This window comes from Paenarthrobacter nicotinovorans (assembly GCF_007670255.1).
GTDB lineage: Bacteria > Actinomycetota > Actinomycetes > Actinomycetales > Micrococcaceae > Arthrobacter > Arthrobacter nicotinovorans_B.
The window spans coordinates 109,930-166,760 of the sequence record NZ_SZVS01000009.1 but is presented as its reverse complement, the minus strand read 5'-3'; the positions used below and the strand labels follow the sequence as shown (position 1 = coordinate 166,760).

Below are 56,831 nucleotides of genomic sequence, written 5' to 3'. Positions count from 1 at the left end.
CGGAAGGGGTCGGCGTGCGTGCCCCCGGTCCCGGCTTCAACGACGTCGGCCGACTCTTCGGTGACCTCATCCTGGCCGGCGACCTCATCCGGGCCGGTGACCTCATCTGGGCCGGCGACGTCCTCCTCAAAGGTGACGTCCGTCGTCGTGATGTCCTCAGTCATTGGAATCCTCATTCAGCGTGACGACCGGCAGGTATGCCGTGCGGATGCTGCCGTCGATTTGTTCGAAGTCGATGTGTTCCCATGCGGCGCGGTCGAAGGCTGCGCCGCCCTGAAGCGCCAGGGACAGGAGGGTCCGGACGCTGTTGATGTGCCGCTCTTCGGCCGGCAGGTTTTCCCACGCATCACCAATGGTCGTCGAACCCGCCATGGCGGCACGCACGACGGCGGGCCTCGCCTTGCCGGTGCGGGCGGAACGAACCCGGTCCGAATCGCTGAAGGCGATGGGGTCGGCCAGCCGTGGGGGTGTTGCGAATTCGTCCGGGTCAAAGAGCTTGACCATGGCCAGCGATTCAAAACCCGCGTTGAACAGCACAGGTCCGGGAACCAGGCCGGGCCTGTCACGCTCGTAGGGCAGGGAACGGATGACTTGCTCGGCCTCGGCCAGGACCTTGCGGAGGCTGACCGACTGACGGATGTCGTCGCTCTGGATGTAGGTGTTGAGGCTCTCGGAGAGCTTGCCGTAAATCCGCTGGATCTGGCTGTGCTGGTAACGCAGTTCGGCCACGAGGTTCTTCAGCGTTTCGCGGTCCTCGTGGGAGAGGTCGTCGGCGAACTGCCGGCTGAGCACCTCGCCGATAGCCGAGCGGAAACGAAGCTGTTGCTGCGGGTCCTCCAGGAAAGCGGTAAAGGAACGGAACGTGCGCCCTTCGGGACTCTGCCGCAGCCGTTTGTCCGCTTCCAGGACCTGTGCCATGGTGGCACCCTTGCTAAGGGACTCTTCGATGATCTGGTTGCGGAGTTCACCCACCAGTTCCTCGATGCGGTCGCGCATCTTCTTGTAGTCCGCGGGAAGGCTTGCGGCCAGGTCGAGGATGTTGCCGGCGGCTTCCACGGCTTCTTCGTCATCCAGCAGGCCGTCGAATTCGCCGGAGCTGATGTCCTCCACAAGCTGCTGGCGCTCCTGGATTTCCTCTTCCAAGGCTTCCAGGCGGGCGCTCTGGTCCGGGTTGGTTTCGTTGGCGAGCTTCTCGACATCGCCCAGCAGGGTGCCCAACCGGGAGCCGTTAAGCGTGGAACGTTCGCTCGAAAGGCTGTCGAGGAACGCAAGCACGCGGGCCGCCGGCTCCGTGACTTCGTAGACGATCTGGCCTGACTGGTTGCGTCGCGTCAGGAACTGCTTGCGCGTCCATTCATCGCCGAATGCCTTGCCGTTTTGCTGCCCGCCGAGCGCGGGATCCTGGCGACGGAGCTGCTCAAGGAAAGCGTCGACGTCGGCATGGAACTCTTCGAGCGGAAGCTGCGGCCTGGTGCGGGTGAAGGAGGCCTGGAGGACGGCGATGACCCACGGCGCCGATCGCGTCAGCGCCCAGGCCGGACCCTTCGTCAGCTGTTCGAGGTCGCGGAGCCTCGCGCCTATGGCATCGGCCGAGGACATGGCTGAACGGGACAACTACTCTCCTTCAGCTGCTGCGAAACCTGGCTGGCAGCGGAAACTGCCCCGTACAAGGTTAACGCAGAGCGTCGAGGCGGCGTCGAGCGGCCCGGAAGTGCCGCCGTCGGGCGTCTTACGCAAGGGGGGCCGCAACCATTCCGTGACTTACCCTTCGGTACTGTTTCGATCGCATATCAACGCCTGAATGGCGCGCGTCAGCGCTGGTCGGAAAGCACCCCCGCCCCTAATGTCAGATCATCGACGCAACGACGCCGCGTCGAACCACGCAACGTCGCTCCGGGGGGAACCATGGATTTCGATGTCACTACGCTTGAAACAGGCACGTACGTAGTTATTGGAACGCTGTTCTTCGCTGTCATTCTGGCTGCTTTCATTGCGGCCGCGGCGATGGCAACGATTGTTCTTATCGGCGCCATGGGCCTGGTCTGGTACACCGTCAAGGGTGTCCTGGGCGGCCTTGTCCACGGCATCAACTTTGCGTGGGACCGCTTGGTTCACCACGCCGGACAAGTGGAGATTCCGGCAGAATTCCAGCCGCAGGTTTCCTCTGGCACGGGTAGCTACCCGCGGGTAGCATTGAGGGACAGCTGAAGGGTTCCCACCCACGGCGGACCCTGGCTCCATCACCGGCACAACCGGTTAAAGGAGTTGTCCCATGACGTCCGCTACTGACAACAGCCTCACCGCTGCCAGCGTCAACGCCACGGCAGAGGAAGCCCGCGCCGTCGCCGAAGCCGCGCGCGACACCGAATGGAACCGGCCCAGCTTCGCCAAAGGCTTGTATCTGGGCAGTTTCGACCTCAGCCTGATCCACCCTTGGCCGCAAGCCAAACCTGACGACGTGGAGCGCGGCGAAGAGTTCATGACCCGCTTGCTCGCGTTCGCCGAGACCCTGTCCGGCCGGGTCATTGAGCGCGACGCCCGGATTCCGGACGAGTACCTGGCAGGACTGGCCGAACTTGGAGTGTTCGGGATGAAAATCCCGCGCGAATACGGCGGCCTGGGCTTGTCCCTGGTCTATTACGGGAGGGCGCTTGCCCTTTTGGGTTCGGTCCATCCAAGCCTGGGTGCGTTGATTTCAGCCCACCAATCCATCGGCGTTCCGGAGCCGGTCAAGGAGTTCGGCACGCCGGAACAGAAGAAGGAATACCTCCCCCGCTGCGCCGCCGGCGCCATCACGGCCTTCCTGCTGACAGAGCCCGACGTCGGCAGCGACCCCGCGCGCATGGGCGCCACTGCCGTACTGTCCGACGACGGCGGTTCCTACGTTTTGGACGGCGTGAAACTCTGGACCACCAACGGCGTCATTGCCGAACTCGTGGTGGTCATGGCCCGCGTTCCCGCCCACACCGACGCCGACGGAACCGAGCACAAGGGCGGCATCTCGGCGTTCGTTGTGGAAATGGACTCGCCCGGCATCACGGTGGAGAACCGCAACGCCTTCATGGGGCTGCGCGGCATTGAGAACGGCGTGACACGTTTCCACCAGGTGCGTGTGCCTGCCGCCAACCGGTTGGGCCGCGAGGGCCAAGGGCTCAAGATCGCCCTGACCACGCTCAACACCGGGCGCCTGTCCATCCCCGGCCTGTGCGTAGCCGCGGGGAAGTGGAGCCTGAAAATCGCCCGCGAATGGTCCAACGCCCGCACGCAGTGGGGCCGGCCGGTGGGCAAGCACGAGGCCGTCGGCAAGAAGATCGCGTTCATCGCTGCCACCACTTTTGCCTTGGAAGCCGTGTTTGAACTCTCTGCCGAGATGGCCGACGCCGGACAGAAGGACGTCCGCATCGAGGCCGCCTTGGCAAAGCTGTGGTCCACCGAACTGAGCTGCCGGATTGCCGATGAGCTGGTGCAGATCCGTGGTGGCCGGGGTTTCGAAACAGCCGACTCGCTGGAGGCGCGGGGCGAGCGGGCAGTCCCGGCCGAACAGTTGCTCCGCGATCTTCGTATCAACAGGATCTTCGAAGGCTCCAGCGAGATCATGAAACTGCTGATCGCCCGCGAGGCCGTGGACGCCCACCTTGCCGCAGCCGGTGACTTGGCTTCGGTGGATGCGAGCCTGCAGGACAAGGCGAGGGCCGCCGTCGGGGCTTCAGGCTTTTACGCGAGGTGGCTGCCGAAGCTGGTGGCCGGCGCGGGCATGGACCCGCGGTCCTACGCCGAGTTTGGGCGACTGGGCAAGCAGCTGCGGTTCGTTGAGCGGTCCTCGCGGCGGTTGGCGCGGCAAACGTTCTATGGGATGGGCCGGTGGCAAGCCAAGCTCGAGTACAAGCAGGCGTTCCTGGGCAGGATCGTGGACATCGGGGCGGAGCTGTTCGCCATGGCGGCATGCTGCTCACGCGCCGAGGCACTGCTGCGGACCCATCCTGAACAAGGCGCGGCCGCTTTTGAGTTGGCCGAGGCCTTCTGTGAACAGGCCCGCGTGCGGGTTGACGAATACTTCGACCAGCTGTGGAGGAATACCGACGACGGCGACCACGACCTCTCGCGCAAGGTCCTGGCCGGCGACTACACCTGGTTGGAGGCCGGGATACTCGATCAGTCCGAAGGAACCGGTCCTTGGATCGGCGATGCCGCACCAGGGGCATCAACCAAGGAGAATCTTCACCGCAAGTATCGGTGAACTACTGCCGGACGTCCCCGTCCACGTAGTACCAACGCTTGTCTTCCCGCACAAAACGGCTAATTTCGCGCTGGACTCCGCGTTCGCCGTCGGACCTGTAGTGGGCCGCGAACTCAACGGTCCCCGCGGAGTCCAATGGTCCGCCGTCGCTCGTGCCGAGGATGTCCAACCGGCGCCATTGAAGGTCCGGGTCGAGGTCCATGGAGGCAGGTCGGGTACTCGAATGCCAGGTGCGGATCAGGTACTCGGGGTCAAGAACCACGAATGCTGAGTACCGGGAGCGCATGAGTTGCTCAGCGGTGGGTGCCTCAGCGTCACCACGATGGAAACGGCCACAGCAATCGATGTACTGCTCGCCGGAAAGGCAGGGGCATGCGCCGTTGCGGAGCCGGGTGGTATCAGGAGTCACGACGGGCCAATCCGGGTTGGAAATGAGAGCTGGGCAACATATTTTCCCATGGCAGATAACAGCTTCGAAACAACCCTGTCGGAGTGGGCCTCGACGCGTGATTCCGTCGGTGCCGGACCTTAGGCTGGATAAGCAAGTTGGTGGGCACTGCGCGCATCGCAAAACGACGGCCAGGGGAGGCTAAGTGGAGGATCCGACAACACTCGCCATCAACCTGACGTACTTGGGGACGCTGGGCCTGGCAGTGCTGATGTTCCTGGGCCTTGGGCTGATCATCATCATCACCTTGGTGGTTGCCGGAGTGGGTCGGCTGATATCCGTCATTCTCCTGGCGTTGATCGGGATCTTCCCCAAAAAGGACAACACGCCCATCGTGCACCTTCCTCCGCGGCCTGGTTACGCCCCGGGTCCTTCCTTCGACGAGGCCGGAGATTTGGAACCGGAGGCGGCGCCTGTCGCTGTACCGGTCGGCGTTGCTGCGCCTGCCGTCGCGGAGCCAGTGGCTACTGCCGCCACCGCCGCGGCTCCCGCGGCCACCGCTCCGGCCGCTCCCGCCACTCCCGCCGCTCCCGCCGCTCCCAAGCGGGACCTGCTCGGAGGGGCCCGCCGCAAGATCTCCGGTGCTTCTGCAGCCGTCAAGGACGGTGAATGGAAGAGCAAAGTGGATCCGCGAAAGCTGCCCAAACCGGCGGAGGTCAAGTCAGCGGTCGAGCACCAGACTGCGCACCACCCCATCGTCGTGGCAGCAACCAAGGAACCGCCCGTTCTCGCCAAGGATTGGGCCGACGCCGTTGCTGAAGCGGACCGCCGCGAAGCCGAGCGCGCCAAGGCCCAACAGCCGCCACCCATCAAGGTGACGGTCCGCGACCTCGACGAGCCCGCGCCGTCGTCGAACGGCCAGAATCCAGCGGCCGCAGCCGGTGGCGGGAACCCCGCAAAGCCAGCCAGCCCGGCGAACCCCGCGAAAACAGCCAGCCCGGCCAAAAAGCAGGGCCCCGGCGCTTCCGCACAAGGAAAGCCCCAGGGTCCTGCCCAAAAAAATCCCGGCCAAAAAGGTTCGCTCAGCGGCGTCGCCCGCAACTCCTAGCGGACCCGCAACTCCTAGCGGCAGCGGCTGGTTCTAGGCAGCCAACTGACGGAACGCGGCGCCGTGGTAGATCAGGGGCTTGGACTCGAGGTTGACGTTGATTGCCTTGACTTCGAGAACCACGATCGCGTGATCACCGGCAGGTGCTTCAGAGACGATTTCGCATTCGAAGCCCAGCACCGCGCCATCGATAAGCACAGCGCCTGAGTCGCTGACGCTGGTATCGAGACCGGCGAAGCGGTCCCGTGTCTTCGACGCCAGCTGGAGTGCGTGGGCCTCTTGTCCCTCTGCGAGGACAGAAACGCCAAGCCGCTGGGCCTGCCGAAGCTTGGGCCAGGTGGTGGAGGAGTTCTGTACCGCGAACATGACCAGCGGCGGCTCGAGCGAAACACCCACGGTAAAGGACGACGCCACCAGGGCTTCCGGCGTGAAGTCCACCATCGCACTGAAGGCTGCCACTCCCGACGGGAACTGCGCAAAGGCCGCCTTGATGGCCGCCGTTTCTTCCACTGTGGTCTGTGTCATCCCGCTGTCCCTTTCGTGCGTTTCGTAAGTTCCTTTCCCATAATTCACGTGCTTGGAGGAACAGCAATATTTGTTGATTCGCAAGTCATTTGTGTTGCCGTGTGTCAAGAAATGTCGCGAAGTGTGGCCCCTTCCGTTACTCCGCAAGACGAAAAACGAAGAACTTCTACCATTTGCGTTTATGCCCCACCCCGCCGTGTGTAGCCTCGATTGAACATCCCGTCCATGGCCAACGCCCCCGGCTTGGACACCAGCACTATCCTCCACAGGAAGCCGACATGAGCCTCAACGAGCTACGAACGCTTGGACGCACTGGCGCCCTGATCAGCCCGCTCACGCTGGGTACCCTGAACTTCGGCACCGGCGCCGCGCCCACGGGACCGGCAGAGAGCATCCGGATCATCAAGGCGGCCCTTGACGCAGGTATCACCAGCATCGACACTGCCGACATCTACTCCCAGGGCGAGTCCGAAACCGTCGTTGGCCAGGCCATTCACAGCCGGCGCGACGACGTCTTCCTCGCCACCAAATTCCACGGCCAAATGGGTTCCAACCCGGCGCACGCCGGCAACTCCCGGCGCTGGATCGTCCGTGCCGTGGAGGACAGTCTGCGACGACTGAACACCGACAGGATCGACCTCTACCAAGCGCACCGTCCGGACTACAACACCGACCTGCTGGAAACCATTACCGCCCTCAACGACCTCATCCGCCAGGGCAAGATCCTGTACTACGGCACTTCCGTGTTCAGCCCTGCCCAGTTGGTCGAAGCCCAGTGGATCGCCAACACCAACCACCTGACCCCGCCGGTAGTGGACCAGGTCCCCTATTCCCTCCTGGTCCGCGCCAACGAACGCGACGTCCTGCCCATCACCCAGCAGTACGGCGTCGGGGTCTTGAGCTACGGTCCGCTCGACGGCGGCTGGCTCGCCGGCGGCTACCGGGTTGGCGCCGGGCAGCCCGAGAGTTCGCGCTTCTCGGCACTTCCCGGACGCTTCGACGTGACCGCACCCTTCAACCAAGGAAAGTTGCATGCGGCCGAAGCCTTGGCCCAGCTCGCGACGCGGCACGGGTTGACCCTCATCCAGCTGGCGGTTGCTTTTGCGTTGAACCACCCTGCGGTGACCAGCGTGATCATCGGGCCACGGACCGAGGACCACCTGACGGATTACCTGAAGGCGGCCGATGTGGTGCTCAGCGAGGCAATCCTCGACGAGATCGACGACATCGTTGCCCCGGCCGTCAACTTCCTGGAACGCGACGCCGGCACGGTTGCCCCTCACCTTGAGTACCCGGAACTACGACGCCGGTAGCCATCTTCCGTTATGAGGCCGCCTTTGCGCGCTCCATTCGTGGGTTGGCGCGCAAAGCAGGCCTCACAACGAGCTATTGACGGGTCTCTGCCGTGGCGTGATCCTTGAGCTAAGTGCTGCGGCACTCCGCAGCGTTTCGCTTCCAGTAGAACGCCGCCGTCCCATGTCCAAGAATCACACGAAACAAAAGGCTGCACAGGCCGCCACGTCAGGGCAACCCACCGAAGGCCCCCTCACCCACGAGGAACTCCAACTCTCCGGGCGCAACCACTCCATGCCGTTGGAAGCCTTGCACGAGGACATCACTCCTGCGGGCCTGCATTACCTTTTGATCCACTTCGATATCCCGCTCGTGTCCGCCGAATCCTGGCAGTTGAGGTTGGGCGGGGCCGTGCACCGCAGCCTGGAGCTGAGCCTCGACGACATCAAGGCCCGGCCCGCCGTCACCATGCCCGTAACTCTTGAATGTGCGGGTAATGGCCGGTCACTCCTCCAACCTCGTCCCCTGAGTCAGCCCTGGGTACTCGGCGCAGTGGGCACGGCCGAGTGGACCGGGACGCCGTTGGCACCCCTGCTGGAGGAGGCAGGTTTGGCGCGTGACGCCGTCGAACTCGTTTTTACAGGTGCCGACAGCGGCATCCAAGGCGGGGTTGAAGAGCCGTATGCCCGGAGTCTTTCGATCGAAGAGGCCATGCATCCCGAAGTCATGTTGGTCTACGCCATGAACGGCCATCCATTGCCGCCCCAGCACGGATTCCCCCTGAGGTTGCTGGTGCCGGGTTGGTACGGCATGGCGAGTGTGAAGTGGCTGGCCTCGATTGAGGCGGTGAGGTCGCGGTTCATGGGGTGGCAGCAGGCTGTGGCGTATCACTATCTTCAAGGCCCCGACGGACCGGGCCTGCCCGTTTCCCACATCCGGGTTCGTTCACTGATGGTGCCGCCGGGAATACCCGACTTTTTCACGCGCCGCCGCGTTGTGGACGCCGGTCCGGTGATGCTGGAAGGGCGCGCATGGTCCGGTCACGGCGAAGTGGAACGGGTGGAAGTGGGAATCGACGGGGAATGGATGCCCGCGCACCTCGAACCGGCGCTGGGCGACTTCGCATGGCGGCGGTGGTCCATGGTGTGGGTGGCCAGTCCGGGCGAGCATGTGCTGCGGTGCCGGGCGATGGATACGTCGGGCGCGTTGCAGTCGACCGAGCAGGTGTGGAACTACCAAGGACTGGGGAACAACATGGCCCAGCGGGTAGAGGTGACGGTGCGGTAGCTTGCTTGCGGTGGTTTCGCGGGCCGGTTGCGCCGAGCTGGTTGCGCCGAGTTCGCTGGAACACTGCGGGTAAGCCGGGAAACTTCCAGCGAATTCGACGCTTTCCCGCGTCCTCGCAGTGCGCTTGCCGCCCCGTTAGACTCGATCCAATCATGAGTATCCCGTCATCATCCCCAGCGAACGTCCGCGTTGATGCCTGGTTGTGGGCCATCCGTGCCTACAAGACGCGCTCCGCGGCTACTGCTGCCTGCCGCGCCGGGCATATCCGGATCAATGGAAACCCCGTGAAGGCCTCCCAAAGCGTGATCATCGGCGACACCATCCGCGTCCGCGAGTCCGGCTGGGAACGTATCCTCGAAGTCCGGCGACTTATCGCAAAACGCGTTGGTGCAGAGGCCGCATCGCACTGCTTCACCGACCACACCCCCCCGCGCCCCGTGGCGCCCAAGCTCGGCCTTCCCCAGCGCGACCGCGGCGCCGGACGACCCACCAAAAAGGATCGCCGCGACATGGAGAAGCTCCGCGGCTGATCTTGCGGTGTTCAGCGTAGATTTTGCTGGATCATCAGGCTGGGCGCCCGCCGGAAACCGCGGAATCCCAAGCTTTTGCGACATCGACGTCCCGATCATCCAGCAGAAATTACCTGGCACTTATCCACAGGAGCATTTTTCTGACGTGAATCCCCTCGCGCCCGCTGCTTAGACTGGCCGCCACACCGCCGGAACAGCTTTGGGGAGCTTCATGTCACGCGTTACGTTTGCCGCTTTGTTGTCTTTACGAGGGCCGGCGGTGGTGCTCACCGTTGGGGCCGCTGTGCTTCTCAGTGGTTGCCAGGGCTCCGCAACACCCAGCGGCTCCCCTTCCGAGACAGGCTCGACGACGGCGTCACCCACCGTGAGCGTTTCGGTTCCGGCTGCTTCGGCTACTTCGTCCTCGTCCGGTGCCTACAAACCCGCTGATGCGCAGGGGAAGGCACAGAACGTTCCGGTTCCGGTGATGCCTGAGCTGGCGAAGGAGAACTCGAAGGCGGGGTTGGAGGCGTTCATTGGGTACTGGTTTCAGGAGCTGAGTTACGCCTACGAAACCGGCGATACTGCAAAGGCCGACGAGTTGTCTAACGATACGTGCCGACTGTGCAACGACCTCCTGTCGGGAGTCGCTGCGAACTACTCGAATGGCCGGTGGCTGATCGGCGGGCAGTATCAAACTCCCGTGGTCGAGGTCTTTTGGGCTCCGTCCAGCCCGTCCCAATCAGCAAAAGTTCAGGTTCTGCAGCAGCAGATCCTCTACATGAATGGAGATGGCTCGGCCGGACGGGAGCCAACCGGCGAAACTAATGACGCGGCTGCCTTCTTTGGTGTTTTTGCTGACGGATCTTGGTCCGTAACTGACCTCGGGGTCATCAGGTGATGATCGGAGAGGGAATCCGTACCGCCGTCGTGGGCGCTTTGTTTAGTTTGGCAGCAACCTATGCCCTAGCTCCCGGGATGAACACGACGCCCAGTCCAGGAACTGGCTTCACTGATCGCTCAATTGCTGTCGGCGCTGAGTTCACAGTCGAATCAGCAACCGGTGTTCCTTCGACGAAGCTCGGCAGTGATGCCACCGAAGATCCCTACCAGTACAAGCCGGACTTTCGCTGTACTCTCGGGGGCCCCGGGGCACGTGAAATGGGCTGTCTGACCCTTGAATGCCCACCTACAACACCCGGAGGGAAAGTGGGTTCACCGGTTATCTGGTTGAAAGCACCGAAAGCCGTCACTAACCCGACATTCACCGATTGGCAGCCTGTGGACGGTAAACCTGCGTGCCTCTATGACGCAGAGCCGCAGGACGTCCTGGCCGATATCGCTGCCCGGATCCTCACCGACTTCCGGCAACTCCCCGTCAACCCCGGAACACTTCAAGCCCAGCCGTTCCCCCACACCCTCAAAGGCGCACCCACCAACTTCTACACCAGCACAACCGCACAAAGCTTCGATGTCACCATCCTCGGCCAAGCAGTCCACCTGACAGCCACCCCGACCAGCTACACCTACACCTTCGGCGACGGCACCACCCTCGGCCCCACACCAGCCACCGGATACTCCATCCCCCAAACCGAATGGCTCACCACAGACACCCGCACCAGCCACACCTACACAAACACCGGCAACTACCCAGCCACCGCCACCACCACGTTCACCGGCACCTACTCGGTCAACAACGGCCCACCCCTGCCCATCAACGGAACCCTGAACCTCACCACCCCGCCCATCACCATCCAGGTCTGGAAAACAGAACGAGCCCTCGTCGCCGACACCTGCGAACAAAACCCCCAATCCTGGGGCTGCCCCGGCACCGAACCAACCCACTAAGGCCTCGACACCGCCGCTTCCTGACCCGTTTTGAACCCGAAACAGCTCGAACCCGCCGGAAAATCACGCCATCCGACCTCAAACAAGGTCCGGAAGCCACACAAAGGCCCAGCCGCGGGCCGCCACCACCCACTTTGATCACGAAACCTCCGGTGACACTCCACTCCAACGGCGCGTCCAGGCCATCACAGTTCCAAAGTCGGTGGTGGCGGCACGCGCAAAGACGGGAACCACGGGTTAAAAGAAGAAAAGCACCAGTTCCGAAGAACCGATGCTTCCCGGCCGCAAACATTAGGAGAACCAGGTCCCTGGAGGGCCCATGAAAAGCAGGAAGCTGAACACAACCCCCACGGCAACCAAAGTCACAACAACAGCGAGAACCGGGTTTCGAAGGACCCAGGCCTGGGCCCTTTCAAAGCCCCCACGCGGCGTATCACCACCGGCGGCCAAGCGCCACCCGCCGGCAAGGAGGCCTCGGCGATCCAGCGACTTTTCCAGGGGAATGGTGGCATACGGAATCACAGCGGAGCAGATGGCAACGAGGCCCGTGCGCAGGGACCACTTCTGGTTGATCCAGGTGAAGGCGGCCGTCGCCGCGTAGCAAAGGAAGACGAATCCGTGGATGCCTCCGGCGATGCTCACCCCAACATCGGTAGTCCGGGTGACGTACTTAAGGAACAACCCGATCAGCAACAACGTCCAGGTCACGGCCTCGGCAAAAGCGACGGTACGGAACAAGGCGCGGGGTTGCATGGGAGTCCTCGGGTAGGAAACGGGAGACACTTCCAAACCTACCGTGACCGGCCAGCCCCTAAGAATCAGCAGCCGGCAGCGACTCACGGTGACGGATCCGCGAATCGCCGAACTCAAGTGCCACCGGTGCAATCTCCGTGGGCGGTTCGTGCCGTGACTTCGCCTTTCCCACAGCAATGTGCGGCAACCACCGCGGCGACCGGTACCCCAATGCGGGCGAGCTCAGAATGAAGTCGTCAATGTTGTCGAGGCCCAGCTCATCGAGCAGCACATGCAAACCCTGAACCAGGAGGGCTTGATAGTCATGAACCTCCTGGGGAACATCCACCTCAAGCCCCATCAGGCGGCCGCCACCCAGGGGCACCAGCTTGTCGGACTTTCCCAGAAAGCCCTGCAGAACAGGCAGTTCGGTCAACCAACTACTGATCTCGGGCAGCACCTTCCCGGGCTCTGCCCTTCCGTTTGTCCACGCTGCGATGTCCCCGGCGAGCTCGTCCAGAATTCCCACGTGCAGCAAAGTCATATGCAGCCCTTGCGGCTTGCGCAGTGAATCAACGAATCGCTCAAGGCCCTGGTAGTCGGCGGGTCCGGCGCCGACGCGAAGAACCGGCACCTCCACGGTGACGCGCGGCTTGTCCGGGTTGCTGGCCGTCATGAACGCCATTATGCGCCGATCACGCATGCAACGGGAGGCCGACGGCGGAACCCGACTGCCGCCGTCGGGCGCCGTGACGTCACCGGGCACAAAACCTCACCACCCGCCGTCGGGCGCTTCTACCAGTCCCCAAACCGTGAAGCAAGCCTTTCAGCGTTGACAGCGTCTTGTGACCCGTGCCATATTCGAAACGTGAACCTGTCAGACAGCCGGACAGCCGGACAGCAAGAGTCCCAGAGCGGCCACTCAGCGCATATGCCTATTTCGCGGATTTCCGCGGCTGAGGCCGTCTTTGCCGCACTCCGCCGGGCCATCGAAGGCGGACAGTTCGACATCGGCACCAAGCTGAGTTCTGAAGCGACCCTGGCTGCCCAGTATGGCGTAAGCCGTTCGGTGATCCGGGAAGCGCTGAGGTCGTGCAATACCTTGGGCCTCACTGTCACCAAAACCGGCAAGGGCACTTTCATTGTGGCCAACAAGGTTGCTAATGACCTTACCTTGGGCCAGTACAGCGCACGCGATCTTAACGAAGCACGTCCTCACATCGAGATCCCGGCTGCCGGCCTGGCGGCTGAAAGAAGGACGGAAGAAGAGCTTGAGCACCTGAAGGACATCATCCAGGAAATGCTCAACGAGAACGACCCCGAAGCCTGGGTAAACCTGGATGCCAGCTTCCACTCGGCCGTTGCGCGGGCCAGTGGGAACCGGGTGTTCGCGAGCGTGGTGTCGGACATCCGCGAAGCGTTGGCCCACCAGTCCGAAACCTTGAACCTCGTCGCTGACCGGCAACACCGTTCGGACGAGGAACACGTCGCCATCCTCGACGCCATCGAGGCGGGCGACTCCCACGCCGCAAGCAAGGCGATGGCCGCCCACCTGCAGGCCGTCAGCGTGGCACTGGACACAATCCTCAGCAAATGACACACCCAAAGGACACCGACACCATGCCCGCCCCCAAAGCACCGGCACACGAAGCTCCGGCGCACAAAGCCCCGGCACCCCCCGCCCCGGCCGCCGCCCGAGAAGCGACGGCCCCCAACCACGTCCCCTTGGTCGAAGTGACCCGGGACGGGCTGGTGGAAAGCGTCCACTACGGTTCACTGATTGCGCTTGCCGCAGATGACAGCACCATCGTCGAGGCCGGCCAGCCCGACGCCCCCATGTACCCACGCTCAAGCCTGAAGCCATTGCAGGCTGTCGCGCTGCTCAAGGCCGGCCTGGACATCCCCGAAAACCTCCTGGCGCTCACGGCTGCCAGCCATTCCGGCGCGAAAATGCACCGCGACGGCGCTACCGAGATCCTGAAGCTCCACGGCCTCACCGACGCGGCCCTGGCAAACAGCACGGACCTCCCCTACGGCGTGGCCGAGCGCGAGGAGTGGCTCCGCACAGGCAACGGCCCCACCCACATCACGCAGAACTGTTCCGGCAAGCACGCCTCGATGACCGCCGTATGCGTCATCAACGGTTGGCCTGTGGAGGGATACTTGCACCCCGAACACCCGCTGCAGGTGCTGGTCCGCGACACCATCACCGAGCTGACCGGTGAGGAGGCTGCCGCCGTCAGCACCGACGGTTGCGGTACTCCGCTGTTCGCCCACTCGCTGCACGGCATGGCCCGCGCTTATGGCCGTCTGGCCGCCGCGGACGAGGACACCCTCGAAGGCAAGGTGGCCCACGCCATGCGCCGCTTCCCGGAGATGGTGGCCGGCGAAGGCCGCGACGTCACAGCCCTCATGCGAGCCGTACCGGGCCTGCTCGCGAAGGACGGCTTCGAAGGGCTGCAACTTGTCGGCCTCCCGGACGGCACCGGGCTGGCAGTCAAGATTTCCGACGGCGGCGACCGCGCCCGCATGCCCGTCACCGTTGAGGTCCTCCGCCGTCTGGGTGTCGACGGCGGCAGCCTGGACACGCTTCAAAGCCCCCCTGTGCTGGGCGGCGGCCTTCCGGTCGGCGAACTCCGCGCATCAGATTTTTCAGCAACCAACCAAGGACAGCTATGACCACCGTCGATCAGGCGATCCCCCTCCGTTCCGAACACGACCTCCTGGGCGACCGCGATGTACCCGCGGACGCCTACTGGGGCGTCCACACACTGCGTGCCATCGAGAACTTCCCCATCACCGGGCAGCCGCTCTCCACCAACAAGCACCTGGTCCGCGGGCTGGCTGCAGTGAAGCAGGCAGCCGCCCGGACCAACCACGAGCTTGGCCTCCTGGACTCAGAACGTGCCAACGCCATTGAGCAGGCCTGCCAGGACATCCTGGACGGCAAGCTGCAGGAACAGTTCATGGTGGACGTGATCCAGGGCGGAGCTGGCACCAGCTCCAACATGAACGCCAACGAGGTCATCGCCAACCGTGCGCTGGAGATCCTGGGACACCCCAAGGGCGACTACTCCAAGCTGCACCCGAACGACCACGTGAACCTGAGCCAGTCCACCAACGACGTCTACCCGACGGCGGTCAACCTCGCCACGATCTTCTCCGTGAAGGAACTCCTGGCAGCGCTGGAAGAACTCGAAGAGGCCTTCGCCGAAAAGGGCCGCGAGTTCCGCACCGTCGTGAAGATGGGCCGTACGCAGTTGCAGGACGCCGTTCCGATGACCTTGGGCCAGGAATTCGGGGGCTACGCCGTCACCATTGGCGAAGACCGCGCACGCCTGGACGAGTCCCACATGCTCATCCACGAGATCAACCTTGGCGCTACGGCGATCGGCACCGGCTTGAATGCCCCGGTAGGTTACGCCGAGGCCGCCTGCCGGCACCTGGCCGAGATCACAGGCCTGCCGCTGCTCACTGCCGCCGACCTCATCGAGGCCACCCAGGATGTGGGAGCGTTCGTCCACCTGTCCGGCGTGCTGAAGCGCGTGGCAGTGAAGCTTTCCAAGATTTGCAACGACCTCCGCCTGCTGTCCTCCGGACCGCGCGCGGGTTTGGGCGAGATCAACCTTCCGGCAGTGCAGTCCGGTTCGTCGATCATGCCCGGCAAGATCAATCCGGTGATCCCGGAAGTGGTCAGCCAAGTGGCGTACGAAGTCATCGGCAACGATGTCACCGTCACCATGGCCGCGGAGGCAGGCCAGCTTCAGCTGAATGCCTTCGAACCGATCATTGTGCACAGCCTGCACAAGAGCATCTCCCACCTGGAAGCAGCGTGCCGCACCCTTACGGCACGCTGCGTCCGGGGCATCACCGCAAACACCGAACGGCTACGGCTTACCGTGGAGCAGTCGATCGGTCTCGTCACGGCATTGAACCCCCACATCGGTTACGCCTCCGCCACCGCCATTGCCCAGGAGGCGCTGGCAACGGGCAAGGGTGTGGCAGAACTTGTTTTGGAGCACGGCCTTTTGACCGCTGCCCAGCTCGAAGAATTGCTCAGTCCAGAACGTCTGGCCAACCTGAGCAAATAGGCCCACAACGGCCAAAAGCCCAGCGGCTTAATTCAGCCGTCCCGCCCGATGAGGCATACCCCAATCGAGGCGCTGTCTTGTGTGCCCGGAACCCCGACCGGCTGCGCCCAAGACACCCCCAACAGGACACTCCTAAGGATTCCAATGACCAATCCCATCACTGACCACACGGTTCCGGCCCAAGCGCACGCCAGTGAGAAGGCCCTCCACAAAGAGGACACTGGCTACCACAAGGACCTCAAGCCCCGTCAGATCCAGATGATCGCTATCGGTGGCGCCATCGGCACCGGCCTGTTCCTTGGCGCAGGTGGCCGCCTCAACGCCGCCGGCCCTTCCCTGGTGATCGCGTACGCCGTCTGTGGCTTCTTCGCTTTCCTGATCCTCCGCGCACTGGGCGAACTGGTGCTGCACCGCCCTTCGTCGGGATCGTTCGTCTCCTACGCCCGTGAGTTCTACGGCGAGAAGGCGGCCTTCGTCTCGGGCTGGTTCTACTGGATCAACTGGGCCACCACCACCATCGTGGACATCACGGCCGCAGCCCTCTACATGAACTTCTTCGGCAAATACGTGCCGTGGATGGGCGCCGTGCCGCAATGGGCGTGGGCCCTCATCGCCCTGGTAGTGGTGCTGAGCCTGAACCTGGTCTCCGTCAAGGTCTTCGGCGAGATGGAGTTCTGGTTCGCGCTGATCAAGGTTGCTGCCCTGGTGGCCTTCCTGCTCGTGGGCACCTACTTCGTCATCTTCGGCACCCCGGTTGATGGCCAAACAGTCGGCTTCAGCCTGATCTCGGACAACGGCGGCATTTTCCCGAACGGCATCCTCCCCATGATCATCCTCATGCAGGGTGTCCTGTTCGCGTACGCTTCCATCGAACTCGTGGGTACCGCGGCTGGCGAGACCAAGGAACCAGAGAAGATCATGCCCAAGGCGATCAACTCCGTGGTCTTCCGTATCGCAGTCTTCTACGTCGGCTCGGTCATCCTGCTGGCGCTGCTGCTCCCGTACACCTCGTACCAGAAGGGCGTCAGCCCGTTCGTGACGTTCTTCGGATCCATCGGTGTCCAGGGCGTTGACGTGATCATGAACCTCGTGGTCCTGACCGCCGCACTGTCCTCCTTGAACGCCGGTCTGTACTCCACGGGCCGTATCCTTCGCTCCATGTCCGTGGCCGGTTCCGCTCCGAAGTTCGCACAGCGCATGAACAAGGCCGGTGTGCCCTACGGCGGCATCGCCATCACCGCCGGTGTTTCCCTGCTCGGTGTTCCGCTGAACTACCTCGTCCCGTCCGACGCTTTCGAGATCGTCTTGAACGTCGCGTCCGTGGGCATCATCGTCACCTGGGCCACCATTGTCCTTTGCCAGATGCAGCTCAAGCGCTGGGCGGACAAGGGTTGGGTCAAGCGCCCGTCCTTCCGCCTGTTCGGCGCCCCGTACACCGGCTGGTTGTCGCTGCTCTTCCTTGCCGGCGTCCTGGTGATGGTGTTCATCGAGTCCCCGCTCACCATGCTGGTCACGGCAGTCGCCTGCGCGCTGATGGTCTGGGGCTGGTTCATGTGCCGCAAGCAGATCCACGAACTTGCGGCCACCCGCGATGGCTACACCGGCAGCGCTCCGGTGGTCGCCAACCGTCCGCTGCCTGGTGGCGGCGACAAGTAGAGCAACGCCTGACTCACGACGGCGGCACCCGGGTTCCGTAACAGCGGAACGTGGGTGCCGCCGTCGTCCGTTAACGCCCCAACTGGGGGACAGCACATGTCGCAATGGCGCCCCAATACGACATTTGCTGTCCCCCAGATGGGTGGGGTCGCGGCGGAGACAGACATCCGATCATTCGTGGCTACTATTGGTCCATGGCTGTGACAGACGAGGCGATCAGCAAGATCAAGGACATGCTGATCCGGGGCGAGCTCAAGGCCGGCGATCGGCTTCCGCCGGAGAAGGAACTGAGCGAACGGCTCGGCCTGTCCAGAAGCTCGCTGCGCGAAGCGGTGAAGGCCCTGGAGCTGATCCGGGTGCTGGATGTGCGCCGCGGTGACGGAACCTACGTGACCAGCCTCGACGCCAAACTTCTCAACGAGGCCGTAGCGTTCGTGGTGGATCTGCACCAGGACCGCTCCATCCTGGAGCTCTTCGAGGTCCGACGAATCCTTGAACCCGCCACGGCCCACCTCGCGGCGGCGAAGATCACCCCGGAAAAACTCCTGGCCCTGCGCGCAACGATGGACGGAATCGACGAGAACACGGACGTTGAGGAACTCGTCGCCCACGACCTCGAATTCCACAGCATCATCACCGAAGCCGCCGGCAACGACTACTTGGGCAGCCTCCTGGAAGCCCTGTCCAGCAGCACTGTCCGGGCGCGGATCTGGCGTGGGCTGACCCAGGAAAAGGCTGTGTCACACACCTTGGCGGAGCATCGGGCCATCGCCGACGCGCTGGAACGCGGGGACGCGGAGCTGGTCCGCGCACTGGTCACCGTGCACATCAGCGGCGTGGAGAACTGGCTGCGCCAAGCTCTTTAGGCATCCAAGCGTTCTAGGCATCCACCATCGGGTTGGCTGCCAGCCCATAGGTACGGATCGCGGTCCCCTCCAAAACCGCGTCCTGCTCAGCCGGGCTCAGCGAGGAGACGAGTTCCAGCAGCACATCGAGCGTCCGGCCATACGGTGCCCCGAGGGTGCTCACCGGCCAGTCGCCGCCGATCATCAAACGCCCGGCCCCGAAAGCCTCCATGGCGGTTACGAAGAGCGGCCGCAACGCCTCGCTGGTGTACGGCTGCCCCGCGACGTGAAGCCCGGAGAGTTTCGCCACGGTGTTCGGCTCACGTCCCAAAGCGAGGAAATCCTTGCGCCACGAGTCCATGAGCGCCGAATCAGCCAAAGGTGGCTTGCCCAGGTGGTCAAGGACAACGATCAATTCGGGAAGCTCCCGGGCCAGCCGGACCGTCGCACCCAAATGCCGCGGGAAAGCATCGGGAACGTCGAATGTGAGGCCACGGCGCGCCACCAAAGCCAACGATTCCCGCACGGAGGGAAGGTCCAGGAAATCCGGCCGGGGATCGTTATGCACCAGATGCCGCACGCCCCGGAACACCGGGTCCGCTGCGAAGCGGTCCAGCTGGAAAGCCGCCTCGGCCGGAGCATCCAGCCGGATCCAGCCAACCACCCCCACAACCCAGGGGTTCCGGGAAGCCACGGCCAGCATGCTCTCGGTATCGGCAACGGTGTCATCAGCCTGGACCAGCACCGCTCCCCTAACACCAGCGGCATCGAGTGTCTCCCATGCTTCGTCCTCGCCAAAGCTGCGGAACAGCGCCCCATGGTGAGGGCCGAGCCAGGAGTAGGGCCGCTCACCGCCCGTGACGAAGGTGTCCAAGGTCCACAGATGCAGGTGCGAATCAATCACTGCCCAGTCCCTCCAACGCCGCCCACAGCTCCTCGGGAACCGGCTGGTCCATCCGTTCCGCGTTGGTGGCCATCTGTTCAGGGGAGGTTGCCCCAGCCGTCACGTTCACGACTGCCGGATGCCGCAGCGGGAACTGGAGTGCCGCCGTCGGGAGTTCCACGCCGAAATCGCGGCAAAGTGCCGCGAGCGCCCGGGCCCTCTCCAGCACAGCCGGCGGTGCTTGCCCGTAGTTGTAGTGCGCATCATCAGGGACTTCGGGACGGGCAAGGAGACCAGAGTTATAGGCGCCAACGCTTACGACGCCGGTGCGGCGCTGCCTGCAGCGTTCAAGCAGGGGAACGTCGGGCTGCTCCAGCAGGGTGTAGCGTCCGGCGAGCATCACGAGGTCAAGGTCGGCCGCTTCGATGCACTCCAGGGCGGCTTCGGCGGAGTTGGTGCCGACGCCGATGGCCGAGACAAGGCCCTCGGACCGGAGTTTTTCCAGCGCGGGCAGCCCCTGCGTGATTCCGGCGCGAAGGTCATGGACGTCGGGATCGTGCAGGTAAACAATGTCCACGTAGCTCAGCCCAAGCCGCTCCAACGACTCTTCGATGCTGCGCCGGATGCCTGCCTCGCTGAAGTCCCAGACGCGCCGCGTTGTAGCCGGGACGTCGAAGCCCTCGGAGTCGCGCCCGCCGGCGGGGTTGGGTTCCAGCAAACGGCCAACCTTGGTGGAGATGACGAACCCATCACGCGGCTTGTCCCGCAGGACGGCGCCGAGTCTCTGCTCCGACAGGCCAAGGCCGTAGTGCGGCGCGGTGTCGAAGTATCGGACTCCTGTGTCCCAGGCGGCCAGCACCGTGGCAAGGGCTTCACCGTCCGGGATGGCGCGGTACAGGTTTCCGATCCCGGCCCCGCCGAAGCCGAGCCTGCCCAGCCTGTGGAGGTCGAGTGAGTTCACGGCAGTTCCCATACTCTGGGGATACCCGTATCCGTCCCGGAGTAATCGTCCTGGACGTCCAAAAGTTCAGCCATCCGGGCTTGCCACGGCACATTGGCTGGATGGTCGGCGAGCGCATGCCGCATCGCCTGGTAGTCGTCCACGTCCACCACATGGAAGAGGTCGAGTCCGCTGCGCCAGATCCGCCAGTTCCGAACGCCGGCTTCCTTCAGCGCGGACACGAGTTCCGGAGGGATGTGCGCGTGGGCGTCGGCGTACTCATCTTCCGTGCCCGGTTTGAGCCTGGTGTGCAGGGCGATGCTCTCAACCATGGCTGACCGTCGGTTCCACGGAGGGCTTGAGGAAAAGCTCCAGCACCGGGACTTCCACGTCGGGCCTTTGCACCGGCAATTTGATGGTCAGTGTTCCCGGCGGTTGGCCTCCCGGGGTCATGTTCATGGCCTGCTGGTCCGGGTCCACCTCGCGAAGGAACACTTCCGACGCGTCATTGAGCAACTGGGCGTACTCCACCTTCCCGGCCAGGCCAGGCAGGTGCACGTATTCGAACGGCCAGGCGAACAAGTGCACATAGAGCCGGTCCCCGCGTTGGGTGTACCGGACGTCCGAGGGAGCGGTGAACGCGGAAACACCCGCACCGTAGATGGAGCGGGAATGCAGTTTCATCCACTCCCCTATTCCCTCCAGCGACTCCAGCGCCCGCGGATCAATGGTTCCCCTCCCCGTTGGGCCCACGTTGAGCAGCAGGTTTCCGCCCTTGGACACCCCGTCCACCAGCATCCGGATGAGCAGATCCACTGACTTGTAGTTCTGATTGTCCCGGTCGTACCCCCAGCTGCCGTTCAGCGTCTGGCAAGCCTCCCAGGTGACGGGTTCGCCGTCGAGCATCATGGGGCCGGCGGGCTGGTACTGCTCCGGCGTGACAAAGTCTCCCGGGATGTCCAGGCGGTCATTGATCACGATGCCCGGCTGAAGCTCGCGCACCATCGCCAGCAGCTCTTCCGAGTCCCAGTCCTTCCGGCCCTTGCCACCCCAGAACTGCCCGTGCCCCTCGCCGGCATAGGAGAAGTCGAAGAACAGGTAGTCGATGGTGCCGTAGTTGCTCAGGAGTTCGCGCACTTGGCCGTGGAGGTACTCACGATAGCGGGCCATGTCGCGGCCGCTGTTCAAACGTTCGACGTCGGCCGCGTTGCGTTGCGGATGTACCCCGTCGATGGTGAAGTCGGGGTGGTGCCAGTCAACGAGCGAGTGGTAAAAACCAACCTTCAGCCCCTCGGCGCGGAGTGCTTCCACATACGGCCGGATGAGGTCCCCGCCTGCGGGGGTGTTGGTTGCCTTGTAGTCGGTGAGGGCCGAATCCCACAGGCAGAATCCGTCGTGGTGCTTGGTGGTGAGGACAACGTACTTCATCCCGGCGGCGCGGGCGACCCTGGCCCATTCGCGGGGATCGTACAGGTCAGGATCGAAGCGCCGGAAGTACTTCGAGTACCCCTCCACGGTGATCTCTTCCCTGTTCATCACCCATTCGTGCCGTGCGGGCAGGGCGTAGACGCCCCAGTGCACGAACATCCCGAAGCGTGCTTCCTCGAACCAGGGGGCATGCTGGATCACTGGTCTTCCTTCCATACCGGGCCGTCAGGAAAGCTGTACGCGGCCAGTGTTTCACGGAGCATTTCGTTTCCGGCACCAGGACTCGACGGCGGCCAGTACGCGCCGCTGTGGACCTCCACCGGGCTGATGAAGTGTTCGTGGAGGTGGTCAACGAACTCGATGGTCCGTCCCTCCTTGGTCCCGGACACCGCGACGTAGTCGAACATGGACAAGTGCTGCACGGCTTCGCACAATCCCACCCCGCCGGCATGCGGGCAGACACGGACACCAAACTTGGCGGCCAAGAGCAGGATGGCAATGTTCTCGTTGACGCCGGCCACGCGGGCCGCGTCGATCTGGAGCACCTGCAGAGAACCTGCCTGCAGCATCTGCTTGAACACCACCCGGTTCTGCACGTGCTCCCCTGTTGCCACCGGAATCGGCGCAACAGCCCGGGCGATCGCGGCGTGGCCGAGGATGTCATCCGGGCTGGTGGGTTCCTCGATCCAGGCGATGTCGTAGGGGGCCAGGTGGCCCATCCAGTCGATGGCCTCCTGCACGTCCCAACGTTGGTTGGCGTCCACGGCGATCCTGATATCAGGACCAACGGCCTCCCGCGCAGCACGGACCCGCCGGATGTCGTCCTCCAGGGACGCCCCCACCTTCAACTTGATCTGCTCGAAGCCGTCAGCCACGGCTTCCTTGGCCAACCGCGTCAGTTTCGCGTCGCTGTAGCCCAGCCAGCCCGGCGTCGTGGTGTAGGCGGGGTAGCCTTCGGCGCGAAGTGCCACCTTCCGCTGTTCCCGTCCGGGTTCGGCGGCGCGAAGGATGGCCAGTGCTTCATCCGGCGTGAGGGCATCCGTGAGGTAGCGGAAGTCCACCAACGCCACGAGTTCTTCGGGCGTCATGCGTGCGAGCAGTTCCCACAGGGGCAGCCCCGCGCGCTTGGCTTTCAGGTCCCACAGGGCGTTGACGACGGCGCCGATCGCCATGTGCATGACGCCCTTTTCGGGTCCGAGCCAGCGGAGTTGGGAGTCGTGGGCCAGGAGTTTCCAGGTGGCTCCCATGTCGTCGAGGAGTTCTTCGACGCAAAGGCCAAGGATGTGCTCCTTGAGGGCGCCGATTGCCGCGGTCTCCACCTCGTTGCCGCGGCCAATGGTGAACACGAAGCCGTGGCCCTCGTGCCCGTCGCCGGCGTCCGTGCGGATGATCAGGTAGGCGGCGGAGTAGTCCGGGTCCGGATTCATGGCGTCGGAGCCGTCGAGGTCCAGGGATGTGGGGAAACGGATATCGAACGTTTCCACTGCGGTGATGAGGCTCATGGGGCTCCTGGCTGGATTAGCTGTTCTTCGTTGAAGCTAAACATCGGATGTATGCCTTGTCAATGGGTCACATTTCCGTATTATGGGAGGAAACATCACACTAGAGCTCGGATGTTAGTCCCGAACGCACGGAGGAAGCCATGACCTTGAAATTCGCCAGGCTGGGTACGGCCGGAAACGAACAACCGGCAGTCATCGCCGAGGACGCCAACGGCGACGAGAAGTACTACAGCCTTGCGCCCCTGACCAAGGACATCGACGGCGGCTTCCTCGCCTCGGATGGTATCGAACGCACCCGCGAAGCCCTGGATAAAGGGGAACTGTCGGAAATTCCGGCTGAAGGACTGCGCATCGGAGCACCTGTTGCCCGGCCTGGATCCGTCGTCGCGATCGGCCTGAACTACACTGCGCACGCCGCCGAATCCGGCGCGACACCGCCCGAAGTTCCGGTCGTATTCCTGAAACCAAGCAACACCATCGCCGGACCGTACGACGCCGCTCCCATTCCGCCGTCGTCGGAAAAGTACGACTGGGAGGTGGAACTGGCCATCATCATCGGCAAGGAAGCGTCATACCTTTCCACCCTTGAAGAGGCCGAAGACAGCATCGCCGGTTACGCGGTGGCCAACGACCTCTCCGAGCGTGAGTACCAGATCCCCGGGGCTGCCGGACAGTGGACCAAAGGCAAGTCGCTCCCGGGCTCGACTCCCCTGGGTCCCTGGCTGGTCCCCGCCTCCGAGATCGATCCGGGCAACCTTCGCCTCCGGACCCTGGTCAACGGCGAGGCCCGCCAGGATTCCAATACCTCGGACATGATCTTCGACCCCGCAACGATCGTCCACCACCTCAGCCAGTACATGGTCCTTGAACCCGGCGATGTGATCATCACAGGAACCCCCGAGGGCGTGGCGTTGTCCGGCCGCTTCCCGTTCATCCAACCCGGTGACGTGGTGGAGCTGGAAATCGACGGCCTCGGAAGCCAGCGCCAGGAGTACTTCCGCGCGCACGCCGGGTCAGCCCGCCCGGTTGCCGTCGCCGGCACCAACGCCTGAGGCCGGACCATGACCACCACGGAATTTGATGGCCTCGCGGCAATCGTCACAGGTGGGGCTTCCGGGATCGGGGCGGCCATCGCGGATCGCCTCGCTGCAGGCGGCGCCCAGGTCGCGGTCCTGGACCTCACACCGGAAGCCAGCCCGCACTTCGGCGTGCAGTGCAACGTGGCCGACGACGCCTCGGTGCGAACCGCCGTCGAGCATGTCGCCCAGCGGTTCGGCCGACTGGACATCGTCATCAACAACGCCGGAATCGGGGCGCAAGGCGACGTTGCCGCAAACGATGACGACGAGTGGCTCCGCGTCCTCAATATCAACGTCGTGGGGATCGCGCGTGTCAGCCGGGCGGCGCTGCCTTACCTTCGCGAGTCGCCTGCCGCTTCGATCGTCAACACCTGCTCCATCGCCGCAACGGCGGGCCTGCCGCAGCGTGCGCTGTACTCTGCGTCCAAGGGCGCGGTCCTGTCCCTGACTTTGGCGATGGCCGCGGACCACGTGCGCGAGGGCATCCGCGTGAACTGCGTCAATCCCGGCACTGTGGACACCCCATGGGTGGGCCGGCTGCTGGACTCCGCCGCTGATCCCGCCGGCGAGCGCGCAGCCCTCAATGCCCGCCAGCCCCACGGGCGCATGGTGGATCCCGCCGAAGTAGCCGGCGCGGTGGCTTACCTGGCGAGTCCGCTGTCAGGCTCGACGTCGGGTACGTCGCTGGCGGTCGACGGCGGCATGCAGGGTCTGCGGCTTCGCCCGGTTCAGTAGGGAGGCCGGTTCAGTAGAGCCCATTGAAGATGTTCCAGCCCCACCCAACGGTTTCCACGCCCTTCCAACCGCCGCGTCCATCGCCGTAGTACATCAGCAATTCACCGGAGCTGTTGACCCCGTGGACATCGGCAAAACCGTCACGGTTGAAGTCCCCAACGCTGCCCACCTTGCCCAGCACGTTCCAGCCTTGGCCGATCTGCTTCGGGGCCAGCCATCCTCCGTTTCCGTTGCCGCCATAGAGGAACAGTCTTCCGGCCTTGTCTTTGGCGAGGATGTCCGCCGTGCCATCGCCATTGAAATCACCGGGCGTGATGAGCAGGTCCATGACGTCCCACCCCTGGCCCACCTGGACGCGGGGTGTCCAGCCCCGGGCAGCTTTGGGATAGAGGTAGAGGTTGCCGTTGGGTTCGGAGGCCAGGAGGTCGTTGTACCCGTCGCCGTCGAAGTCCCCGGGGCCCACCACTTTGTCCATCGCGTTCCACCCCCAGCCGATCTCCGAGGGATAGGCCTCTGCGGGGAATGTTCCGTCTCCCCTGCCCCAGAACATCCAGAGCCTGCCCACCGCATCAGTGGCCAGGAGTTCGGTTTTGCCGTCGCTGGTGAGGTCGCCGGCACCGATGATCCTGGTATAGGCACCCCAGTTGGAGCCAATCAGCCGCGGTGGCTTCCAGCCTTGCGCGCTGTCCAAGCCCGGGTAGAGCATCAGTGCACCATCATGCCGGCGTCCCAACAGTTCGAATACTCCCCGACCCGTGAATCCTTCAACGCGCGTGGGCTGGCTTTTGACCACCTCGGATTCCTTCACCACCACCTGCGAAGGGTTGCAGGCCTGCGAACCCGTGACAACGGCCGAGATCCGGGTGCCTACATCTTCAGCACGCAGCTCGTAGAAAGAGGTGAACGTCGATTGCGATGTCACCGGCTCTCCATCACGAAGCCACTGGATGGAATAGCCGTGCTGCGGGTCGGGATCGCAGGCGGAGAAGTACTCGTAGGCGCCGCTGACCGACAACCCGGTTCCCACGTACGTCGGGCCGCTGATGGTGAACTCGTCCGGCGAGACGGCGTTGGCAGCGGGAACGGGCAGGACGGCCAAAAGGACAGCCGCCAGGATCGCGGCCATGACGGACCCCGGCGCTCGGCCAGACCCCGGCCGCCTTCTGTCCCTGAATGCTCCCACCGCTTCTCCCTCGAACGTGCTGGGTGTTTCCTGTGCCCATCCTAGACGCGGGCCCGGTCGCCGTAACGCAACGAAGCCGCAACGTTCCCCGGCAGTGATTCGCTTATGCTCAACTCCAACGAATCAATGGCGACTCACTGACAGCCCCAGGAGAAGAACTCATGACCAATTGGCGCATCCGGGACTTCCACTCCTCTGATCTCGACGGCATACTCCATCTGTGGGAGTCCCTCAAGGCCGACGGCGTGGAGCCCGTCTACGCCTTGTCCGAAGTCCTGGCGTCCTGCGAGAAGGACCATGCCGTGGTCGCGGTTCAGGGCGAGCAGGTGGTGGGTGCCGCCGTCGGACGTGCCGCCCATGACCAAGGCTGGATCGTCTTCCTGGCGACGCTTCCCGAGTTCCGCGGCCGGGGCATCGGCACCTCGCTGCTGGCCGCCGTCGAAAACCGGATGGCTCCGCACGGCCTCAACAAACTCTCCGCGCTGATGCCGGAGACCGAAACGCGGGTCGAAGCCTTCCTCGGCCGCGGGTTCGTGGTGAAGAAAAACCTGCGCTACTTCGAGCGGACCATTCCCGTGCAGCGCCAGGAACTCGGTGCGCTGGGACTGCTCGGCGGGCGCGTCCTGGCGCGCGATTTGTGGGAGAACGTGGCTGGCATGCGCCGGGAGAAGGAACTGCTGGAGCGCCGGCTGGTGCTCCCCTTGGCCGAAGCCGACCTCGCCGACGAATACGGCGTTGTTCCGCCGCGCGCGGTGGTGTTGTTCGGTCCTCCCGGCACAGGCAAAACCACCTTCGCCAAAGCCATCGCCTCACGCCTGGAGTGGCCGTTCGTGGAGGTGTTCCCGTCCCGATTGGCCTCAGATCCCAAGGGGCTGGCGGGCGCCTTGCGGGAGACCTTCCTGGAGATCGCCGAGCTGGAGCACGCCGTGGTGTTCATCGACGAGGTGGAGGAGATCGCTTCCCAGCGTGCCGGTGATCCGCCGTCGCCGCTTCAGGGCGTCACCAACGAGCTCCTCAAGATCATCCCGGCTTTCCGCGAACAGCCCGGCCGCTTGCTCGTGTGTGCCACCAACTTCATCCGTGCGCTGGATACCGCGTTCCTCCGCCACGGACGCTTCGATTACGTCATCCCCATCGGCCTTCCGGACGTCCATGCCCGCGAGGCCATGTGGCAACGGTTCATCCCCGCGTCCGTGGTGGACTCGGTGGATGTTGCGCAGTTGGTCGAGCGGACCGAGGGCTTCTCGCCCGCGGATATCGAGTTCGCCGCGCGCAGCGCCTCCCAGCGGGCCTTGGAAAAGGCCGTGTACGACGACGGCGCTGCCGCCGGCGCTGCCTCGGACGGCACCAACGCCCGGAAAGGCCCGGTCACCCAGGACTACCTCGACGCGATCGCGGACACCCGCACGACTGTCAGCCCCGAAGTGCACCAGGACTTCCTGGAAGACATCGACGTCCTGGGCCGCGTTTAGGGACCTGGTCAGCGAGTTCGCGGGAACCCTGCCACATCGCCGCTATTTTCCGGGCGCACTGGACGCGTTCCCGCGAACCCGGCGCGGGCTCGCCAGGCAACGGTAATCTTTGAGCCATGTCCACGAATCCCCTCCGCCATGCCCTCTCCCGGATGGGCGGGCGCGATCCCCATGAGAAGCACCGCACCGCCACCCCGCTTGAGCTGTTCTTCGACCTGACTTTCGTCATCGCCTTCGGAGTGGCCGGCAACCAATTTGCCCACGCTGTGGCCGAGGCGCACTTCTGGCCAGGTCTCCTTGCCTTCTCCTTCGCGATGTTCGCGGTGATCTGGGCCTGGATCAATTTCACCTGGTTCGCCAGCGCCTACGACACCGATGACTGGGTTTTCCGCGTAGTCACCATGGTGCAGATGGTGGGTGTCCTCATCCTGGCCATGGGCATCGAGCCGGTGTTCCACTCCATCATTGACGGCAAGCACGTGGACAACTTCACCATGGTGCTCGGCTACATCGTCATGCGCGTAGCCCTGGTCTTTCAGTGGCTGCGCGCTGCCCGCCAAGACCCCGAACGCCGGGAAACGTGTTTGCGCTACGCAAAGTACGTCTCGATTGTCCAAGTTGGCTGGGTTGCTGTCCTGTTGATCGACGCCGGCGTTCTCACCACGTTTCTCATGGCAGCGCCTTTGTTCGTCCTGGAGATGTCAGTTCCCGGACTTGCTGAACGCAAAGCCCGGACGCCGTGGCATGCCCACCATATTGCCGAGCGCTACGGACTGCTTGCCATCATTGCCCTGGGCGAGTGCCTGATCGGTGCCATTGAGACACTGCGGGCGATGGTTGCCCTGCATGGCTGGACGCTGGATACCGCGTTGGTTGGCTTCAGCGGCACAGGGTTGGCCTTCGCCATGTGGTGGATCTATTTCATCCTGCCCTCAGGTCCGGCGCTCCATCTCCAAAGGCACCGCTCATGGGTCTTCGGTTATGCGCATATGCCGGTCTTTGCAGGGATTGCTGCCACGGGTGCCGGCCTACACGTCGCTGCCTACTACATCGACCATGAGGCCAGCATCAGTGCAGCCGCGGCCGTGGCATCGATAGCCATCCCCATCATTCTTTTCAAGGTGTCGCTGACAACGCTTTACGGGTTCATGCTCAACCCGGACCGCGAATTGTTGTGGAGCACCGTCCTTGTGGTGATTGGCTTGGCGGCCAGTATCGCCATGGCTGCAGCGGGTGCATCCGTGCCCGTGTGCATGCTGGAGATGATGCTGGTCCTGGGGCTCTCCATTGCCTACGACGAACGGCGTGGACACAAGGGGCGGGCTGCCGCATTGCGTCGGCTGGAAGCTGCGGCCGGCTAGCGCCTGGGGCCGGCTGACTAATCCGGAACGATCTCGTCCAGCTCCTCGAGCAGGTGCGGGTTGATCCGATGGAGGATCAGCCGGACCTCCTCTTTGGGAACGGCCGCGTAGAGCACCGGACGCGCATCGGCGTACCGGGTCACCGGTGGTTTGTCGGGCCACTTCTCCGCCAGCGCCCGGACGCGTTCCGGCAAGGAATTGTGGGCATTGTCCGCAATTTTGACCAACGTGGCGTCGTGGTCCTCCGCGACGTACCGGATGCCGGCGTCGTAATCATCGGGGTCGTCGTGGAAGCGCCGGGTGACGCGCTCGATAATGGCGAGGGCACGCTCCGAAACGCCCATATCCAGCAGCGCTTGCCGGGTGATGGGGGTGTCTTCGGCGATGTCGTGGAGGTAGCCCGCAATCTGGATGTCCTCGTCGAAGTCGGCAAGGGCATCCCCGACAGCCAGGACGTGCTCCCGATACGGACGCTTGAGTTTGTCCTTCTGGCGGTTGTGGGCCACCTCCGCCAGGACCTGGGCTGTCTCTACGGTGAAGCGTGGTTCAGTCATTGTGGCCTCCGGATTGGCAATGGAGCTTCAGGGATGGTCCTCCCGATCAGGCTATCCGTTGCGGCGGCATGGATGTACCGCCTACCAATCCTGGACAGCACGTGCGGCGATCGCCACGGTGACTGCCCGGGGCAAACGCTGGGCGAACCCCGCGGCCACCCGGTTCATCCACCCCGAGACGACGCTGCCGGGTGTGACCTTGCGGTCGAGTGCTTTGAGGGCCGTCTCCACCACCTGGGCCGAGGTTTGCATAGGGCCAACCGCCGCCGACTGGCTCCCCAGGACGTCGAAGAACTCCGTCTTTGTGGCTCCCGGGCAGAGTGCCAGGACGTTTAGCCCGGAGTCCTTGGTTTCGTGGGCTACGGCCTCGGTGAAGCTCAGGACGAAGGCCTTGGTGGCGCCGTAGACAGCCATGCCGGGGATCGGCTGGAACGCCGCAGTACTGGCCACATTCACCAGCGCACCCTTGCCGGAGGTGAGCATCGAAGGCAGGAAGGCCCGGGTGATATCAACCAAGGCAGCAACATTGAGCGCGATCTCCGACGCTATGACCGCTGGATCTTCCTCCACCAAGGGCCCATGGGTTCCGAAGCCTGCGTTGTTGATGAGGGTGTCCACGGCGATGCCGCGTCCGGACAGTTCGTTGAAGAGCTCCGCCCCGACGCCTGGCCGGCCGAGGTCCATGGGGAGCACTGTCACCGTGGTGCCGTGCTCGTTTCGCAGCTTGCTGGCCAGCTCCTCCAGACGATCGACCCGCCTGGCGACCAAGACGAGGCTGGAGCCGCGGGCGGCGAAACGCTGCGCGAACTCGGCACCGAGCCCGGAACTGGCTCCCGTGATGAGCGCGGTGGTACCGGAGTAGGTCATGGTCATGTGGGTTCCCGTCGTTGTGTGGGGACTGATGTAGCCGCTGTCTACATGGTAGGCAGCGTCCCGGCGATCACTTCCCGCACGGCTGAGCTCAGCTGGAAGTTACGGCACCCTACTCCCCCGGGTTCGGCCTGCTGGGGTACATAGCCAAAACCGAGCTCATACACGGGATCGGCAAAACCCAAGGATGCGCTGGCGCCGTCGTGCCCGAAGGCGCGGTGGCTTCCGAAGGGCATTCGGGAGTGCGATTTCATGAAGACGGTGCCGAAGCAACCGGTCTCCCCGAAGACCCTGTCGATGCCGAAGACCTGTTCGGCGGTCATCGTTGTGATGGTGTCCTCCGTCAGAAGGGGTGCGACGCCGGCGTCCCCGGCCAAGCCGGTCAGCGCGGCTGCGTAGATCCGAGCCATGCCATCTGCGCTGGACACGCCCGCCGCGGAGCTCAACCCGGCAGCCCGGACTTCCCGGATATTCGGCAGATCGAGGATGTCACCCACGGCCGCGTTGGTTGCCAGGCCGAGGTGGCTGGCGGGGTCCACCCAAGGCCACGAAGGATCAGCTGCCCACCGGAAGGGAGCAAAACGGGATTCTTCTGACTCGGGCAGCCCAAGGTAGAACTGCGCGCCGGTTACCGCCCGGATGCGGTGCTCGAAAACCTCTTGAAGAGTCGACCCAGTGATCCGTCGGCACAGTTCCTCCATGAAGATCCCAATGCTGAGGGCGTGGTAGCCGAACGCCGCACCGGGCTTCCACAAGGGCCGGAGCTTGGCGAGCTTGGCGGCAGCGAGCCTGGAATCGTTGACCTCCTCCAGTGTCAGGCCACCCTCCGGACCCAACAAGCCCGCCTGGTGCGACAGGAGCTGGGCAACAGTGATAGAGGCCTTGCCTTCGACGCCAAATTCCGGCCAGTACTTGACCACCTCGGCGTCGAGGTCCAGTTGCCCGTCCTGCACCAGCAAGGCGATGACCAGGCCTGCCATGCCTTTGGAACAGGAGAACACGCCGGTCACCGAGTCTGGGCGGATGTACGGACCACCGCTCAGGTCCAGCACCTTCACGCCGCGATGATACGCAGCGACCTGGGCCGAGTACTCCGGATCCTGATCCAGGAAACGGCCAAAAAGTTCGGCGACGGGTTCGAAACCTGGGGCGACCATCTGTGCATGCATCCAGCCAGCCTACGTGGTGGCCCTTCAAGCACGCGGAGTTATCCACACCCAAGGCTCCCGGGGGAGTCGCTGCGGGTCGAACGCCGGAAGCGCCTCCTGCAAGGTCCCGGCGGGCAAGCCGAGGGACTCAAGGATCAGGGCCCGCACCTGTTCGGGAGGAATTCCGACGGCGGCGAGGTCGTCCAGCGTGACGGCACCGTCGCGCTTTGCCAGCCTCACGCCGTCGTGGTTTACCACCAACGGAACGTGCGCGTATTCGGGGACGGGAAGGCCCAAAAGCGTGGCGAGGTACGCCTGTCGCGGGCTGGACGGGAGGAGGTCGTCGCCGCGCACCACCTGGTCGATTCCCTGTGCGGCGTCGTCGACCACCACGGCCAGGTTGTAGGCCGTGACGCCGTCATTTCGACGCAGCACAAAGTCGTCCACCATCCCCACAAAAGTGCCGTGCAACTGGTCCTCAACAGCCCACTCGGTAACCTCGGAGCGTAAGCGGATGGATGCTGGACGCGAAGCACGCCGTATCTCCCGCTCGGCAGCTGAAAGCCGCCGGCACGTGCCCGGGTAGGCCCCTTGGGGAGCATGTGGGGCCGATGGCGCTTCCTGGATTTCCTTGCGGGTGCAAAAGCATTCGTAGGTGAGCCCCTCCGAAGCCAAACGCTGGATCGCGTCGTCGTAGAAGCCCGCGCGCTCAGTCTGGCGAACGACGTCGGCATCCCAAGTGACGCCGATGGCTTCCAAATCGCGGAGCTGCTGCGTCTCGGCACCGGATCTGGCGCGATCGAGATCTTCCACCCGGAGCAGGAAATCGCGGCCGCTGGACTTTGCAAACAGCCAGGCCAGCACGGCCGTACGGAGATTGCCAACGTGGAGTTCACCCGAAGGGCTCGGGGCAAATCGCCCGGCGGAAGTCATGGTCCAAGCCTATGCGCGCAAGCCGCTGGGTGCGGGCGGGGCCGCGGCCGCCCGGCCCCACCGGGCAACACAAGAGCCCCTCAGCTACCGCAACGATCCGGTGGCTCAGGGGCTCTTGCTGTGCTGCCCGACCAGCGGGCGAGTGCAGAATGACAATGCTGTGAACAAGAGTCAATCAGCGGCTGCTTCCTTGCGGGAAACCTGTGCAGGACTCCGGGTGGTGTTCCGGGGGCCTGGTGCCGGCGGGCTTCGGCGGTGGCCTCGGCCTGCTTCGTTGCCACTATTTCAGCAGTGGATATACAGTAGGAGCAATAGTCCCCTCGATGATTGGTCGATCTGACTACTCATCTGCGAAAACCCGGACAGGAAGTGGTCATTTTGCAGGAACTCGACGCTACGGACCGCCGGATCCTGGCCGCACTCGACGACGACCCCCGTGTTCCGATCATGGTGCTGGCGCAGAAATTGCACTTGGCACGCGGGACCGTGCAGTCGCGCCTGGAACGAATGACGGCGTCCGGTGCGTTGCGGGCCAACAGCAGCCGGGTCCTGCCATCGGCACTCGGGCGCGGAGTGGCTGCGGCTGTAAGCGCGGAGCTCGACCAAAGCCATTTGAACCAGGCCATCGCGGCCCTTCGCGAGATTCCGGAAGTCCTCGAATGCCACGCCCCCGCCGGGGATACCGACCTCATCATCCGGGTGGTGGCCAAGAGCCCTGATGATCTGTACCGGGTGTCGGAGGAAATCCGTCTGTGCCCAGGCATCGTCCGAACCTCAACCAGCATGTTCCTCCGGGAAGTCATTCCCTACCGGACCACGGGCCTGCTCAGCGAGTAGCCACTTATGCACATAGGGAAGTTGTGCCCATGTGCCCCGTTGCGGCGCCAGCCTAGGATGGGTTCAAGCAACGGCACACTACATTGGGGGCAACGTGGCGGGTAATTTCCATGGCGCGGACGTCGCACAGTTGCGGCAGTTGGCCAAGGAGCTTGCCCGTAACGCGGACAAGCTCACGAATTTGGGGCAACAGCTGTCGGGCACCATCACCAACAGTCAGTGGCGGGGGAACGACGGCGACCACTTCCGTCACGATTGGAACAGCTCGCACCTGCGCGCCCTCCAGAGCGCGGCGTCCGGCATTAAGGCAGCCTCCCGGAGTCTGTTGAAAAATGCCGATGAACAGGAAGCCGCGAGCACCCAGGGCGGAGCGGGCGGTGGCGGCGCCGGCGCTTCCGGCTCCGGCGGTAACGGCCAGGAGCTCACGGATCTGTTGAACGGGATGACTCCCGAAGAACGCGCCGAGTACCTGCGCAGCGACGAGTTCAAGAAGTGGGCGCTTGAGCACCCTCAGGAAGCCAAAGCCGCCATGGACGCGGCAGCTGACTCGGGACTCATTGAGAAGAAGTCTCCCGAGTACTCGCAGTTCCTCAGCGACTATTGGAACCAGCAGGCCATGCGGGAGATGGGCATAGACCCCTCCACCTGGGACACCAGCAAGGGCACTGAATATAACTGGGAGACCATCAAGAAGGTCTACGACTTCTACGGTCAGGCATTTCTGGCCAATCCGGACCTCCAGTGGGCCGGCATGGCCAATATGATCGGCCCTTCCTTCGCCGGCGGGTTCAAGGACATGGCCATGCTGCGCGATCTGGCCCGGCAGATCGCCGATAACCCGGCCTCCGATATCCCCATCCCGGTACTCGACCAGATCGAGCAGCTCGCGGGCATGACCGACGCCGAGATCAAGTTCTACGAGACGTCCATGCTGGACATGAACAAAGAGATCTTCCTGGACCAGGCCCGCCAGCACCAGGCCTACATGAACGGCGGCATTGACGAGATCAACCGCCTCCGGGACTCCGGCGCAATCGACCCAGCTACCGCAAAGGCGTGGGCGCAGATTGATTCCGGCGATCCGGCGCAGGTCAAGGAGGGCAACACGGCCCTGCTGTACCGGGAGCAGAACGAGATCATCGCCGACGATTACGACACCATGCGCAGCCATCCTGGAGGGGAAGCGGTGACCTACATGGTCACCTTGGCAGGTGAACCCTCCATTCCCGGAGCAAAGAGCTACCCCGAAGTGTTCCCGTACAAGTTCAGCGTGGAAAGCCCTGGGCCACAGAACCTCCCCTTCACCAACTGGGACAACCCAGCACAGTTCCGCACGGACTTCACCACCGGATTCCCGGACGGCAACATTGCCGACGCCGATCAACGCTGGGCCCTGATCAAGCAGGACACCCTCCCGGCGTACCAGGAGCTGCTGGCCAACAATCCCCAGCAGGCCCGGGACATCGTCGGTTCAGATTTCAACGACCGCGTTGAGCAGTACAGGCCAACCAACAACATTCCGGGCATCATGGACCGTTTCCTGGACGGCTTTGACGCGGAGGTCCACCAATGACCCGGATCATGAGAGTCCTGGGACTGGCAGCCGCGTGCGTGGGCATCCTCACCACCACGGCCTGCCAGGTCCCCATGCCCGTTTCACCATCAACGTCCCAAGGGAGCACAGTGATTACCTCGGAATTTTCCACGCTTGATGCCGCAGGTGTTGACCGGATCAGGACAGACAAACGGGCCAAGCTGGACATGAGCGGTGGAACCCTGCAGAAATCGGCTATGCGGGTAACGGACGACAGCTACGGCCCGGAAATCAACACCCAGGACTCGGGGAAGATCGAGCTAACCATTGTGGGACCCAGCGGAGAGATCCACGCCCAAACAGACCGCATCCGGTTCAAGACCACCGATGCCCGTCCTGATTTCACCGAAGTCACCTACTTCCTCACGGCGGATTCCGCAGAGGACTTCGCTGCGCTGATCCGTGACGGAGTGGAAAAGTACGGTATCGATGCCGACGACGCCGAGCGATGGATCTCCTCCACCAGCAAGGACTCATCCGCAAAGAGCGACTACTCCCTGACCTCGGGAACCAGTACCGGATTGGAGGTCAACTACGACCTCCGCTTCGATGGCTCCAAGGAAACCCAGGTCATCATCGTCCACGTAACTCCGGTCAGCTAAACCGGCGGCCCGATGTTGGTCTTCAGGTTCTTCATGACCAGTGTCGACGTGAGCCGCTCCACCGCGGGCAGGGCGGCAAGCTCGTCGTCGTAGAAACGCTGGTACGCAGGCAGGTCCGCGGCTATGACCTTCAACAGGTAGTCGGGTGAACCAAACAGGCGCTGTGCTTCGACGATGTTGGGGTTGGCAGTAACCCTGGCTTCAAAAGCGGCCATGGTTCCCCTATCAACCTGCCGCAAAGTAACGAACACGATCGCTTCGAACCCCAGCCCCACCGCCGCCGGGTCGATGTCCGCGCGGTATCCGCGGATCACCCCCGTCGACTCCAGATCCCGGAGCCTGCGATGGCAAGGAGCCACCGTCAAACCGACCTTGGATGCCAGGGCTGTGGCAGTCATTCGACCATCCTCTTTGAGGTGGCGCAAAATACTTCTATCGATGCCGTCAATCACGCAATAATCTTACGCAAGACCCGGCCTTCAGAGCTAAATAGGCGAACACTTACGGGCTTAATTTCCCTAGAGTTTTCCCTACCAACCAACTCTGGAGAGATCGTGAATCCGCAACTGTTCCTCGCGTTTATCCTCGTGGCAGCCACGCTGGCCTGCACACCCGGCGTCGACTGGGCGTACTCGATTTCAGCCGGTTTGCGTCAACGCAGTTTCGTGCCCGCAGTTGCCGGCTTGTGCAGCGGCTACATTATCCACACCCTCCTGATGGCGGCCGGTCTGGCCGCACTCCTTGCCGGCGTCCCCGGCCTTCTGGGTTGGCTGACGATCGCGGGTGCGGCCTACCTGCTGTGGCTCGGCATCGGCACCATCCGCTCGTGGCGAGGTGCGAGCTTCAGTGCGGAAGACGGCGTCGTGCATTCCGGAAACCAGCTCCGCACCTTCCTCCAGGGCATGGGCACCAGCGGCATCAACCCCAAAGGGCTCCTGTTCTTCGTCGCCCTGGTGCCCCAATTCGTCAGTCCCGAGGCCGCGCTGCCCGTGCCAGTCCAGTCCGGCCTGCTGGGGCTGACCTTCGTGCTACTTGCCGGCGTGGTTTACACGGCTGTTGCCCTGACGTCGAGGAAGCTGCTCGCGTCCCGGCCCGGTGCCGCGCGGGCTGTCACGCTGACCAGCGGGATCATCATGATCGGGCTGGGGACTTTCCTGTTGTCGGAGCAGATCCTGCCCCTGCTGCCGCACGTTTAAGCGGCAAGCAGTTCGTCGAGACGCTCGTATCCCTCCACTACTCCGTAGTTCATGCCGGTGGCCAGAGCCATGTCGCGTGCTTCCACGGTCGGATAGACCTCGTGGGCAACGATTCGCGTGCGGCCTCCGGTTTCCTCGAAAGTGGTGGTGCTGATGCCCACTTGGTTGGGGGCGCCGTCGAATTCGAACGTCATGATGATCAGTGCGTCGGTTTCGACCGTGTGAAAGATGCCGCGGAAACCGAACATGGCGTCTTCGTGCCCGCTCTCGTAGTGCCAGCTGCCGCCCGTGGTGGCGTCGTACTTGGTGACGTTCAGCGTGGCGTTACGCGGCCCCAGCCATTTGGCCAGGAGGTCGGGGTCAACGTGGGCTTTGAAGACCGCACTGACGGGCGCGTCGAACTCCCGGACGGTGTCGACGAACGGGACGCCGTCATCTGCGGTGATGGTGGTTGGATTGCTCATTTCAGTTCCTCTTCCTTTCCTTGTTCCTGCTGGGAGGTGGCGAGCAGTTGGTCGAGCCTTCTGTAGCGGGACTCGGCGATCAAGCGGTACTGGTCGATCCACGCCGTCATGCGTTCCAGGGCGGCGGCGTCCAGATGGACGGGCCTGCGCTGGGCATCGCGGGAGCGGGTCACCAGGCCTGCATGCTCCAGCACCTGTATGTGCTTGGACACTGCCTGCTTGGTAATGGCGAACGGTTCCGCGAGCTCGTTGACGGTTGCATCTCCCCGTGAGAGACGGGCAACAATGGCCCGCCGGACCGGATCCGCCAGTGCCATGAACGCCCTGTCCAGGGTTTCGTGACCTGGAACGTCGTGTGCCATCTACCCTCAAACCTTCCGTAATCAACCAAATCCTTTATCAATGATTTGGTTGATTACGAGCGTACGCCGCTTCCGAGGTCAGCACAATAGTCCCTATTCGCCGCCCAGCTGCCGGAAGTCGTTCTCCCAAAGCCGCCGCATTTCTGCGTCTTTGCGGATGACCTCCATGGACTCCAGCTCAGCCGGGGGAGCGTGCCGCATGGATCGCGGCGTCAACGTCCGGCGGCCCTGGTCCAGCGCCAGAAGAGCCCTGTCCGTCAGGGCGTCGTTCTTCAGCGCCAGATTGGTCTTCCTGCGGCGAAGGACCTCCTTCAAGGCAGCCTGGGCTGACTCGAAGTCGCCCCTGGCGCGCTGCGACCGCGCCCGGATCAGCAACAGCGCGGCCGAAAGGTCGTCGGTATTCAGCAGACCCTCGGTCCACACCACTACGTCACGGTGGCGCTCCAGGGAAAACGCCGCTGTGCAGCGGGCCAAGGCAGAAGGCAACGACGGCGGCAAACCCACCACAGCTTCAAGGGCGGCTTCGGTCATCCCCATTTCCCGGAGACAATGGGCCAGCGCCAGGAACACGGATTCCTCGCTGAACAGCACGGGGACCTCGATGCGTTCGGCGACCTCAACCCGGGTGACCACCTGCCCAAGGTACGTCGCCGAGAACTGGCTGGCGTCGTCGTCGATCCTGGTAGTCAACCCGCGCTGCAGCAGTTCGGACGCGCGCAAGTATCCGCCATGTTTGTAGACCAGCAACCCGGCCATGATGTGGCACAACCCGGCCCAGCCCGGGTTCGCCCGCGCGAAGGCGAGGAGGCGGTCCGGTTCTGTGGAGGAAAAGACGGCGTCATGCATGGCTTTCGCCGCCTTCGAAGACAACAGCTTCAGCCTCGGGACACTGCCCACCACGGACAAACGTGCATGGTCCCGGCCACTGAGGACTCCCGAAAGAACATCGTTCACGCCGTCAGCCAAACCGCGCACAGGCGTCCGGACGTAGCCCTCGCGGAAGGGCGTCAGATCCCGGACATCATAAAAAATGGTGTGCACGCGACCGTTCGGCACTTGGCTCATGAATCCATGCTAACCGGCTCCTGAACCGGGCCGATCCCCTGCTATCCGGAGCATTTCAGGAGTATTATGGCGGCGTCGGCAAGGTTTTGCCACACCCCTTGCCGCAGGTCGGCTCTCCAGCAGAAGAGCCGCATAACCGCGTGAAAGGGAGGACTGATGACCACCGCTTCGCACCCTGCCGAACACCACCACATGATGGGGTTGACACTTCGCAACACCGCCATGGGCGTTGGCATAGTATTTCTGCTGGTAGGCGTCCTGGGCTTTATCCCGGGAATCACCACCAATTACGGCGCCATGACCTTTGCGGGACATGAATCCGGCGCCATGCTGCTTGGAGTCTTCCAAGTGTCCATACTCCACAACATCGTTCACCTGCTGTTCGGCGCGGCCGGATTGGCCATGGCAAGGAACGACCGCATGGCACGCCTGTTCCTTCTGGGCGGCGGCGCCGTGTACATCGTCCTCTGGATCTACGGCCTGGTCATCAACCAGGGAACGGGCGCCAACTTCGTCCCGTTCAACACGGCCGATAACTGGCTCCACCTGATCCTTGGCGTTGCCATGATCGGCCTCGGCGTCTGGCTCGGCAGGGATGTCATGGACGAAACAGCCGCGACTCGAAGGAAGATGTAAGCCCTCGATATTTGCGGAAACAACGACGGCGGCCGCTCCTTTTCGGGGGCGGCCGCCATTCTTAGCGCCGAGATGGCATTTGATGACAATGTCGATGCCGCCGATTGTCATTAACTGCCAACTCGGCGCCGCCAAGCTCTACTTCCCGGGCGGTGCAGGGCTCACGTTGGTAAAAGTGTTGCCTGTGGAGTACTGGTCCAAGCGCCAGGGGTTGGCGTTGTTCCGCACGCTCTGGAACGTCACGTTGTCGAAGGAGGAATCCGTCAGGCCCTTGATGTTGGCCGGGTTGACGTTGCGGAACACCACATCCTGGAAAGTGAAGGCACTCAGGGTCGCCGTTCCTTCGCCGAGCGCGGGACCCGCCTGGATGTCGATGACCGGCTTGCTGTCGGACACAGCCATGCCGCACGTGGGCGAATTGTTGCCGTCCACCGAAACGTTGCGGACCTGCACATCCTTGAACGTGGCCGAGTCCGCAGCAAGATATCCCGACGGCGACTGGTTGTAGCTCAGCGTCATGATGAACGCGCTGCTTCCCATGCACGCCATGGCGGTGTCGCGGAAGAGGAAATCACGACCTCCGCCGGCCATGTCCGAGGTACTTTTCATCCGCAGGCCGCCGGTTTCAACTTTGTACATGACGTTGTCTTCAGCAAGCACGCGCTGCACCCAAGCCGCCGTGTTTGAACCGACGGCAACACCGCCGTGGCCCATGCGCATGTAGTTGTTGAAGATCCACACGTCCTCGCTCGGTCTGCCAAGGGCTCCGTATTTACCCTGGCCTGCCGCGAAGTTGACCTGGTCATCGCCGGTGTCAAAGAAATTGTTCAAGACGATCCCGTTGCTCGCACCGCCGAACTCCAAACCGTCACCGTTGTTGGCGTTGTACGTGGTGTGCCGAATCGCGTTGACAGTGCTGTTTTCGGTGTCCAGGATCATCACCCCGTGGAACGCCGGGTTGTCGGCCGTGACCCCCTCGATGTACAGGTTCCTCACTCCCATGAAGGTCATCAGGCTTGAACGGTACTGCCCGTAGAGTACGGAGTCATCCAGCGTTTCAGGCTTGTTGATGACGCCGGTGAGGGCTTCCGGATTCTCCTTGGCCTTGCGGAACTGATCGGCGGCAAGCACGCCGTCGTCCAGGACCTTGCTTGCCGAACTCGCCACATACTGGGGTATTTCGTTGCCGGCTTCGTCCACTATCGATCCTTCGGCGGTCCGCTTCCAGCCGTTTCCGTCCACGACGCCTTTGCCGACGATGCGCACGTTGCTTGCAACCGCGCCCGGCTCGCGATTTCCGGCGGACCTGCCGTTGTCGTCCGGAAGGACGTTAATGAGCGACGGCGGCCTCCGGTAGTTTCGGTATTCAGCCTCGGTTGGGAGGGGGTCGGGGACGGGATAGAGGTAGTAGCCCTTATCCAAGGGATAGTCCTCAGCAAGGTCGGAACCGAGCAAACGGGCTCCTTCCCGAAGCTCCAGGGTCATGTCCGAGTGCAGGAAGAGCGCGCCGGTTTTGAAGGTTCCGGCGGGAACCACCACAGTACAGCCAGGTGTGCGGCAGGTGTCGATTGCCTTTTGGATGGCCTTGGTGTTGAGGCTTGCCCCATCGCCCACGGCCTTATAGGCCGGATCTGTGATACTGACTTCGTGGCGTGCCGGCGTGGTGGTCACGGTGATCGGTCCACTCGCGGCAGACTCGCTGCCATCGGCCCTGATGGCGGTCACAGCGAACTGGTAGCTGGTGCGCGGAGACAAGCCCGTCACGGTGTAATTGTGGGCAACGGTCCGAACGTGGAATCCGTCCTGGTCGGCGGCCCGGAATGCCTCCACGTATTCCTGGGCAGGCGAGAAGGTGCGCGCATTTTCCTCGGCGGTTCCCACAGCGCGTCCGTTCAGGTAGACGCGGTAGTCCACAACGTCGTCGTAAATGTCCGGTTTGTTCCACACCAGCAGCGTCTTGGTACTGTCCGTCGCCTGCGCCGGAACGCACAGGTTTTGCGGGACCCTGCCGCTTCCGTCGCTCAGGAGAATGCTGGTACTGGAGCACGCCGGGCTGTCCACCTTTCCTGCGGGGGCGGCACTTGCCGGCAAGGCGACGGCGGCGACGGATGTCATTCCCATCACCGCTGCCAGCATGGTGCTTGCCAGACGGTGCCGGGACTGCGGTTTTCTTCGGGTCGATCTCATGGAAATCCTTCCCGGGGCACAACGATGTACCCCAGTACTTGGAGGAACAGAGCTCTCCAGTGGGTGTTTGAGATGGCTAAGAAAACGTTTTCTCAAGATACCCTAGGAAGGATTGGGCGCGCGGTCAAGAACCTCACCCGCCGACTTGGCAATTAATGACAGTGTGGGGGCGCTGGATTGCCATTAACTGCCATCTCGGTGACGCCCCGGGCCGGCTACTGAGGGGTGCGGCCACCCAGACGGGTTGTGACCTTGGCCGCCGCCGCCGCGCAAGCCTCGCCGAGGCCGGCCAGGACTTCCTGCGAAACGCGGAACTTCGGAGCCGGGATCAACACCGAGGCCACGATGCTTCCCCGATGGTCGTACACCGGGGAGGCAACGCCAACCTCTTCGATGGACGTTTCGCCGAAGTTGACGGCCCATCCACGTGCCGCGCTTTCCTTGAGCCGGTCAAGGTACATCTCCACGGAATCATCATCCAGCCCAGGCAACGTGATGGACCCGCCACGGAGCAGGTGACGGACCCGTTCCGGGTCTTCGGCTGCCAGAAAAACCTGCACGGAGGAGCTCAGCGCCTCCGTGTATCGGGCCCCGAGCGGAGCAAGGTGCTTGACCTGGTGTCGGCTGGGGATCTGCTCCACACACATGGATTCGACGCCGTTCCACACCATGAGCGCGCTGGTCTCGCCGGTGCGTTCGGTCAACTCCTGCAAAACGGGGTAGGCAACCCGCCGCTCATCGAGTTCCGCCAGGAGGGGGCCCGACATTGCGATCATGCCCAGCCCCAAGCGGAACCTGCGCGAATCGACGTCGCGCTCCACCAAACCCTCTTGCTCCAAAGTGGCCAAAATCCGCGAGACGGTGCTCTTGTGCAGACCAATACGGCCTGCGATTTCCGTGACTCCAAGGAGGGGTTCGCCCGCAGAGAAGCTACGCAGCACTGCAATGGCGTTCACGATGACCGAGGTGCTCTTGCTGTCACCGTTACCGCTGGTGTCAGGCGTCTCGCTGGATTCGGAGGGAGTCATAGGTTCACTATATTTCGCTGCGGGCTGCTGGCGTTGCGTCGCCGGAACCGGTGGGCGCCGTGCACTGCGCCCACCGGTCCCATCACTTACGCTCCGATGATGTTGTGCTCGGGGCCGAACGGGAACTTGGTGATGTTCTCCGCGCCGTCCTCGCCCACCACCAGGATGTCGTGCTCACGGTAGCCGCCTGCGCCCGGCTGGCCATCCAGCACAGTAATCATCGGTTCCATGGATACCACCATGCCCGGCTCCAGTACCGTCTCGATGTCCTCGCGCAGTTCAAGGCCAGCCTCACGCCCGTAGTAGTGGCTGAGCACGCCGAACGAGTGGCCGTAGCCGAAGGTCCGGTTGGCGAGCAGTCCGTGGCTGACGTAGATCTCGTTGAGCTCCGCGGCGATGTCCTTGCACACGGCGCCGGGCTTGATGAGTTCCAGTCCCCGCTTGTGGACTTCAACGTTGATGTTCCACAGCTCAAGGGAACGGGCGTCGGGTTCACCGTAAAACAGGGTGCGCTCAAGGGCGGTGTAGTAACCGCTGGTCATCGGGAAACAGTTCAGGGACAGGATGTCGTGTTCCTGGATCTTGCGGGTCGTTGCCCAGTTGTGGGCGCCATCGGTGTTGATCCCGGACTGGAACCACACCCAGGTGTCGCGGATTTCCGAGTCCGGGAACGTGCGCGCGATTTCATGGACCATGGCTTCAGTGCCGATCAGCGCTACCTCGTACTCCGTGATCCCGGCTGTAATGGCGTTGCGGATGGCTTCGCCGCCGAGGTCACCGATGCGGGCGCCGTGCTTGATGACCGCGATCTCTTCCTGCGACTTGATCATGCGCTGCCGCATTGCCGCCTGGGCAACGTCAACCAGCGTTGCTCCGGAGAAGGCCGCCTGGATCTTGTTGCGGTTATCCAACGGCAGGGAATCATCTTCGACGCCGATGCGGCGCGGGTTGATGCCGCGGGTGCGGAGGACTTCCTGGATGGCATGGATGTAGTTGTCACGGCGCCAGTCGGTGTACACGAGGTTCTCGCCGTAGCTGCGGCGCCAAGGCATACCGGCGTCGATATTTGCCGTGATGGTGACTGTGTCGTCCTTGGTGACCACCATGCCGTACGAGCGTCCGAAATAGGTGAAGAGGAAGTCGGAGTAGTACTTGATGGAGTGGTAGCTCGTGAGGATGACGGCGTCGAGGTCTTTCTCGGCCATGATGCTGCGGAGGCCTGCGAGACGGCGTTCGAACTCGGCATCGGAGAAGGTCAGTGAGACCTTTTCGCCGTTATTGAGGACCTTGGTGCGCTCGAGCTTGGCGACGTCGTTGACGGACTCGTGTTCGGTGATGGTCATGGTGATTCCTTTCAATGGGTGTAGTTGTTTCTCAGTCCTGCTGCAGCGGCTTCTTTGACGTTTCTGCTGCGAAGAGGACTGCGACGAGGGAAACCAGGGAGGCAGCCACGAGGTACCAGCCAGGTGCCAGCTGGTTGTGGGTCATGCCAATCAGGAGTGTCGCCATGAACGGGGCGGTACCACCGAACAGGGCGTTGGAGAGGTTGAAGCTCACTGCAAAGCCGGTGTAGCGGACCTTGGTGGGAAAGAGTTCGGCGAGGAAGCTCGGCAGGGTGCCGTCATTGAGAGTGAGCATCCCGCCCAGCAGGATCTGCACCAGCACGATCACGAGGAAGTTTCCCGTATCCAAGAGCATGAAGGCCGGCACAGTCAGCAGCACGAACAGGACGGACGCGGTGAGGAGCATCTTCTTCCTGCCAAACCTGTCCGATGCAATTCCCGTCAGGAAAATGAAGCCGATGTAGCTGGCCAGCGCGATCGTGGTTGCCAGGAAGGACTCCGTGGCGCCGAAACCAAGTTCTTCCGAAAGGTACGTCGGCATGTAGCTGAGGATGACGTAGAAGCCCACGGCGTTGAGCAGCACAGCTCCCGTGGCGATGATGAGCTGCTTCCGGTAGGTCCTGAACATGGCGAAGGCCGGCGCCTTGACGGCATGGTCCTTCCCCGCCAACTCCCGGAATGCGGGCGTGTCCTCGAGCTTGGTCCTTATGTACCGCCCGATCAGGCCCATGGGTGCTGCGAGCAGGAAGGGCAGGCGCCAGCCCCATTCGTTCAGCTGCTCAGCGGTCAGGACTGAACTCAGCAGGGCGGCGAGCAAGGAGCCCAGCAGCAGTCCCGCTGCGGTACTTGCAGGCACGACGGCGGCATAGAGTCCGCGCCTGTGTGCCGGTGCGTACTCCACGAGGAACGCGGAGGCACCTGCATATTCGCCTGCCGCCGAGAAGCCTTGGACCACCCTGACGAGCAGGAGCAGGATGGGCGCCATGACGCCGATCGTTGCGTATCCCGGAATCAGCGCGATGCAGAACGTGGCAACTGACATCAGCAGGATGGACAGGGACAGTGCCTGCTTTCGTCCAAGCCTGTCGCCAATGTGGCCCCAGATGAAACCGCCAAGCGGCCTCACAAAGAAGCTGATGGCGAAGACACCGAAAGTTGCGAGCAGGGCGGTTTGCCGGTCCGACTCGGGGAAGAAAACTGAGGAGATGATGCCGGCCAAGTATCCATAAACGGCGTAGTCGAACCATTCGACAAAGTTGCCGATGAAGCTCGCAGTGACAACTCGCCGTCGAGTGTCCTTACTGACCGTGCTATCGGGGCTGGGTGTGTGGTTGTAGCCAGAGGCGGTTGGGTTGCCTTGCTCGGCTGCCACAGAGGATTCATTGCTCATGTGTCCACCAAAATCATTGGGGTTGCATTCAACGCAACGCTGTTGCATCAGACTACGTGTGTGGTGGATCACGGTCAAGGGGTTGTTTTTACTGTGACATGGGTTGCTGAGGAAAATTCATAAGGGAGAACGAGTCATGACTGGAAGCGCCTTAGCGTTGCAGTGAACGGTTCGAGGTTGCGACGAACGCCCAAATGACCTCCACCCTCACTCACATCCCCCGACCTCCAACCCAACCCCCACTCACATCCCCCGACCTTCAACCCAGCCCTCACTCACATCCCCCGACCTTCAACCCAGCCCTCACTCACATCCCCCACCCTTCAACCCAACCCCCACTCACGCAAAGCAAGAGCCCGACGTCGGCACCGGCCTGGGTGCCAACGTCGGGCTTTTGGCCTGCCTATGAACAAACGTCGTCCGCCTCGAGCAAGTTGGTCGGGGGTGTCGGAACAACGGAGATTCGGGGTTGGCCTGACATCGCCGGGTTTAGCCTGGCGGAAGGACTGATCGTGAGAGAGCGTCACCCCAAACAGGCGGGACGTGAGCGAGCGTGCGTCGCAAGGACGCGGGATGTGAGAGAGGGTCCGCAGCAAGCACGCGGGACGTGAGAGAGCGTCACCCCAAACAGGCGGGATGTGAGCGAGCGTGCGCCGCAAGGACGCGGGATGCGAGAGAGCGTGCGCCGCCAGGACGCGGGACGTGAGAGAGGGTCCGCAGCAAGCACGCGGGACGTGAGAGAGAGGGTCCGCCCCAAGCAGGCGGGATGTGAGAGAGGGTCAGAGAACCTTGCGGATGGTCTCTTCGAAGCTCACAACATGGTGCGTGGCCAGCTTGGCGGCGAGTTCTTCGTCTCCGTCGGCGATGGCGGTGAGCAGCTCTGCATGCTCGGAGATGTGCCCCGAAACGGAAGGCATCTTTTCCAGCATGTGGCACCAGATGCGGGTGGCGAGGTTGTCGTACCGGATAAGGACGTCCTCCAGGTGCGCATTGGCCGAGGCTTTGTAAATAAGCCGGTGGACCTGGATGTCGTAGCGCATAAGTTCCGCGGAGGACGCATCCTGACCCTCGAGGTCACGGATGGCGGCAGCGACGTCACGCAACTCGGACCGCATGGCTGGGCTTGCCATACGGGCAGCCTTGCGTGATGCGAGTGGTTCCAGGAGTTCGCGGATTTCGGAGACTTCAGCGAGCTGGGTGATGTCCACGCCGGTGGCGAACGTGCCGCGGCGGGGGTAGGAGACCACCAAGTGATCGCCCTCCAGTCGCTTGATGGCCTCACGGACAGGCGTCCGACCGATGCCGAGTTCGGCGGCGATCTGACCGTCATTGATGGGGTCGCCGGGCTTGATGTCCAACATGATGAGCCTGTCGCGCAGGAGCAGGTAGGCGTTATCCGCCAGGGACGTACCCTGCGGGACTGTTTCCAAAGCTTCCAGTGCTGTGCTCATCGCCTTCTCCCAACGCCGTGCTCCCCCAGTCTGCACGAGGACTTTCAGCAGATCTGTTGACGACTATGTGATCTCCAACATACCATGGCAACAGTTCTAATATATTAGTTGACTAACAGTCAGCCACTACCCGTACTTCTAAGGAGAACACCATGGTTGCACCGTTGATCCGCCCGCTCGCCCAGGCGGACCCGGAGGTTGATCAGGCGATCGCCCAGGAACTGATCCGCCAGCAGTCCACGCTGGAAATGATCGCCTCGGAGAACTTCGCCCCTACGGCCGTCATGGAGGCCCAGGGCTCGGTGCTCACCAACAAGTACGCCGAGGGTTACCCGGGCAAGCGCTACTACGGCGGCTGCGAGCACGTGGACGTCATCGAGCAGCTCGCGATCGACCGTTTGAAGTCCCTCTTCGGAGCCGAACACGCCAACGTCCAGCCGCACTCCGGTGCCCAGGCCAACGCCGCAGCCATGCACGCGCTGATTACGCCCGGCGACACCATCATGGGCCTGAACCTGGCCCACGGCGGCCACCTCACCCACGGCATGCGGATCAACTTCTCCGGCAAGTTGTACAACGTGGTTCCATACAGCGTCCGCGAAGACACCCACACCATCGATATGGCCGAGGTGGAGCGCCTGGCCGTTGAGAACAAGCCGCAGCTGATCGTTGCAGGCTGGTCCGCTTACTCCCGCCAACTGGACTTCGCCGAGTTCCGCCGGATCGCCGACTCCGTTGGCGCGTACCTCATGGTGGACATGGCCCACTTCGCCGGCCTGGTCGCCGCGGGCCTGCACCCAAGCCCGGTCCCCCACGCCCACATCGTCACCAGCACCACGCACAAGACCCTCGGCGGTCCCCGCGGCGGCGTGATCCTGACCAACGACGCCGACATCGCTAAGAAGGTCAACTCGGCCGTCTTCCCCGGCCAGCAGGGCGGACCGCTGGAGCACGTGATCGCGGCCAAGGCCGTCGCTTTCAAGTTCGCCGCCGAGCCCGAGTTCAAGGAGCGCCAGGAGCGCGTCCTTGAAGGTTCCAAGATCATTGCTGACCGTCTCCTTAAGGAAGACGTCGCAGCAGCCGGCATCTCCGTCGTCAGCGGCGGTACCGACGTTCACCTGGTCCTCGTCGACCTCCGCAATTCCGAGCTCAACGGCCAGCAAGGTGAAGACGCACTGCACCACATCGGCATCACCGTGAACCGCAACGCCGTCCCGTTCGACCCCCGCCCGCCGATGGTCTCCTCCGGCCTCCGCGTCGGCACCCCGGCACTGGCCGCCCGCGGTTTCGGCGCCGAAGAGTTCACCGAAGTTGCAGACATCATTGCGACGGCGTTGATCGCCTCGGCGGCCAGCGGCACCCTGGGTGACCAGACCGCCGTCGAACTCCGCAGCCGCGTGACCGCGCTGGCGGACAAGTTCCCGCTCTACCCCCACCTTTCCAACAGCGGATCCGCATCCGCACTTGAAGCAGAATTGATTGGAGCAGCCCAGTGAGTGTCGACCACCTCCCCGAACACCCTGACTTCCTCTGGCGCAACCCGGAACCCAAAAAGTGCTACGACGCAGTGATCGTTGGCGGCGGCGGGCACGGCCTGGCCACCGCGTACTTCCTGGCGAAGAACCACGGCATGACCAACATCGCCATCCTGGAAAAGGGCTGGCTGGCCGGTGGCAACATGGCCCGCAACACCACCATCATCCGTTCCAACTACCTCTGGGACGAGAGCGCCGCCATCTACGAGCACGCCCTCAAGCTCTGGGAAATCCTGCCCGAGGAACTCGAGTACGACTTCCTGTTCAGCCAGCGCGGTGTCATGAACCTCGCCCACACGCTGGGCGATGTCCGCGAAAGCATGCGCCGCGTCGGTGCCAACCGCCTCAACGGTGTGGACGCCGAATGGCTCGAGCCGGACCAGGTCAAGGAACTCTGCCCCATCCTGAACACCAGCGACAACATCCGCTACCCCGTCATGGGCGCCACGTACCAGCCGCGCGCAGGCATCGCCAAGCACGACCACGTTGCCTGGGCCTTCGCACGCAAGTGTGACGAGCTGGGCGTGGACATCATCCAGAACTGTGAAGTCACCGGCTTCATCAAGGACGGCAACCGCGTCACCGGCGTCAAGACCACCCGCGGCACCATCAACACGGAAAAGGTTGGCCTCGCAGCCGCTGGCCACAGCTCGGTGCTTGCCGAGATGGCCGGTTTCCGCCTCCCGATCCAGTCCCACCCGCTGCAGGCATTGGTCTCCGAACTGCACGAGCCCGTCCACCCGACGGTGGTCATGTCCAACCACGTGCACGTGTACGTCTCCCAGGCACACAAGGGCGAGCTGGTCATGGGTGCCGGCGTCGACTCCTACAACGGCTACGGCCAGCGTGGTTCCTTCCACGTGATCGAGGAGCAGATGGCAGCAGCCGTGGAGCTCTTCCCGATCTTCGCCCGGGCACACGTGCTCCGTACCTGGGGCGGCATCGTGGACACCACGCTGGACGCTTCCCCGATCGTCGGCGTGACCCCGGTGGAGAACATGTTCGTCAACTGTGGCTGGGGAACCGGTGGCTTCAAGGGAACCCCCGCAGCGGGCCTCACCTTCGCCCACACCATCGCCACGGGTGCACCGCACGAGCTCAACGCCCCGTTCGCACTGGAACGCTTCGAAACCGGTGCCCTCATCGACGAACACGGCGCCGCAGCCGTGGCCCACTAAGACAGGAAGGCAAGGACATGCTCCTCATTTCATGCCCCAACTGCGGGCCACGCGACGAAACCGAATTCCACTACGGCGGACAGGCACACGTCCCCTACCCGGAAAACCCGAACGACCTCTCGGACCGCGAATGGGCTGAATACCTGTTCTACCGCGAGAACACCAAGGGCACCTTCGCCGAGCGCTGGGTCCACAGCACGGGTTGCCGCCAGTGGTTCAACATGCTGCGCGACACCGTGAGCTATGACATCCACTCCATCTACGCGATGGGCTCACCGCGGCCGGACATCACAGGCCAATCAGCAGAAGGCCAAGCCGGCGGACCCGGCCTGGCCCCAGGCGCCCCCACCACAACCACCTCCCCGGAAGGAGCCCAGAAGTGAGCAGCCAGAACGCCCGCCTCGCTGCCGGCGGCCGCATCGATCGCAGCATCTCATGGCGCTTCACGGTGGACGGCCGGGAATTCACCGGCCACCCGGGAGACACCATTGCGTCAGCGCTGCTGGCCAACGGCCACATCAACGCCGGAAACTCCCTCTACGAGGACCGACCCCGCGGCATCATGGCCGCTGGCGTGGAAGAGTCCAACGCCCTGGTCAAGATCGCACCCCGCTTCCCGGGCCACGTTGCCGAGTCGATGCTCCCGGCCAGCGCAGTTTCGCTGGTTGACGGCATGGACATTGAGCTCCTGTCCGGCCTGGGCAAGCTGGACCCCAACGAGGACAAGGCAGAGTACGACAAGAAGTACGTCCACACCGATGTCCTGGTAGTAGGCGGTGGCGTTGCCGGCTTGGCAGCAGCACGTGAAGCAGTCCGCACCGGCGCCCGCGTCATCCTGATCGACGACCAGCCTGAGCTTGGCGGCTCGCTGCTCTCCGGCTCCACGGCCCCTGGGCTGCAGGAAACCATCGAAGGCAAGCCCGCCCTCGAGTGGGTGGCAGACGTCGAGGCCGAACTCGTTTCCGCCGCCGAATGCACGGTCTTGAACCGGACCACAGCCTTCGGCTCTTACGATTCCAACTACGTCATCGCAGCCCAGAACCGCACGGATCACCTGAGCGTCCCGGCGGCCCCGGGCGTCTCGCGCCAGCGGATTTGGCACATCCGTGCTGCACAGGTAGTCCTCGCTCCCGGCGCCCACGAGCGTCCGTTGGTTTTCGAGAACAACGACCGCCCCGGCATCATGCTCGCCTCGGCAGCCCGCACCTACCTGAACCGCTACGCTGTGGCCGCCGGCTCGCGGGTCGTCATCAGCACCACCAACGACTCCGCTTACGCACTTGCCGCGGACCTGAAGGCAGCAGGCGTACCGGTTGCCGCCGTCGTCGATGCCCGTCCGCAGATCAGCGCGAAGGCCGCAGCCGCCGTCGAAAGCGGTATCCGGGTCCTGATCGGCAGCGCCGTGGCGGACACCAGCGCAGATGAGTCGGGTCGCCTGAACGGCGTCACCGTCCGCAGCATCAACGACGACGGCGAACTCACCTCGGGCGTCGAACAGCTGGCTGCCGATCTGCTCGCCGTTTCCGGTGGCTGGAGCCCGGTGGTCCACCTCCACAGCCAGCGCCAGGGCAAGCTGCGCTGGGATGACGAACTCGCTGCGTTCATCCCTTCCAGCAAGGTCCGTGACCAGCAGGTTGTGGGCGCAGGCCGCGGAAGCTACGAACTGCAGGATTGCCTGGCAGAAGGCATCTCCGCAGGTGCCGCCGCTGCGATCGCTGCAGGCTTCGAGTCCGCAACCACTCCGTCCGAACTGCAGTCGCCGGTTGCCAGCGCACCCACCCGCCAGCTGTGGCTGGTTCCCGGCCAGAGCGGCGAACCGGGTGAGTGGCACAACCACTTCGTGGACTTCCAGCGCGACCAGTCCGTGGCGGACGTGCTCCGCTCCACCGGTGCGGGCATGCGCTCGGTGGAACACGTCAAGCGGTACACCTCCATCAGCACCGCCAACGACCAAGGCAAGACCTCCGGCGTCAACGCGATCGGAGTCATCGCCGCAGCGCTCAAGCACGGCGGCGCGGACTCTGTTCCAGGCATCGGCGAGATCGGCACCACCGCGTACCGTGCCCCGTTCACCCCGGTCGCCTTCGCAGCCCTGGCCGGCCGCCAGCGCGGCGAGCTCTTCGACCCCGCCCGCGTCACGTCCATCCACCCGTGGCACGTTGCCCAGGGTGCCTTGTTCGAAGACGTTGGACAGTGGAAGCGCCCCTGGTACTACCCGCAGGACGGCGAGGACATGGACACCGCGGTACTGCGCGAGTGCGCCGCAGTCCGCGACTCCGTGGGCTTCATGGACGCCACCACCCTCGGCAAGATCGAGATCCGTGGCAAGGACTCCGGTGAGTTCCTGAACCGCGTTTACACCAACGCGTTCAAGAAGCTCGCTCCGGGTTCGGCCCGCTACGGCGTCATGTGCACGCTGGACGGCATGATCTTCGACGACGGCGTGACCCTGCGCCTGGACGAAGACACCTACTTCATGACCACCACCACCGGTGGCGCAGCCAAGGTCCTGGACTGGCTGGAAGAGTGGCACCAGACGGAGTGGCCGGAACTCGATGTGGTCTTCACCTCCGTGACGGAGCAGTGGAGCACCATCGCCGTCGTCGGTCCCAAGTCCCGGGCCGTCCTCGCGAAGGTTGCGCCGCAGCTGGCCGAAAACGGTGGCCTCGAAGCCGAAAACTTCCCGTTCATGACGTTCCGCGAGACCACCTTGGCCTCCGGAGTGCAGGCCCGCGTCTGCCGGATCTCGTTCTCCGGCGAACTGGCCTACGAAATCAATGTGCCGTCCTGGTACGGCCTCAACACCTGGGAAGCCGTTGCTGCCGCTGGTGCCGAGTTCAACATCACCCCTTACGGCACCGAAACCATGCACGTGCTCCGCGCCGAGAAGGGCTACCCCATCGTCGGCCAGGACACCGATGGCACGGTCACTCCGCAGGACGCCGGCATGGACTGGATTGTTTCCAAGGCCAAGGACTTCATCGGCAAGCGTTCCTACCTCCGCCAAGACGCCAGCCGCGAGGACCGCAAGCACCTGGTGAGCGTCCTTCCGGCCGACCACTCGCTGAGGCTTCCCGAAGGAACGCAGCTCGTGGAGAAGGGCATCGCGGTCAACCCCGCCAACGGCCCCGTTCCCATGGAAGGCTTCGTGACCTCGAGCTACCACAGCGCCGCCCTTGGCCGTTCCTTCGGCCTGGCGCTGATCCAGAACGGCCGCAACCGCATCGGTGAGACGCTCCAGGCATCCCTGGGCGACCAACTGGTGGACGTGGTTGTTGGCGAAACCGTACTTTTTGATGCTGAAGGGACCCGCAAAGATGGCTGAAACAGCAGCACCCGCAGAAATCGTGAGCAGCCTCCGGGGCGCCCGCCGCAGCCCGGCAGAGCACCTCAGTGACGCTTTCACCTCCGGTTCCGTTCCCGGAACGGCCACCCTCACGGAAATCCCGTACCAGACCATGGTGGGCGTGCGCGTCGACAGGACGTCCGACGCCGGTGCCCGGGTTGCGTCCGTGACCGGCGGCTTGCCTGCCGCCAGCGGTGAGGTAGTAGCCTCCGGTGCAACCAGCACCATTTGGCTCGGCCCCACCGAGTTCCTGGTCGTGGCCCCCGAGGAGTCCCACGATTCGCTGGGTGGCTCCCTGGTGGGCGACCTGACCACTGCCTTGGGCAGCGACTCCGGCCAGGTGGTGGATCTTTCAGCCAACCGCACCACGTTCGAGCTCTCCGGCAGCCACGCCCGCGCGGTGCTGGAAAAGACGTGTTCCTTGGATCTCCACCCCCGCGTCTTCAAAGCCGGGACGGCCCTTTCCACAGAACTCGCACACATCCCGGTGGTGCTCTGGAAGACCTCGGACGAGTCCTACCGGATTCTTCCCCGGGCCTCGTTCGCGGACTTCCTGGGCCGCTGGATCCTGGACGCCATGCGGGAGTACGCATCCCCTGAGGTCCCGTAATGGCACTGAGTGTGCTCGACCTGTTTTCCGTGGGCATCGGGCCGTCATCGTCACACACGGTGGGCCCGATGCGCGCGGCAAAGCAGTTCACGGATGGTCTTGAATCGTCCGGCCAGCTTCCGGCCACGGTGCGCGTCCAGGCTGAGCTTTTCGGCTCCCTGGGCGCCACCGGCCGGGGCCACGGCTCGGACAAAGCCGTGGTGCTGGGATTGCAGGGGCACTCCCCCGAGACCGTGGACACCCGCACCGCGGATGACCAGGTTGCAGCAGCCGCCCTCGACGCCGAACTTCGGTTGGGCGGCGACCACCGGGTGGACTTCAACTGGGATGAGGACGTCGTCCTCCACCGCCGCAAGTCCCTTCCGGCCCACCCCAACGGCATGACTTTCCGCGCCTTGGACCACACCGGCACCGTACTGCGGGAACGCAGCTACTACTCCATTGGCGGTGGCTTCGTGGTGGATGGGGATGCCTCCGGCGCCGACAAGGTCGTCGCGGACGACACCGTCCTGCCCTACCCCTTCTCCACCGCCGACGAGCTGCTGGCCATCTGCGAACGCGAGGGTAAGTCGATCTCGGACATCATGCTGGCCAACGAACTGGTGTGGCGTTCCGAGGAAGAGCTTCGGGAGCGGCTCCTGGGCATCTGGGCCGTCATGCGCGAATGCGTGGACAACGGCTGCTCAGCCGAGGGCATCCTGCCGGGAGGCTTGAAGGTCAGGCGACGGGCGCCGTCGTTGTTCAAGAAGCTGTCGGAAACCGACGCCGACCTGAACGGCGCAAACTCAGCCGACCCGCTCCTCGCAATGGAATGGGTCAACCTGTTCGCCCTTGCCGTGAACGAGGAAAACGCCGCCGGTGGACGGATCGTCACCGCGCCCACCAACGGGGCAGCGGGCATCGTTCCGGCCGTGCTGCACTACTACACCAAGTTCGTTCCGGGAGCCAACGACGACGGCGTCGTGCGGTTCCTGCTGGCGGCGGCCGCCGTCGGGATTCTGTTCAAGATCAACGCATCCATTTCAGGTGCCGAAGTGGGCTGCCAAGGTGAGGTAGGTTCTGCCTGCTCCATGGCTGCTGCCGGGCTCTGCGAGGTCCTCGGCGGGACTCCGGAACAAGTGGAGAACGCCGCAGAAGTGGGCATCGAGCATAATCTCGGCCTCACCTGCGATCCCGTAGGCGGTCTCGTGCAGATCCCGTGCATCGAGCGGAACGCCATCGCCAGTGTCAAAGCGATCAACGCTGCCCGCCTTGCCCTGCACGGCGACGGCAGCCACAAAGTCTCCCTGGACAAGGCAATCAAGACCATGCGGGAGACCGGCGCCGACATGAAATCCAAGTACAAAGAGACCTCCCGTGGAGGCCTCGCCGTCAACGTAGTGGAGTGCTGACCATGACTGCCATCCAAACTGAACCCGCCGTTTCTTCCGGCGGGGACACCACTGTGGAGCACGTCCTGACCCTGGACTGCCCCGAAGGACCGGGCATTGTACACGCAGTCTCCGGCTTCCTGCTGGAGCACGGGTGCGACATCATCGACAACAAGCAGTTCGGTGATCGCGCCGAGGGCCACTTCTTCATGCGCGTCCACTTCGCCTCCTCCGGGGACGAGTCCACGCTGGAGACCCTGCGTGCCGCGTTCTGCCCGGTCGGCGAGAAGTACGGCATGAACTGGCAGCTTGAACGCCAGGGATCCAAACGGCGCGTGCTGATCATGGTGTCCAAGTTCGGACACTGCCTGAACGATCTCCTGTTCCGGGCGCGTATCGGTGAGCTTCCCATCGACGTGGTGGGCGTCGTGTCCAACCACACCGACCACCAGGGTTTGGCCGAATGGCACGGAATCCCGTTCTTCCACATCCCTGTAACCGCAGCCACGAAGCCCGCCGCCGAAGGTCGCTTGCTGGAGATCATCGACGAGCTGGACGTTGAGCTGGTGGTGCTGGCCCGCTACATGCAGGTCCTCAGCGATGATCTGGCACGCAAGCTCGATGGCCGCGCCATCAACATCCACCACTCGTTCCTGCCGAGCTTCAAGGGTGCCAAGCCCTACCACCAGGCATACGCGCGTGGCGTGAAGACAGTCGGTGCCACAGCCCACTACGTCAACGGCGAACTGGACGAAGGTCCCATCATCGCCCAGCAGGTAGTGGAAGTGGACCACACGTTCGGGCCGGACGATCTCGTAGCCGCCGGCCGGGACACTGAATGCAAGGCCCTCAGCAACGCCGTTCGCTGGCACTGCGAAGGACGGATCATCCTCAACGGGAACAGGACGATTGTGCTGAAGTAAAGGCCTTGCCTGCACGCCGAGATGGCATTTGATGACAATCCGAGTGCCTCGCATTGTCATTAAATGCCATCTCGCGGGGGGGAAGTGGGGGTTACATCCGCGCCAACCGCGTCGCGAGATGCAACCCCGCCAGGCGGCCCGTACCCCGAGGATCACCCCCGCAGAGCTCGAAGATCCGTTGCAGCCGGTGGTGCATTGACTGCCGTTCCAGATGCAGTTCGCGTGCCGCTTGCGCCGTGTTGCATCCGGTGTCCAGCCACACCGACAACGTCCGCATCAGCTCGGACTTCTTCAGGCGGTCATGGTCGACGACGGCACCCAGCTGCCGCTGCACAAAGGCTTCGCGGGTGGTCGGGTCCAGCGAACCGGCGGCGAGGAGTTCCACGGCGAGGATGTCAGCGTCCACTACGCCTGTTCCCGTGCCCTCTTCCGTTCCCGACACCGTGAGTTCAAGCGCGCTGCGGGCTTCGGCGAGGGACCATGGCGCCTCTCCGATACCCCTGCCCAGCGGGCCAACAGCAATCACAGATCCCACCGGCACGTCCAAACCGCGCAGGGCCTGCACCAAGGCCTGACGCTGGGAACTTCCGCCAGCCACGGATGCCAGCGCAATCAGCTCAGCATTGTTGGCATAGCTGGCGCTAAGGGGCACACACTCCCGGAGCAGCGCATCCAGTGCGGGACGCAGATGCCCCGCACCCGTGGACCGGATCACCACGGCTGCCACGTCTCCGCCGACGGTAAACCCCGACGCCGGCCCCAGCTGCTGCAATTGCCACTGCTGGCTTCCGGAGTTGATGGCCCGCATGAGCTCTATGCCCGCCAACTCCTTCAGGCCCGGGGGCATTCGTTGGAGCAGCGCCAACCCGAGAATGTCCACGGCCCGTTCTCCAGCCACGCGCGCCAGGGCGTTGTCGCCGCCGTCGGGCACTTGCAGGTCGAGCCTGGCCGCAAGCACGCCGCGCACTGGCACGTCCACGGAGGTGACGTCGCCGGCGTCGTCGAAGGAACCGGCGGCCCCGAGCGTCAGGCCCGACGGCGACAACAGCCGCGCGCCCGCACCTGTCTTTTCCGCCAGGACACCCAAGAGCTGGTCGAGGCCGGCGC

General features: G+C 63.6%; 55 protein-coding genes (2 of these 55 only partly in view). 29 read left to right on the top strand and 26 right to left on the bottom strand.

The annotated features are described in order from the left end of the window. Together FDP28_RS14765 and FDP28_RS14760 are read right to left on the bottom strand one after the other, a co-directional pair. Positions 1 to 164 carry the beginning of a DUF4194 domain-containing protein gene (locus tag FDP28_RS14765; protein ID WP_144662286.1) on the bottom strand. 778 nt of this gene lie to the left of the window's left edge, so 164 of the gene's 942 nt are visible here — the first part of the coding sequence; its start codon is at positions 162 to 164; the stop codon falls past the left edge of the window. Next, entirely contained in the window at positions 157 to 1,614 is a 1,458-nt protein-coding gene (locus FDP28_RS14760) for a DUF3375 family protein (protein WP_144662284.1), read from the bottom strand. The genes FDP28_RS14765 and FDP28_RS14760 overlap by 8 nt, the downstream gene beginning before the upstream one ends. A 291-nt stretch (positions 1,615 to 1,905) precedes the next feature. Between FDP28_RS14760 and FDP28_RS14755 the strand changes: the two genes are divergently transcribed. Together FDP28_RS14755 and FDP28_RS14750 are read left to right on the top strand one after the other, a co-directional pair. Further along, a complete protein-coding gene (locus FDP28_RS14755) occupies positions 1,906 to 2,208 on the top strand; it encodes a hypothetical protein (RefSeq protein WP_144662282.1) in 303 nt (100 codons plus the stop codon). Between the two features lie 64 nt (positions 2,209 to 2,272). Then, the gene (locus FDP28_RS14750) at positions 2,273 to 4,237 is read left to right on the top strand and encodes an acyl-CoA dehydrogenase family protein (protein WP_144662280.1); all 1,965 of its coding nucleotides are present in this window, start codon (positions 2,273 to 2,275) and stop codon (positions 4,235 to 4,237) included. 1 nt (position 4,238) lies between these two features. Here FDP28_RS14750 and FDP28_RS14745 read toward each other — a convergent pair whose 3' ends face one another. Next, a complete protein-coding gene (locus FDP28_RS14745) occupies positions 4,239 to 4,646 on the bottom strand; it encodes a YchJ family protein (RefSeq protein WP_144662278.1) in 408 nt (135 codons plus the stop codon). Between the two features lie 184 nt (positions 4,647 to 4,830). On the opposite strand from FDP28_RS14745, the gene FDP28_RS14740 reads away from it, so the two are divergent. Continuing rightward, positions 4,831 to 5,733: a hypothetical protein gene (locus tag FDP28_RS14740; protein WP_144662276.1), complete on the top strand. Its 903-nt coding sequence runs from the start codon at positions 4,831 to 4,833 to the stop codon at positions 5,731 to 5,733. A gap of 33 nt (positions 5,734 to 5,766) precedes the next feature. Here FDP28_RS14740 and FDP28_RS14735 read toward each other — a convergent pair whose 3' ends face one another. After that, entirely contained in the window at positions 5,767 to 6,258 is a 492-nt protein-coding gene (locus FDP28_RS14735) for a flavin reductase family protein (RefSeq protein ID WP_144662274.1), read from the bottom strand. Positions 6,259 to 6,536: 278 nt separating this feature from the next. Between FDP28_RS14735 and FDP28_RS14730 the strand changes: the two genes are divergently transcribed. The 5 genes from FDP28_RS14730 (at position 6,537) to FDP28_RS14710 (ending at position 11,195) form a co-directional block, all read left to right on the top strand. Next, entirely contained in the window at positions 6,537 to 7,571 is a 1,035-nt protein-coding gene (locus FDP28_RS14730; protein ID WP_144662273.1) for an aldo/keto reductase, read from the top strand. Between the two features lie 163 nt (positions 7,572 to 7,734). Beyond that, positions 7,735 to 8,838, top strand: a complete 1,104-nt coding sequence (locus FDP28_RS14725; RefSeq protein ID WP_144662271.1) for a sulfite oxidase — start codon at positions 7,735 to 7,737, stop codon at positions 8,836 to 8,838. A 152-nt stretch (positions 8,839 to 8,990) separates the two neighbouring features. After that, on the top strand, positions 8,991 to 9,368 hold the full coding sequence (locus FDP28_RS14720; RefSeq protein WP_018779945.1) for an RNA-binding S4 domain-containing protein: 378 nt from the start codon (positions 8,991 to 8,993) through the stop codon (positions 9,366 to 9,368). Between the two features lie 211 nt (positions 9,369 to 9,579). Beyond that, positions 9,580 to 10,248, top strand: coding sequence for a DUF6318 family protein (locus FDP28_RS20675; RefSeq protein ID WP_222120644.1), 669 nt, complete (start codon positions 9,580 to 9,582; stop codon positions 10,246 to 10,248). 308 nt (positions 10,249 to 10,556) lie between these two features. Further along, positions 10,557 to 11,195 carry a PKD domain-containing protein gene (locus tag FDP28_RS14710; RefSeq protein WP_260842485.1) on the top strand — a complete coding sequence of 213 codons (639 nt, stop codon included), beginning with the start codon at positions 10,557 to 10,559 and terminating at the stop codon, positions 11,193 to 11,195. 291 nt (positions 11,196 to 11,486) lie between these two features. Here the strand turns inward: FDP28_RS14710 and FDP28_RS14705 are convergent, their stop codons facing one another. Together FDP28_RS14705 and FDP28_RS14700 are read right to left on the bottom strand one after the other, a co-directional pair. Then, the gene (locus tag FDP28_RS14705; RefSeq protein WP_144662267.1) at positions 11,487 to 11,978 is read right to left on the bottom strand and encodes a DUF3817 domain-containing protein; all 492 of its coding nucleotides are present in this window, start codon (positions 11,976 to 11,978) and stop codon (positions 11,487 to 11,489) included. A gap of 28 nt (positions 11,979 to 12,006) precedes the next feature. Next, entirely contained in the window at positions 12,007 to 12,603 is a 597-nt protein-coding gene (locus FDP28_RS14700; RefSeq protein WP_260842484.1) for a hypothetical protein, read from the bottom strand. Between the two features lie 192 nt (positions 12,604 to 12,795). Here FDP28_RS14700 and FDP28_RS14695 point away from each other — a divergent pair, with 192 nt between their 5' ends. The 5 genes from FDP28_RS14695 (at position 12,796) to FDP28_RS14675 (ending at position 18,540) form a co-directional block, all read left to right on the top strand. Beyond that, positions 12,796 to 13,524: a FadR/GntR family transcriptional regulator gene (locus FDP28_RS14695; RefSeq protein ID WP_144662263.1), complete on the top strand. Its 729-nt coding sequence runs from the start codon at positions 12,796 to 12,798 to the stop codon at positions 13,522 to 13,524. Further along, positions 13,521 to 14,606, top strand: a complete 1,086-nt coding sequence (locus FDP28_RS14690) for an asparaginase (RefSeq protein ID WP_144662261.1) — start codon at positions 13,521 to 13,523, stop codon at positions 14,604 to 14,606. The genes FDP28_RS14695 and FDP28_RS14690 overlap by 4 nt, the downstream gene beginning before the upstream one ends. Beyond that, on the top strand, positions 14,603 to 16,018 hold the full coding sequence (aspA, locus tag FDP28_RS14685; RefSeq protein WP_144662259.1) for an aspartate ammonia-lyase: 1,416 nt from the start codon (positions 14,603 to 14,605) through the stop codon (positions 16,016 to 16,018). Before FDP28_RS14690 ends, aspA begins: the two co-directional genes overlap by 4 nt. A gap of 144 nt (positions 16,019 to 16,162) precedes the next feature. Continuing rightward, complete coding sequence (locus FDP28_RS14680; RefSeq protein WP_144662257.1) at positions 16,163 to 17,674, top strand: amino acid permease; 1,512 nt, start codon at positions 16,163 to 16,165, stop codon at positions 17,672 to 17,674. A gap of 194 nt (positions 17,675 to 17,868) precedes the next feature. Further along, on the top strand, positions 17,869 to 18,540 hold the full coding sequence (locus tag FDP28_RS14675; RefSeq protein ID WP_144662255.1) for a FadR/GntR family transcriptional regulator: 672 nt from the start codon (positions 17,869 to 17,871) through the stop codon (positions 18,538 to 18,540). A 13-nt stretch (positions 18,541 to 18,553) separates the two neighbouring features. On the opposite strand, the gene FDP28_RS14670 is transcribed toward FDP28_RS14675, so the two are convergent. The 5 genes from FDP28_RS14670 to FDP28_RS14650 are packed head-to-tail and all read right to left on the bottom strand — an operon-like array spanning position 18,554 to position 23,272. Next, positions 18,554 to 19,423, bottom strand: a complete 870-nt coding sequence (locus FDP28_RS14670; RefSeq protein ID WP_144662254.1) for an amidohydrolase family protein — start codon at positions 19,421 to 19,423, stop codon at positions 18,554 to 18,556. Next, positions 19,416 to 20,375: an aldo/keto reductase gene (locus FDP28_RS14665; protein WP_144662252.1), complete on the bottom strand. Its 960-nt coding sequence runs from the start codon at positions 20,373 to 20,375 to the stop codon at positions 19,416 to 19,418. The genes FDP28_RS14670 and FDP28_RS14665 overlap by 8 nt, the downstream gene beginning before the upstream one ends. Beyond that, positions 20,360 to 20,674: an L-rhamnose mutarotase gene (locus tag FDP28_RS14660; RefSeq protein WP_144662250.1), complete on the bottom strand. Its 315-nt coding sequence runs from the start codon at positions 20,672 to 20,674 to the stop codon at positions 20,360 to 20,362. Before FDP28_RS14660 ends, FDP28_RS14665 begins: the two co-directional genes overlap by 16 nt. Continuing rightward, entirely contained in the window at positions 20,667 to 21,971 is a 1,305-nt protein-coding gene (locus FDP28_RS14655) for an alpha-L-fucosidase (protein WP_144662248.1), read from the bottom strand. The genes FDP28_RS14660 and FDP28_RS14655 overlap by 8 nt, the downstream gene beginning before the upstream one ends. Continuing rightward, positions 21,968 to 23,272 (bottom strand): L-fuconate dehydratase, encoded by a 1,305-nt coding sequence (locus FDP28_RS14650; protein WP_144662246.1) that lies wholly within the window; start codon positions 23,270 to 23,272, stop codon positions 21,968 to 21,970. The genes FDP28_RS14655 and FDP28_RS14650 overlap by 4 nt, the downstream gene beginning before the upstream one ends. Before the next feature lie 140 nt (positions 23,273 to 23,412). On the opposite strand from FDP28_RS14650, the gene FDP28_RS14645 reads away from it, so the two are divergent. Continuing rightward, complete coding sequence (locus FDP28_RS14645; RefSeq protein WP_144662244.1) at positions 23,413 to 24,324, top strand: fumarylacetoacetate hydrolase family protein; 912 nt, start codon at positions 23,413 to 23,415, stop codon at positions 24,322 to 24,324. Between the two features lie 9 nt (positions 24,325 to 24,333). Beyond that, on the top strand, positions 24,334 to 25,086 hold the full coding sequence (locus FDP28_RS14640) for an SDR family NAD(P)-dependent oxidoreductase (protein WP_144662242.1): 753 nt from the start codon (positions 24,334 to 24,336) through the stop codon (positions 25,084 to 25,086). Between the two features lie 10 nt (positions 25,087 to 25,096). Here the strand turns inward: FDP28_RS14640 and FDP28_RS14635 are convergent, their stop codons facing one another. After that, the gene (locus tag FDP28_RS14635; protein WP_144662240.1) at positions 25,097 to 26,212 is read right to left on the bottom strand and encodes an FG-GAP repeat domain-containing protein; all 1,116 of its coding nucleotides are present in this window, start codon (positions 26,210 to 26,212) and stop codon (positions 25,097 to 25,099) included. A 218-nt stretch (positions 26,213 to 26,430) separates the two neighbouring features. Here FDP28_RS14635 and FDP28_RS14630 point away from each other — a divergent pair, with 218 nt between their 5' ends. After that, positions 26,431 to 27,741: an ATP-binding protein gene (locus FDP28_RS14630; protein ID WP_144662238.1), complete on the top strand. Its 1,311-nt coding sequence runs from the start codon at positions 26,431 to 26,433 to the stop codon at positions 27,739 to 27,741. A 116-nt stretch (positions 27,742 to 27,857) separates the two neighbouring features. Next, positions 27,858 to 29,102, top strand: a complete 1,245-nt coding sequence (locus tag FDP28_RS14625; RefSeq protein WP_144662236.1) for a low temperature requirement protein A — start codon at positions 27,858 to 27,860, stop codon at positions 29,100 to 29,102. A gap of 17 nt (positions 29,103 to 29,119) precedes the next feature. Here FDP28_RS14625 and FDP28_RS14620 read toward each other — a convergent pair whose 3' ends face one another. The 4 genes from FDP28_RS14620 to gluQRS all read right to left on the bottom strand — a co-directional run bounded on the left by FDP28_RS14620 (position 29,120) and on the right by gluQRS (position 32,607). Next, a complete protein-coding gene (locus tag FDP28_RS14620; RefSeq protein ID WP_144662235.1) occupies positions 29,120 to 29,656 on the bottom strand; it encodes an HD domain-containing protein in 537 nt (178 codons plus the stop codon). Positions 29,657 to 29,737: 81 nt separating this feature from the next. Further along, complete coding sequence (locus tag FDP28_RS14615; protein WP_144662233.1) at positions 29,738 to 30,529, bottom strand: SDR family NAD(P)-dependent oxidoreductase; 792 nt, start codon at positions 30,527 to 30,529, stop codon at positions 29,738 to 29,740. Between the two features lie 41 nt (positions 30,530 to 30,570). Next, a complete protein-coding gene (locus tag FDP28_RS14610) occupies positions 30,571 to 31,695 on the bottom strand; it encodes a serine hydrolase domain-containing protein (RefSeq protein ID WP_144662231.1) in 1,125 nt (374 codons plus the stop codon). 24 nt (positions 31,696 to 31,719) lie between these two features. Beyond that, positions 31,720 to 32,607: a tRNA glutamyl-Q(34) synthetase GluQRS gene (gluQRS, locus tag FDP28_RS14605; protein WP_144662229.1), complete on the bottom strand. Its 888-nt coding sequence runs from the start codon at positions 32,605 to 32,607 to the stop codon at positions 31,720 to 31,722. Positions 32,608 to 32,985: 378 nt separating this feature from the next. Here gluQRS and FDP28_RS14600 point away from each other — a divergent pair, with 378 nt between their 5' ends. From FDP28_RS14600 to FDP28_RS14590, 3 genes are all read left to right on the top strand, one after another. Then, complete coding sequence (locus FDP28_RS14600) at positions 32,986 to 33,444, top strand: Lrp/AsnC family transcriptional regulator (RefSeq protein WP_186313642.1); 459 nt, start codon at positions 32,986 to 32,988, stop codon at positions 33,442 to 33,444. Positions 33,445 to 33,538: 94 nt separating this feature from the next. Next, positions 33,539 to 35,017 carry a WXG100 family type VII secretion target gene (locus tag FDP28_RS14595; RefSeq protein ID WP_144662227.1) on the top strand — a complete coding sequence of 493 codons (1,479 nt, stop codon included), beginning with the start codon at positions 33,539 to 33,541 and terminating at the stop codon, positions 35,015 to 35,017. Next, entirely contained in the window at positions 35,014 to 35,640 is a 627-nt protein-coding gene (locus tag FDP28_RS14590; RefSeq protein ID WP_144662225.1) for a hypothetical protein, read from the top strand. The genes FDP28_RS14595 and FDP28_RS14590 overlap by 4 nt, the downstream gene beginning before the upstream one ends. Here the strand turns inward: FDP28_RS14590 and FDP28_RS14585 are convergent. Continuing rightward, positions 35,637 to 36,092: an Lrp/AsnC family transcriptional regulator gene (locus FDP28_RS14585; RefSeq protein ID WP_144662223.1), complete on the bottom strand. Its 456-nt coding sequence runs from the start codon at positions 36,090 to 36,092 to the stop codon at positions 35,637 to 35,639. The two genes, FDP28_RS14590 and FDP28_RS14585, sit on opposite strands and share 4 nt — an antisense overlap. Before the next feature lie 102 nt (positions 36,093 to 36,194). On the opposite strand from FDP28_RS14585, the gene FDP28_RS14580 reads away from it, so the two are divergent. Next, on the top strand, positions 36,195 to 36,836 hold the full coding sequence (locus tag FDP28_RS14580) for a LysE family translocator (RefSeq protein WP_144662221.1): 642 nt from the start codon (positions 36,195 to 36,197) through the stop codon (positions 36,834 to 36,836). Here the strand turns inward: FDP28_RS14580 and FDP28_RS14575 are convergent. From FDP28_RS14575 to FDP28_RS14565, 3 genes are all read right to left on the bottom strand, one after another. After that, a complete protein-coding gene (locus tag FDP28_RS14575; RefSeq protein ID WP_144662219.1) occupies positions 36,833 to 37,300 on the bottom strand; it encodes an SRPBCC family protein in 468 nt (155 codons plus the stop codon). The genes FDP28_RS14580 and FDP28_RS14575 overlap by 4 nt on opposite strands. After that, positions 37,297 to 37,662, bottom strand: coding sequence for an ArsR/SmtB family transcription factor (locus FDP28_RS14570; RefSeq protein ID WP_144662217.1), 366 nt, complete (start codon positions 37,660 to 37,662; stop codon positions 37,297 to 37,299). Before FDP28_RS14570 ends, FDP28_RS14575 begins: the two co-directional genes overlap by 4 nt. Positions 37,663 to 37,755: 93 nt before the next feature. Further along, positions 37,756 to 38,727, bottom strand: coding sequence for a hypothetical protein (locus FDP28_RS14565; protein WP_144662215.1), 972 nt, complete (start codon positions 38,725 to 38,727; stop codon positions 37,756 to 37,758). A gap of 156 nt (positions 38,728 to 38,883) precedes the next feature. Here FDP28_RS14565 and FDP28_RS14560 point away from each other — a divergent pair, with 156 nt between their 5' ends. After that, positions 38,884 to 39,363, top strand: a complete 480-nt coding sequence (locus tag FDP28_RS14560) for a DUF4383 domain-containing protein (protein ID WP_144662213.1) — start codon at positions 38,884 to 38,886, stop codon at positions 39,361 to 39,363. Positions 39,364 to 39,501: 138 nt separating this feature from the next. Here the strand turns inward: FDP28_RS14560 and FDP28_RS14555 are convergent, their stop codons facing one another. From FDP28_RS14555 to FDP28_RS14535, 5 genes are all read right to left on the bottom strand, one after another. Further along, a complete protein-coding gene (locus FDP28_RS14555; RefSeq protein ID WP_144662211.1) occupies positions 39,502 to 41,550 on the bottom strand; it encodes a glycoside hydrolase family 28 protein in 2,049 nt (682 codons plus the stop codon). Between the two features lie 215 nt (positions 41,551 to 41,765). Next, the gene (locus tag FDP28_RS14550; RefSeq protein ID WP_144662209.1) at positions 41,766 to 42,578 is read right to left on the bottom strand and encodes an IclR family transcriptional regulator; all 813 of its coding nucleotides are present in this window, start codon (positions 42,576 to 42,578) and stop codon (positions 41,766 to 41,768) included. Between the two features lie 86 nt (positions 42,579 to 42,664). Then, entirely contained in the window at positions 42,665 to 43,921 is a 1,257-nt protein-coding gene (locus tag FDP28_RS14545; RefSeq protein WP_144662207.1) for an aminopeptidase P family protein, read from the bottom strand. Positions 43,922 to 43,952: 31 nt separating this feature from the next. Next, a complete protein-coding gene (locus tag FDP28_RS14540; RefSeq protein ID WP_144662205.1) occupies positions 43,953 to 45,311 on the bottom strand; it encodes an MFS transporter in 1,359 nt (452 codons plus the stop codon). Positions 45,312 to 46,090: 779 nt separating this feature from the next. Further along, positions 46,091 to 46,762: a GntR family transcriptional regulator gene (locus FDP28_RS14535; RefSeq protein WP_144662203.1), complete on the bottom strand. Its 672-nt coding sequence runs from the start codon at positions 46,760 to 46,762 to the stop codon at positions 46,091 to 46,093. A 152-nt stretch (positions 46,763 to 46,914) separates the two neighbouring features. Between FDP28_RS14535 and glyA the strand changes: the two genes are divergently transcribed. Genes glyA through purU form a run of 7 tightly spaced genes read left to right on the top strand, consistent with a single transcriptional unit; the run spans position 46,915 to position 55,724 of the window. After that, positions 46,915 to 48,258 carry a serine hydroxymethyltransferase gene (glyA, locus tag FDP28_RS14530; RefSeq protein ID WP_144662201.1) on the top strand — a complete coding sequence of 448 codons (1,344 nt, stop codon included), beginning with the start codon at positions 46,915 to 46,917 and terminating at the stop codon, positions 48,256 to 48,258. After that, entirely contained in the window at positions 48,255 to 49,475 is a 1,221-nt protein-coding gene (locus FDP28_RS14525) for a sarcosine oxidase subunit beta family protein (protein WP_144662200.1), read from the top strand. The genes glyA and FDP28_RS14525 overlap by 4 nt, the downstream gene beginning before the upstream one ends. A gap of 17 nt (positions 49,476 to 49,492) precedes the next feature. Then, the gene (locus tag FDP28_RS14520) at positions 49,493 to 49,858 is read left to right on the top strand and encodes a sarcosine oxidase subunit delta (protein WP_144662198.1); all 366 of its coding nucleotides are present in this window, start codon (positions 49,493 to 49,495) and stop codon (positions 49,856 to 49,858) included. Then, on the top strand, positions 49,855 to 52,800 hold the full coding sequence (locus tag FDP28_RS14515) for a sarcosine oxidase subunit alpha family protein (protein ID WP_144662196.1): 2,946 nt from the start codon (positions 49,855 to 49,857) through the stop codon (positions 52,798 to 52,800). The genes FDP28_RS14520 and FDP28_RS14515 overlap by 4 nt, the downstream gene beginning before the upstream one ends. Continuing rightward, positions 52,793 to 53,431 carry a sarcosine oxidase subunit gamma gene (locus FDP28_RS14510; protein ID WP_144662194.1) on the top strand — a complete coding sequence of 213 codons (639 nt, stop codon included), beginning with the start codon at positions 52,793 to 52,795 and terminating at the stop codon, positions 53,429 to 53,431. The genes FDP28_RS14515 and FDP28_RS14510 overlap by 8 nt, the downstream gene beginning before the upstream one ends. Beyond that, positions 53,431 to 54,822 (top strand): L-serine ammonia-lyase, encoded by a 1,392-nt coding sequence (locus tag FDP28_RS14505; RefSeq protein ID WP_144662192.1) that lies wholly within the window; start codon positions 53,431 to 53,433, stop codon positions 54,820 to 54,822. The genes FDP28_RS14510 and FDP28_RS14505 overlap by 1 nt, the downstream gene beginning before the upstream one ends. 2 nt (positions 54,823 to 54,824) lie before the next feature. Next, positions 54,825 to 55,724, top strand: coding sequence for a formyltetrahydrofolate deformylase (gene purU, locus FDP28_RS14500; protein WP_144662190.1), 900 nt, complete (start codon positions 54,825 to 54,827; stop codon positions 55,722 to 55,724). 91 nt (positions 55,725 to 55,815) lie between these two features. Here purU and FDP28_RS14495 read toward each other — a convergent pair whose 3' ends face one another. Then, positions 55,816 to 56,831: the 3' portion of a PucR family transcriptional regulator gene (locus tag FDP28_RS14495; protein WP_144662188.1), read on the bottom strand. The gene runs 463 nt beyond the window's last position; the window shows 1,016 of its 1,479 coding nt (coding positions 464–1,479); its start codon lies off the right edge, out of view; its stop codon occupies positions 55,816 to 55,818.

Coding starts and splice junctions, on each gene's coding strand:
- FDP28_RS14680 (WP_144662257.1), top strand. CDS start 16,163: ATGACCAATCCCATCACTGACCACACGGTTCCGGCCCAAGCGCACGCC.
- FDP28_RS14555 (WP_144662211.1), bottom strand. CDS start 41,550: ATGAGATCGACCCGAAGAAAACCGCAGTCCCGGCACCGTCTGGCAAGC.
- FDP28_RS14675 (WP_144662255.1), top strand. CDS start 17,869: ATGGCTGTGACAGACGAGGCGATCAGCAAGATCAAGGACATGCTGATC.
- FDP28_RS14640 (WP_144662242.1), top strand. CDS start 24,334: ATGACCACCACGGAATTTGATGGCCTCGCGGCAATCGTCACAGGTGGG.
- purU (WP_144662190.1), top strand. CDS start 54,825: ATGACTGCCATCCAAACTGAACCCGCCGTTTCTTCCGGCGGGGACACC.
- FDP28_RS14540 (WP_144662205.1), bottom strand. CDS start 45,311: ATGAGCAATGAATCCTCTGTGGCAGCCGAGCAAGGCAACCCAACCGCC.
- FDP28_RS14590 (WP_144662225.1), top strand. CDS start 35,014: ATGACCCGGATCATGAGAGTCCTGGGACTGGCAGCCGCGTGCGTGGGC.
- FDP28_RS14725 (WP_144662271.1), top strand. CDS start 7,735: ATGTCCAAGAATCACACGAAACAAAAGGCTGCACAGGCCGCCACGTCA.
- glyA (WP_144662201.1), top strand. CDS start 46,915: ATGGTTGCACCGTTGATCCGCCCGCTCGCCCAGGCGGACCCGGAGGTT.
- FDP28_RS14620 (WP_144662235.1), bottom strand. CDS start 29,656: ATGACTGAACCACGCTTCACCGTAGAGACAGCCCAGGTCCTGGCGGAG.
- FDP28_RS14610 (WP_144662231.1), bottom strand. CDS start 31,695: ATGCATGCACAGATGGTCGCCCCAGGTTTCGAACCCGTCGCCGAACTT.
- FDP28_RS14550 (WP_144662209.1), bottom strand. CDS start 42,578: ATGACTCCCTCCGAATCCAGCGAGACGCCTGACACCAGCGGTAACGGT.
- FDP28_RS14730 (WP_144662273.1), top strand. CDS start 6,537: ATGAGCCTCAACGAGCTACGAACGCTTGGACGCACTGGCGCCCTGATC.
- FDP28_RS14645 (WP_144662244.1), top strand. CDS start 23,413: ATGACCTTGAAATTCGCCAGGCTGGGTACGGCCGGAAACGAACAACCG.
- FDP28_RS14650 (WP_144662246.1), bottom strand. CDS start 23,272: ATGAGCCTCATCACCGCAGTGGAAACGTTCGATATCCGTTTCCCCACA.
- aspA (WP_144662259.1), top strand. CDS start 14,603: ATGACCACCGTCGATCAGGCGATCCCCCTCCGTTCCGAACACGACCTC.
- FDP28_RS14755 (WP_144662282.1), top strand. CDS start 1,906: ATGGATTTCGATGTCACTACGCTTGAAACAGGCACGTACGTAGTTATT.
- FDP28_RS14635 (WP_144662240.1), bottom strand. CDS start 26,212: ATGGCCGCGATCCTGGCGGCTGTCCTTTTGGCCGTCCTGCCCGTTCCC.
- FDP28_RS14630 (WP_144662238.1), top strand. CDS start 26,431: ATGACCAATTGGCGCATCCGGGACTTCCACTCCTCTGATCTCGACGGC.
- FDP28_RS20675 (WP_222120644.1), top strand. CDS start 9,580: ATGTCACGCGTTACGTTTGCCGCTTTGTTGTCTTTACGAGGGCCGGCG.
- FDP28_RS14570 (WP_144662217.1), bottom strand. CDS start 37,662: ATGGCACACGACGTTCCAGGTCACGAAACCCTGGACAGGGCGTTCATG.
- FDP28_RS14660 (WP_144662250.1), bottom strand. CDS start 20,674: ATGGTTGAGAGCATCGCCCTGCACACCAGGCTCAAACCGGGCACGGAA.
- FDP28_RS14625 (WP_144662236.1), top strand. CDS start 27,858: ATGTCCACGAATCCCCTCCGCCATGCCCTCTCCCGGATGGGCGGGCGC.
- gluQRS (WP_144662229.1), bottom strand. CDS start 32,607: ATGACTTCCGCCGGGCGATTTGCCCCGAGCCCTTCGGGTGAACTCCAC.
- FDP28_RS14565 (WP_144662215.1), bottom strand. CDS start 38,727: ATGAGCCAAGTGCCGAACGGTCGCGTGCACACCATTTTTTATGATGTC.
- FDP28_RS14690 (WP_144662261.1), top strand. CDS start 13,521: ATGACACACCCAAAGGACACCGACACCATGCCCGCCCCCAAAGCACCG.
- FDP28_RS14665 (WP_144662252.1), bottom strand. CDS start 20,375: ATGGGAACTGCCGTGAACTCACTCGACCTCCACAGGCTGGGCAGGCTC.
- FDP28_RS14505 (WP_144662192.1), top strand. CDS start 53,431: ATGGCACTGAGTGTGCTCGACCTGTTTTCCGTGGGCATCGGGCCGTCA.
- FDP28_RS14735 (WP_144662274.1), bottom strand. CDS start 6,258: ATGACACAGACCACAGTGGAAGAAACGGCGGCCATCAAGGCGGCCTTT.
- FDP28_RS14615 (WP_144662233.1), bottom strand. CDS start 30,529: ATGACCATGACCTACTCCGGTACCACCGCGCTCATCACGGGAGCCAGT.
- FDP28_RS14750 (WP_144662280.1), top strand. CDS start 2,273: ATGACGTCCGCTACTGACAACAGCCTCACCGCTGCCAGCGTCAACGCC.
- FDP28_RS14700 (WP_260842484.1), bottom strand. CDS start 12,603: ATGACGGCCAGCAACCCGGACAAGCCGCGCGTCACCGTGGAGGTGCCG.
- FDP28_RS14560 (WP_144662213.1), top strand. CDS start 38,884: ATGACCACCGCTTCGCACCCTGCCGAACACCACCACATGATGGGGTTG.
- FDP28_RS14535 (WP_144662203.1), bottom strand. CDS start 46,762: ATGAGCACAGCACTGGAAGCTTTGGAAACAGTCCCGCAGGGTACGTCC.
- FDP28_RS14720 (WP_018779945.1), top strand. CDS start 8,991: ATGAGTATCCCGTCATCATCCCCAGCGAACGTCCGCGTTGATGCCTGG.
- FDP28_RS14520 (WP_144662198.1), top strand. CDS start 49,493: ATGCTCCTCATTTCATGCCCCAACTGCGGGCCACGCGACGAAACCGAA.
- FDP28_RS14510 (WP_144662194.1), top strand. CDS start 52,793: ATGGCTGAAACAGCAGCACCCGCAGAAATCGTGAGCAGCCTCCGGGGC.
- FDP28_RS14575 (WP_144662219.1), bottom strand. CDS start 37,300: ATGAGCAATCCAACCACCATCACCGCAGATGACGGCGTCCCGTTCGTC.
- FDP28_RS14545 (WP_144662207.1), bottom strand. CDS start 43,921: ATGACCATCACCGAACACGAGTCCGTCAACGACGTCGCCAAGCTCGAG.